This is a genomic window from Mesorhizobium sp. B2-4-6, assembly GCF_006442775.1.
Classification (GTDB): Bacteria; Pseudomonadota; Alphaproteobacteria; order Rhizobiales; family Rhizobiaceae; genus Mesorhizobium.
Window position 1 is genome coordinate 1 of record NZ_VFVI01000015.1, and the last position, 55,006, is coordinate 55,006.

The 55,006-nt window shown below is 64.8% G+C and carries 58 protein-coding genes and 2 pseudogenes (1 of these 60 cut by a window edge); 25 read left to right on the forward strand and 35 right to left on the reverse strand.

Annotation, left to right across the window (positions count from 1 at the left end; translation table 11 throughout):
* Window positions 1-120: 120 nt before the first annotated feature.
* From FJ957_RS27465 to rplS, 6 genes are all read right to left on the reverse strand, one after another.
* Complete coding sequence (locus tag FJ957_RS27465) at window positions 121-771, reverse strand: methyltransferase domain-containing protein (RefSeq protein WP_140835971.1); 651 nt, start codon at window positions 769-771, stop codon at window positions 121-123.
* Between the two features lie 120 nt (window positions 772-891).
* A complete protein-coding gene (locus FJ957_RS27470; protein ID WP_140835972.1) occupies window positions 892-1,701 on the reverse strand; it encodes an amino acid ABC transporter permease in 810 nt (269 codons plus the stop codon).
* 63 nt (window positions 1,702-1,764) lie between these two features.
* Complete coding sequence (locus tag FJ957_RS27475) at window positions 1,765-2,562, reverse strand: transporter substrate-binding domain-containing protein (protein WP_140835973.1); 798 nt, start codon at window positions 2,560-2,562, stop codon at window positions 1,765-1,767.
* Window positions 2,563-2,793: 231 nt separating this feature from the next.
* A complete protein-coding gene (locus FJ957_RS27480) occupies window positions 2,794-3,273 on the reverse strand; it encodes a MarR family transcriptional regulator (RefSeq protein ID WP_246685980.1) in 480 nt (159 codons plus the stop codon).
* Window positions 3,274-3,290: 17 nt separating this feature from the next.
* Entirely contained in the window at window positions 3,291-3,710 is a 420-nt protein-coding gene (locus FJ957_RS27485) for an organic hydroperoxide resistance protein (RefSeq protein WP_140835975.1), read from the reverse strand.
* A 156-nt stretch (window positions 3,711-3,866) separates the two neighbouring features.
* The gene (rplS, locus tag FJ957_RS27490; protein ID WP_140646029.1) at window positions 3,867-4,403 is read right to left on the reverse strand and encodes a 50S ribosomal protein L19; all 537 of its coding nucleotides are present in this window, start codon (window positions 4,401-4,403) and stop codon (window positions 3,867-3,869) included.
* Window positions 4,404-4,747: 344 nt separating this feature from the next.
* On the opposite strand from rplS, the gene FJ957_RS27495 reads away from it, so the two are divergent.
* A complete protein-coding gene (locus tag FJ957_RS27495) occupies window positions 4,748-5,500 on the forward strand; it encodes a sulfite exporter TauE/SafE family protein (protein ID WP_140835976.1) in 753 nt (250 codons plus the stop codon).
* Here the strand turns inward: FJ957_RS27495 and trmD are convergent.
* Both trmD and rimM read right to left on the reverse strand, forming a co-directional pair.
* Window positions 5,482-6,183 (reverse strand): tRNA (guanosine(37)-N1)-methyltransferase TrmD, encoded by a 702-nt coding sequence (trmD, locus tag FJ957_RS27500; RefSeq protein WP_140835977.1) that lies wholly within the window; start codon window positions 6,181-6,183, stop codon window positions 5,482-5,484. The genes FJ957_RS27495 and trmD overlap by 19 nt on opposite strands.
* On the reverse strand, window positions 6,180-6,779 hold the full coding sequence (rimM, locus tag FJ957_RS27505; protein ID WP_140835978.1) for a ribosome maturation factor RimM: 600 nt from the start codon (window positions 6,777-6,779) through the stop codon (window positions 6,180-6,182). The genes trmD and rimM overlap by 4 nt, the downstream gene beginning before the upstream one ends.
* A gap of 98 nt (window positions 6,780-6,877) precedes the next feature.
* On the opposite strand from rimM, the gene FJ957_RS27510 reads away from it, so the two are divergent.
* Entirely contained in the window at window positions 6,878-7,816 is a 939-nt protein-coding gene (locus tag FJ957_RS27510; RefSeq protein WP_140835979.1) for a tyrosine recombinase XerC, read from the forward strand.
* Window positions 7,817-8,010: 194 nt separating this feature from the next.
* On the forward strand, window positions 8,011-9,075 hold the full coding sequence (locus tag FJ957_RS27515; protein ID WP_140835980.1) for a TraB/GumN family protein: 1,065 nt from the start codon (window positions 8,011-8,013) through the stop codon (window positions 9,073-9,075).
* Window positions 9,076-9,649: 574 nt separating this feature from the next.
* Here the strand turns inward: FJ957_RS27515 and lpdA are convergent.
* The 10 genes from lpdA to mdh form a co-directional block, all read right to left on the reverse strand.
* Window positions 9,650-11,056, reverse strand: coding sequence for a dihydrolipoyl dehydrogenase (gene lpdA / locus FJ957_RS27525; protein ID WP_140835981.1), 1,407 nt, complete (start codon window positions 11,054-11,056; stop codon window positions 9,650-9,652).
* Between the two features lie 112 nt (window positions 11,057-11,168).
* A complete protein-coding gene (locus FJ957_RS27530; RefSeq protein WP_140835982.1) occupies window positions 11,169-11,924 on the reverse strand; it encodes an SDR family oxidoreductase in 756 nt (251 codons plus the stop codon).
* The gene (locus FJ957_RS27535; protein ID WP_246685981.1) at window positions 11,921-12,412 is read right to left on the reverse strand and encodes a hypothetical protein; all 492 of its coding nucleotides are present in this window, start codon (window positions 12,410-12,412) and stop codon (window positions 11,921-11,923) included. Before FJ957_RS27535 ends, FJ957_RS27530 begins: the two co-directional genes overlap by 4 nt.
* Before the next feature lie 20 nt (window positions 12,413-12,432).
* On the reverse strand, window positions 12,433-13,164 hold the full coding sequence (locus tag FJ957_RS27540; protein ID WP_140836104.1) for a DUF4241 domain-containing protein: 732 nt from the start codon (window positions 13,162-13,164) through the stop codon (window positions 12,433-12,435).
* A gap of 70 nt (window positions 13,165-13,234) precedes the next feature.
* On the reverse strand, window positions 13,235-14,509 hold the full coding sequence (gene odhB, locus FJ957_RS27545; protein ID WP_140835984.1) for a 2-oxoglutarate dehydrogenase complex dihydrolipoyllysine-residue succinyltransferase: 1,275 nt from the start codon (window positions 14,507-14,509) through the stop codon (window positions 13,235-13,237).
* A 60-nt stretch (window positions 14,510-14,569) separates the two neighbouring features.
* Window positions 14,570-17,557, reverse strand: a complete 2,988-nt coding sequence (locus FJ957_RS27550; RefSeq protein WP_140835985.1) for a 2-oxoglutarate dehydrogenase E1 component — start codon at window positions 17,555-17,557, stop codon at window positions 14,570-14,572.
* A 137-nt stretch (window positions 17,558-17,694) separates the two neighbouring features.
* A complete protein-coding gene (gene sucD, locus FJ957_RS27555; RefSeq protein WP_140835986.1) occupies window positions 17,695-18,597 on the reverse strand; it encodes a succinate--CoA ligase subunit alpha in 903 nt (300 codons plus the stop codon).
* Between the two features lie 51 nt (window positions 18,598-18,648).
* On the reverse strand, window positions 18,649-19,020 hold the full coding sequence (locus tag FJ957_RS27560) for a cupin domain-containing protein (protein WP_140835987.1): 372 nt from the start codon (window positions 19,018-19,020) through the stop codon (window positions 18,649-18,651).
* A 4-nt stretch (window positions 19,021-19,024) separates the two neighbouring features.
* The gene (gene sucC / locus FJ957_RS27565) at window positions 19,025-20,218 is read right to left on the reverse strand and encodes an ADP-forming succinate--CoA ligase subunit beta (RefSeq protein WP_140835988.1); all 1,194 of its coding nucleotides are present in this window, start codon (window positions 20,216-20,218) and stop codon (window positions 19,025-19,027) included.
* Window positions 20,219-20,244: 26 nt separating this feature from the next.
* Window positions 20,245-21,213, reverse strand: coding sequence for a malate dehydrogenase (gene mdh / locus FJ957_RS27570; protein WP_140835989.1), 969 nt, complete (start codon window positions 21,211-21,213; stop codon window positions 20,245-20,247).
* Window positions 21,214-21,424: 211 nt separating this feature from the next.
* Between mdh and FJ957_RS27575 the strand changes: the two genes are divergently transcribed.
* Window positions 21,425-21,853 carry a GNAT family N-acetyltransferase gene (locus FJ957_RS27575; protein WP_140835990.1) on the forward strand — a complete coding sequence of 143 codons (429 nt, stop codon included), beginning with the start codon at window positions 21,425-21,427 and terminating at the stop codon, window positions 21,851-21,853.
* Window positions 21,854-21,880: 27 nt separating this feature from the next.
* Here the strand turns inward: FJ957_RS27575 and zapE are convergent, their stop codons facing one another.
* From zapE to FJ957_RS27590, 3 genes are all read right to left on the reverse strand, one after another.
* Window positions 21,881-23,083 carry a cell division protein ZapE gene (gene zapE / locus FJ957_RS27580; protein ID WP_140835991.1) on the reverse strand — a complete coding sequence of 401 codons (1,203 nt, stop codon included), beginning with the start codon at window positions 23,081-23,083 and terminating at the stop codon, window positions 21,881-21,883.
* Between the two features lie 68 nt (window positions 23,084-23,151).
* On the reverse strand, window positions 23,152-23,727 hold the full coding sequence (locus FJ957_RS27585; protein ID WP_246685982.1) for a protease inhibitor Inh/omp19 family protein: 576 nt from the start codon (window positions 23,725-23,727) through the stop codon (window positions 23,152-23,154).
* A 194-nt stretch (window positions 23,728-23,921) separates the two neighbouring features.
* Window positions 23,922-24,359, reverse strand: coding sequence for a VOC family protein (locus tag FJ957_RS27590; RefSeq protein ID WP_140835992.1), 438 nt, complete (start codon window positions 24,357-24,359; stop codon window positions 23,922-23,924).
* 128 nt (window positions 24,360-24,487) lie between these two features.
* On the opposite strand from FJ957_RS27590, the pseudogene FJ957_RS27595 reads away from it, so the two are divergent.
* The 9 genes and pseudogenes from FJ957_RS27595 (at window position 24,488) to FJ957_RS27635 (ending at window position 31,877) form a co-directional block, all read left to right on the forward strand.
* Window positions 24,488-25,489: pseudogene (locus FJ957_RS27595) on the forward strand (MBL fold metallo-hydrolase).
* A 60-nt stretch (window positions 25,490-25,549) separates the two neighbouring features.
* Window positions 25,550-25,711: a DUF1328 family protein gene (locus tag FJ957_RS27600; RefSeq protein WP_040987840.1), complete on the forward strand. Its 162-nt coding sequence runs from the start codon at window positions 25,550-25,552 to the stop codon at window positions 25,709-25,711.
* 115 nt (window positions 25,712-25,826) lie between these two features.
* On the forward strand, window positions 25,827-26,711 hold the full coding sequence (gene dapF, locus FJ957_RS27605; RefSeq protein WP_140835993.1) for a diaminopimelate epimerase: 885 nt from the start codon (window positions 25,827-25,829) through the stop codon (window positions 26,709-26,711).
* Window positions 26,711-28,036 carry a tRNA (N(6)-L-threonylcarbamoyladenosine(37)-C(2))-methylthiotransferase MtaB gene (gene mtaB, locus FJ957_RS27610; protein ID WP_140835994.1) on the forward strand — a complete coding sequence of 442 codons (1,326 nt, stop codon included), beginning with the start codon at window positions 26,711-26,713 and terminating at the stop codon, window positions 28,034-28,036. The genes dapF and mtaB overlap by 1 nt, the downstream gene beginning before the upstream one ends.
* A gap of 13 nt (window positions 28,037-28,049) precedes the next feature.
* Window positions 28,050-29,771, forward strand: a complete 1,722-nt coding sequence (ftsY, locus tag FJ957_RS27615; RefSeq protein WP_140835995.1) for a signal recognition particle-docking protein FtsY — start codon at window positions 28,050-28,052, stop codon at window positions 29,769-29,771.
* Between the two features lie 63 nt (window positions 29,772-29,834).
* Entirely contained in the window at window positions 29,835-30,491 is a 657-nt protein-coding gene (locus FJ957_RS27620; RefSeq protein WP_140835996.1) for a septation protein A, read from the forward strand.
* 87 nt (window positions 30,492-30,578) lie between these two features.
* Window positions 30,579-30,758, forward strand: a pseudogene (locus FJ957_RS27625) (pyridoxamine 5'-phosphate oxidase family protein); the annotation flags it as partial.
* A gap of 43 nt (window positions 30,759-30,801) precedes the next feature.
* The gene (locus tag FJ957_RS27630) at window positions 30,802-31,302 is read left to right on the forward strand and encodes an MSMEG_1061 family FMN-dependent PPOX-type flavoprotein (protein WP_181180737.1); all 501 of its coding nucleotides are present in this window, start codon (window positions 30,802-30,804) and stop codon (window positions 31,300-31,302) included.
* A gap of 38 nt (window positions 31,303-31,340) precedes the next feature.
* Window positions 31,341-31,877 carry an NADPH-dependent FMN reductase gene (locus tag FJ957_RS27635; RefSeq protein WP_140835997.1) on the forward strand — a complete coding sequence of 179 codons (537 nt, stop codon included), beginning with the start codon at window positions 31,341-31,343 and terminating at the stop codon, window positions 31,875-31,877.
* A gap of 216 nt (window positions 31,878-32,093) precedes the next feature.
* Here FJ957_RS27635 and FJ957_RS27640 read toward each other — a convergent pair whose 3' ends face one another.
* Together FJ957_RS27640 and FJ957_RS27645 are read right to left on the reverse strand one after the other, a co-directional pair.
* Window positions 32,094-32,300: a 4-oxalocrotonate tautomerase family protein gene (locus tag FJ957_RS27640; protein WP_140735320.1), complete on the reverse strand. Its 207-nt coding sequence runs from the start codon at window positions 32,298-32,300 to the stop codon at window positions 32,094-32,096.
* A gap of 61 nt (window positions 32,301-32,361) precedes the next feature.
* Window positions 32,362-33,282: an SMP-30/gluconolactonase/LRE family protein gene (locus FJ957_RS27645; RefSeq protein ID WP_140835998.1), complete on the reverse strand. Its 921-nt coding sequence runs from the start codon at window positions 33,280-33,282 to the stop codon at window positions 32,362-32,364.
* Between the two features lie 274 nt (window positions 33,283-33,556).
* Between FJ957_RS27645 and FJ957_RS31985 the strand changes: the two genes are divergently transcribed.
* Window positions 33,557-33,721, forward strand: a complete 165-nt coding sequence (locus FJ957_RS31985; protein ID WP_181180738.1) for a hypothetical protein — start codon at window positions 33,557-33,559, stop codon at window positions 33,719-33,721.
* A gap of 233 nt (window positions 33,722-33,954) precedes the next feature.
* On the opposite strand, the gene FJ957_RS27650 is transcribed toward FJ957_RS31985, so the two are convergent.
* The 4 genes from FJ957_RS27650 to ccmA form a co-directional block, all read right to left on the reverse strand.
* Window positions 33,955-34,533, reverse strand: a complete 579-nt coding sequence (locus FJ957_RS27650) for a DsbE family thiol:disulfide interchange protein (RefSeq protein ID WP_140835999.1) — start codon at window positions 34,531-34,533, stop codon at window positions 33,955-33,957.
* Entirely contained in the window at window positions 34,530-34,697 is a 168-nt protein-coding gene (ccmD, locus tag FJ957_RS27655; RefSeq protein WP_140836000.1) for a heme exporter protein CcmD, read from the reverse strand. Before ccmD ends, FJ957_RS27650 begins: the two co-directional genes overlap by 4 nt.
* A gap of 117 nt (window positions 34,698-34,814) precedes the next feature.
* Entirely contained in the window at window positions 34,815-35,480 is a 666-nt protein-coding gene (ccmB, locus tag FJ957_RS27660; RefSeq protein ID WP_140836001.1) for a heme exporter protein CcmB, read from the reverse strand.
* A 208-nt stretch (window positions 35,481-35,688) separates the two neighbouring features.
* Window positions 35,689-36,291, reverse strand: a complete 603-nt coding sequence (gene ccmA, locus FJ957_RS27670; RefSeq protein WP_140836003.1) for a heme ABC exporter ATP-binding protein CcmA — start codon at window positions 36,289-36,291, stop codon at window positions 35,689-35,691.
* Window positions 36,292-36,574: 283 nt separating this feature from the next.
* Here ccmA and acnA point away from each other — a divergent pair, with 283 nt between their 5' ends.
* Window positions 36,575-39,265, forward strand: a complete 2,691-nt coding sequence (acnA, locus tag FJ957_RS27675; protein WP_140836004.1) for an aconitate hydratase AcnA — start codon at window positions 36,575-36,577, stop codon at window positions 39,263-39,265.
* Window positions 39,266-39,367: 102 nt separating this feature from the next.
* Here acnA and FJ957_RS27680 read toward each other — a convergent pair whose 3' ends face one another.
* Window positions 39,368-40,039, reverse strand: coding sequence for a ceramidase domain-containing protein (locus FJ957_RS27680; RefSeq protein ID WP_140836005.1), 672 nt, complete (start codon window positions 40,037-40,039; stop codon window positions 39,368-39,370).
* Window positions 40,040-40,224: 185 nt separating this feature from the next.
* Here FJ957_RS27680 and FJ957_RS27685 point away from each other — a divergent pair, with 185 nt between their 5' ends.
* The gene (locus FJ957_RS27685) at window positions 40,225-41,013 is read left to right on the forward strand and encodes a thioredoxin family protein (protein WP_140836006.1); all 789 of its coding nucleotides are present in this window, start codon (window positions 40,225-40,227) and stop codon (window positions 41,011-41,013) included.
* Between the two features lie 426 nt (window positions 41,014-41,439).
* Window positions 41,440-41,826: a DUF2794 domain-containing protein gene (locus FJ957_RS27690; RefSeq protein ID WP_140658621.1), complete on the forward strand. Its 387-nt coding sequence runs from the start codon at window positions 41,440-41,442 to the stop codon at window positions 41,824-41,826.
* A gap of 40 nt (window positions 41,827-41,866) precedes the next feature.
* Here the strand turns inward: FJ957_RS27690 and FJ957_RS27695 are convergent, their stop codons facing one another.
* The 4 genes from FJ957_RS27695 to FJ957_RS27710 form a co-directional block, all read right to left on the reverse strand.
* Complete coding sequence (locus FJ957_RS27695; protein ID WP_140836007.1) at window positions 41,867-42,433, reverse strand: GNAT family N-acetyltransferase; 567 nt, start codon at window positions 42,431-42,433, stop codon at window positions 41,867-41,869.
* 116 nt (window positions 42,434-42,549) lie between these two features.
* A complete protein-coding gene (locus tag FJ957_RS27700; RefSeq protein WP_140836008.1) occupies window positions 42,550-43,290 on the reverse strand; it encodes a Bax inhibitor-1/YccA family protein in 741 nt (246 codons plus the stop codon).
* Window positions 43,291-43,549: 259 nt separating this feature from the next.
* Window positions 43,550-46,090, reverse strand: a complete 2,541-nt coding sequence (locus tag FJ957_RS27705; protein WP_140836009.1) for an ABC transporter permease — start codon at window positions 46,088-46,090, stop codon at window positions 43,550-43,552.
* Window positions 46,090-46,788: an ABC transporter ATP-binding protein gene (locus FJ957_RS27710; RefSeq protein WP_140836010.1), complete on the reverse strand. Its 699-nt coding sequence runs from the start codon at window positions 46,786-46,788 to the stop codon at window positions 46,090-46,092. Before FJ957_RS27710 ends, FJ957_RS27705 begins: the two co-directional genes overlap by 1 nt.
* A gap of 82 nt (window positions 46,789-46,870) precedes the next feature.
* Between FJ957_RS27710 and FJ957_RS27715 the strand changes: the two genes are divergently transcribed.
* Window positions 46,871-47,515 (forward strand): arylesterase, encoded by a 645-nt coding sequence (locus FJ957_RS27715; RefSeq protein WP_140836011.1) that lies wholly within the window; start codon window positions 46,871-46,873, stop codon window positions 47,513-47,515.
* A gap of 118 nt (window positions 47,516-47,633) precedes the next feature.
* Window positions 47,634-48,227, forward strand: coding sequence for an RNA 2',3'-cyclic phosphodiesterase (gene thpR, locus FJ957_RS27720; RefSeq protein ID WP_140836012.1), 594 nt, complete (start codon window positions 47,634-47,636; stop codon window positions 48,225-48,227).
* On the opposite strand, the gene FJ957_RS27725 is transcribed toward thpR, so the two are convergent.
* Entirely contained in the window at window positions 48,134-48,649 is a 516-nt protein-coding gene (locus FJ957_RS27725; RefSeq protein WP_140836013.1) for a low molecular weight protein-tyrosine-phosphatase, read from the reverse strand. The genes thpR and FJ957_RS27725 overlap by 94 nt on opposite strands.
* A gap of 117 nt (window positions 48,650-48,766) precedes the next feature.
* On the opposite strand from FJ957_RS27725, the gene FJ957_RS27730 reads away from it, so the two are divergent.
* The 4 genes from FJ957_RS27730 (at window position 48,767) to FJ957_RS27745 (ending at window position 50,650) form a co-directional block, all read left to right on the forward strand.
* Window positions 48,767-49,060 carry a 4a-hydroxytetrahydrobiopterin dehydratase gene (locus tag FJ957_RS27730; RefSeq protein WP_140836014.1) on the forward strand — a complete coding sequence of 98 codons (294 nt, stop codon included), beginning with the start codon at window positions 48,767-48,769 and terminating at the stop codon, window positions 49,058-49,060.
* 220 nt (window positions 49,061-49,280) lie between these two features.
* Window positions 49,281-49,643, forward strand: a complete 363-nt coding sequence (locus FJ957_RS27735; protein WP_140836015.1) for a YkvA family protein — start codon at window positions 49,281-49,283, stop codon at window positions 49,641-49,643.
* A gap of 256 nt (window positions 49,644-49,899) precedes the next feature.
* On the forward strand, window positions 49,900-50,403 hold the full coding sequence (locus FJ957_RS27740; protein ID WP_140836016.1) for an invasion associated locus B family protein: 504 nt from the start codon (window positions 49,900-49,902) through the stop codon (window positions 50,401-50,403).
* Between the two features lie 52 nt (window positions 50,404-50,455).
* Complete coding sequence (locus tag FJ957_RS27745) at window positions 50,456-50,650, forward strand: hypothetical protein (protein WP_140836017.1); 195 nt, start codon at window positions 50,456-50,458, stop codon at window positions 50,648-50,650.
* Between the two features lies 1 nt (window position 50,651).
* Here the strand turns inward: FJ957_RS27745 and FJ957_RS27750 are convergent, their stop codons facing one another.
* Window positions 50,652-52,001 carry a chloride channel protein gene (locus FJ957_RS27750; RefSeq protein ID WP_140836018.1) on the reverse strand — a complete coding sequence of 450 codons (1,350 nt, stop codon included), beginning with the start codon at window positions 51,999-52,001 and terminating at the stop codon, window positions 50,652-50,654.
* 179 nt (window positions 52,002-52,180) lie between these two features.
* Entirely contained in the window at window positions 52,181-52,480 is a 300-nt protein-coding gene (locus FJ957_RS27755; RefSeq protein ID WP_140647862.1) for a hypothetical protein, read from the reverse strand.
* A 330-nt stretch (window positions 52,481-52,810) separates the two neighbouring features.
* Between FJ957_RS27755 and FJ957_RS27760 the strand changes: the two genes are divergently transcribed.
* Window positions 52,811-54,241, forward strand: a complete 1,431-nt coding sequence (locus FJ957_RS27760) for a DHA2 family efflux MFS transporter permease subunit (protein WP_140836019.1) — start codon at window positions 52,811-52,813, stop codon at window positions 54,239-54,241.
* A 102-nt stretch (window positions 54,242-54,343) separates the two neighbouring features.
* On the forward strand, window positions 54,344-55,006 hold the 5' portion of the coding sequence (gene rlmN / locus FJ957_RS27765; protein WP_140836020.1) for a 23S rRNA (adenine(2503)-C(2))-methyltransferase RlmN. 570 nt of this gene lie beyond the right edge of the window; the window shows 663 of its 1,233 coding nt (coding positions 1-663); it begins with the start codon at window positions 54,344-54,346; the stop codon falls past the right edge of the window.

Here is a 55,006-nt window from a genome sequence, read left to right on the forward strand (position 1 = left end):
CGCTCAACTGCCTCTCCAAAGAATCCTTTCTCAGCCTAAACTCAACCCCAAAAGCGCCATATGCGATTCCCCTGCCCACAAGGGGGAGAGGAAGGGAGCCAAGATCGGCGAGCTCACGGCTCAAACCACCTCGAACACGAACGTCTTCACCAGCGCCTCCGGATCGCCGATCGCATAGCAACGAAACCACGGGCTTTCTTCGACCGCTCGCCATTTGTTCGCCCGCGCCAGTTCGTCGAACACGGCCTGGAATCCGCCGCTTTCGAAAACCTGGTCGCGCACGGTGAAGATGGCGTGGCCGCCGCTTCCGGTGACGCGCACCAACTCATGCAGGCCCGATGCCGGCGCATGGCCGATGGTGAACACGCCGGTCGAGAAGAAGGCGCGGAAGTGTCCATCCGGCCAAGGCAGCGGACCGCCGAGCATCGCCTTCTTCAGCTCGCCATAGGCCGGCTTGCCATTGGCCTGGCGGCTGCCGGCGATCTTCAGCATGTCGTCGGAGAGGTCGAGCCCGGCGATGTCGCCATAGCCCAGAGCCTTGAGCGACGGCCCCGACAGGCCCGTGCCGCAGCCGGCGTCGAGCAGCGGACCTTCGCCCGCCGGCACGTGCCGCGCCACCCAGGCGGTGATCAGGAAAGGCAGGAGATAGCCGAGCGAGGCGGTCTCGCTGTCATAGGTCGCGGCCCAGTCGGCATAGGCCTTTGCGAGTCCTTGCGGCGAGTCGGCCGAATAGACGGAGTCCAGCGCCGCATTGGCCTTGTCGAAATTCATGGGACGTCTCCTCCGCCGGATGCACGTGACCAAGGTAGAGCAATTCCAGGAAAAGTGGGAACCGGTTTTCCGTCCGGAATTGCGTCAAAAACAAAGAGGTAGCGCCGACTTTGGCGCCCCCTATTGCTGATGCTGCCGGCGCAGCCGCTGTTCCAGCGCCCTAAGCGCCAGCGACAGGCCGACGGTCAGGATAAGGTAGATATAGGCAACGATCGAATAGGTCTCGAAGAAGCGGAAGGAGCCCGCGGCATAGACCTTGCCGATCTGGGTGATGTCGGCGACGCCGAGCACCGAGACCAGCGAGGAATCCTTGACCATGGCGACGAAATCGTTGCCGAGCGGCGGCAGGATCATGCGGATCGCCTGCGGGAACACGATCAGCCGGAAGCGCTGCGCCCGGCTTAGCCCAAGCGCCTTCGCGGCTTCGATCTGTCCCTTCTCGACCGACTGGATGCCGGCGCGGAACACTTCCGAGATGAAGGCCGAGTAGCCGATGGTCAAAGCCATGATGGCGCGCCAGAGCAGCGACACGTCGCGCACCAGCAGTTCGCCGATTAGGCCGGCGCTCTGCAGCGGCGCGGTCAACGCATTCCAGGCGGCGACGAAGGCCGGCGCGCCGGCAAAGGCGATCCAGAACAACAGCACCAGGATCGGCACGCCGCGGATGATCTCGACATAGAAGCGCGCGATCTGCCGCAGCCATTGCGACCCCGACAGCGCCATCAGGGCGATGCCGAGCCCCAGCGCGGAAGCTAAGGCGAAAGCGACCGCGGTGACGAAGATGGTGACGCCGATGCCCTTGGCGACGGTGGCGAAGACCTGCGCGTAGAGGTCGCTGGAGGCAATGGCGAGGGCGGCGGCCAAAGCAAGGGCAAGCGCGGCGGCCAGCCACCAGGGGAATTCGGATTTGGATGTGGATGGGGGTGGCATCAGTTCCCAACGCTGGTGAATAGATGCCTTCGCAGGAGCTGCCGGCCGTCGCGACAACAGGGCCTACTGCCCCATCTTGTAATCGAGGAACCACTTCTTGTTGAGCTTGTCGAACGTGCCGTCGGCCTTGAGCGCGGCGATCGCGGCATTGACCGGCTTCACCAGGTCCGAACCCTTCGGGAAGATGAAGCCGAAATCCTCGGTGCCGAGCGGGCCGCCGATCAGCTTCAGCTTGCCGTCGGAGGCATCGACATAGCCTTGGCCGGCGGTGCCGTCGGTGAGCACGACGTCGACGTCGCCCGTCTTCAGCGCCTGTACGGTCGCGCCGAACGTCTCGAACAGTTTGATGCGCGGGTTCTGCTCGTTGCCGTCGAGCACGCTGTAGACGGCGGTGTAGAAGGGCGTGGTGCCGGGCTGGGCGCCGATCAGCCCGTCCTTGAAGGCGCCGAAGGTCTTGGCGTCGGTGAAGCGGCTTTCATCGCCGCGCACCAGCATGAATTGCTCCGAGCGCATATAGGGGTCGGAGAAGTCGACCTTCTCCTTGCGGTCGTCCTTGATGGTGATGCCGGTCATGCCGATGTTGTACTGATTGTCGGAAACCGCCTGAATCATCGCGTCCCAGGAGGTGTTTTGGTACTCGACCTTGAAATTCAGCCGCTTGGCGATCTCGTCCATCGCGTCATATTCCCAGCCGATCTGCTTGCCGGTCTTCTTGTCGATGAACTGCAGTGGCGGATAGGCGTTTTCCGTCACCACCACGACCTTTTTGCCGCCGAGATCGGGCAAATTGTCGGCGAGCGCCGCGACAGGCGCGAGAAGGCAGGCCACCATGGCGGCCACCAGCAGTTTCGACTTGGTCATGACAAATCTCCGAGGGTGCAGGCCGCGCTGCAATCTCGCGGCCAGGAAAAAATCCGGTGCCGACTTTAGAGCACTTCCAGGAAAAGTGTGAAGCGGTTTTCCGTTCGGAATTGCGTAAAAACAAAGAGATAGAGCCGCACGCGCCTTGCAAGTCTGTTCACTCTGCCGCGGCGCGCCAATATGGATTCCAGTGCTCTTCAGCGATGGTTTCGGTGACGGCGGTTGCGGCGATCAGTCCTGATCGGCCGTGGCTTCGCGCAATCCGGCGACCAGTCGTGTCAGCGTGCCGTGCAGGGCTTTGAGTTCGGCTCGCTCCAGCGGCATGCCGCAGCTGAGCCCCTCCTGCACGTCCTTCATCTTCGCCCGCAGCGCTTCACCCTTGGCTGTCGGCTCGACCAGCACCCGGCGTTCGTCGGCGCTATCGCGCCGGCGGGTGACGAGGCCGCCGGCTTCCATCCGCTTGATCAGCGGCGTCAGCGTCGCCGAATCGAGGCCAAGTGCTGCGCCGAGCTCGCCGATCGTGCTCGGCGAATGCTGCCACAGCGCCAACATCGCCAGATATTGCGGATAGGTGAGGCCGAGCGGATCGAGCAGCGGCCGGTAAAGCTTGGTCATCAGCCCGCTTGCCGAATAGAGCGCGAAGCAAAGCTGCTGGTCGAGGCGCGGCACCTCGAGCGCCCCGGCGCCCTGCGACGGGGCTTGCTTGGTCATGGTTTCGGTTTTCGCCGTCATGCAGCCTTTGCCGAGAGCGCCACGTCGATATTGCCCCGGATGGCGTTGGAATAGGGGCAGATCTTGTGCGCTTCGGATACAAGCGCCTCTGCGCCCGCCTGATCAAGTCCCTTGATCTCGGCCGCCAGTGAAACGCCGAGGCGGAAGCCGCCCTGGTCGTTCGGATAGAGGCTCACCGTGGAGGTGACCGAAGCGTCCTCAAACGGCAGCTTCTGCTGGCGGGCGACGAAACGCACCGCGCTTTCGAAGCAGGCGGCATAGCCGACGGCGAAAAGCTGTTCGGGATTGGTGGCGCCACCCTTGCCGCCAAGTTCCTTCGGCATCGCCAGATCGACCTTGAGCAGGCCGTCGTTGGTCTCGCCGTGACCGTCGCGGCCGCCGGTGACATGAGCCTGGGTGCTGTAAAGTGCTGGCATTTTTGTCTCCATCTGATTTGTAAACGATTATTTAGTGTACAAGATAATTCGTCGTCAACGATGGCGAGGCAATTTTCCTGCGGCTGGCGATCACGGCTCGGTGAAAATGAAAAAGGCGGCCGTAGCCGCCTTTCCAAAACCTGTTTCGACGAAGCCTTATTCGGCGGAGGCGGCCTCGGCCGAAGCAGCCTCAGCGGCGGCCTTCTTCTCGGCGGCTTCCTTGGCGGCCGTCTCGGCGGCCAGCGCCTGGGCGGCCGCGACCTTCTCGGCCTCGATGCGGGCGCGCTCGGCGGCCAAAGCATCACGCTCTTCGTCGTTCAGCTTGCGGGCGCGCACGCCGGTGTTTTCCGAAATGCGGGCCGACTTGCCGCGACGGTCGCGCAGGTAATAGAGCTTGGCGCGGCGAACCTTGCCGCGGCGCACGATCTCGACGCCCTCGACCATCGGCGAGTAGACCGGGAAAACGCGCTCGACGCCTTCGCCGTAGGAAATCTTGCGGACGGTGAAATTCTCCTGGAAGCCCGAGCCGGCGCGGGCGATGACGACGCCCTCATAGGCCTGGACACGGGTGCGGGTGCCTTCGGTGACGCGCACCTGGACGCGCACGGTATCGCCCGGCTGGAATTCTGGCAGCTTGCGCTTGGCTTCGATCTTGGCGGCCTGTTCGGCCTCGAGCTGACGGATGAGATCCATCTCAAATATCCACTTCTTGTTCTTCCGACAGTCAGAGCGTCCAACGCTCGCCTTGCAGTTCCAATGACCGCTCGGCTATGCCCTTTGTCGAAACATCGGGCAGGGACGGCTACACCGTCATTTGTTGACGGGTCCGAAAGATCGTTCTTCCGGTTCGGGCGGGCACATACAGGCATTTTGCCGCTTTGTCACGCCCTAATGCATGTCGCCCGCAAGTGTGAGCGATTCAGGCACGGCCACATGCATCAAAAAGGACCTTGAGGCTTATTTTTTCCCCCATGGCCCCACATTACTGCGGCCGTGCCGGGTTGCGCGCGGCTTGTAAGCTTCCTAAAGCGGGGAAAATGACTTTTTTCGATGCTGCCTTGCTCTTTCTCTCGGGTTTTGTCTCCGGCGCGGTCAACGCCGTCGCGGGCGGCGGCACCTTCGTCACCTTCGGCGCCATGACGCTGGTCGGCGTGCCGCCGATCGTCGCCAATGCCACCTCCTCGGTGACGCAGTTTCCAGGCTACATCACCTCGACGCTCGCCTATCTCGACGACATCAGGCATTTCTGGCGCCAGGCGCTGCTGCTCTGCGTCATCTCCGCCTTCGGCGCGCTGGCCGGTTCGCTCATCCTGCTTGCGCTTTCCAACCCGTCCTTCCGCGCGCTGGTGCCCTGGCTGCTGATCGCCGCGACCGCGCTGTTCGCCGCCGGGCCATGGCTGAAACCGGCGCCCAAGCCCGGCGCCGAAGCCAGGGTCGGCTCTCTCGCCGGGTCGCTCGCCCAATTCGCGACCTCCGTCTATGGCGGCTTCTTCGGCGCCGGCATGGGCGTGATGATGCTGGCCACGCTCGGCCTGACCCAGGCCGGCGATTACCACCGGCTCAACGCGCTGAAGAACATGCTGGCCGTGGTCATCGCGGCCATCGCCATCCTGGTCTTCGTTTCGGGCGGCGTCGTCGCTTGGCCGCAGGCGATCGTCATGATCCCCGGCGGCGCGCTCGGCGGCTACGCCGGCGTCTGGATCGCCAAGCGCGTGCCGCAAGGCGTGGTGCGCGGCTTCGTCGTCGCCGTCGGCCTGTTTCTCGCCTTTTACTATTTCACCAAAGGCTGACCCGCTGCCAAGAGGTCCGGCCGACGCTCCCGTGTGAGCTTCTCGGCCTGGGCGCGCCGCCATTCGGCTATCTTCTTGTGGTTGCCGGAGATCAGCACGTCAGGGATCGGCCTGCCTTCGAATTCCTGCGGCCGCGTATAGTGCGGATGCTCGAGCAGGCCGTTCTCGAAACTTTCTTCGTCACCCGACACCGCATTGCCCATCACGCCGGGCAAAAGCCGCACCACGGCGTCGAGCAGCACGAGCGCCGCAGGCTCGCCGCCCGACAGGATGAAATCGCCGACCGACACCTCCTCCAGCCCCCGCGCCTCGATCAGCCGCTGGTCGACGCCTTCGAAGCGGCCGCACAGGATCACAGCGCCCGGACCGTCGGCCAATTCGCGCACGCGCGCCTGCGTCAGCGGTTTTCCGCGCGGGCTCATCAGCAGCCTTGGACGCTCATCGCCCGGCGGCGCGGCGTGGTCGACCGCCTTGGCCAGCACGTCGGCGCGCATCACCATGCCGGCGCCGCCGCCGGCCGGCGTGTCGTCGACCGTGCGGTGCCTGTCGGTGGCGAAATCGCGGATCTGGATCGCCTCGAGCGACCAGATGCCAGCCTCCAGCGCGCGGCCGGCCAGCGACAGGCCGAGCGCGCCCGGGAACATCTCCGGATAGAGCGTCAGCACCGAAGCGGCAAAGCTCAACGGTTGCCTCCGGCATCCTTCGGTCCGCGCGGCCGGCCTTTCGGGTCGAAGCCGGCATCCCTGGGCGCTTCGCCGTCTTCTTCGTCTTCAACCAGCCCCGCCGCCTGAGGGTTGACCTCCACGAATCCGTCGGCGATCGAAACATGTGGCACGGCGGCCTGCGTGAACGGGATCAGCACGCCCTTGCGGCCGGCAAGCGTGACGTCGAGGATGTCGCCGCCACCGAAATTATGCACGGCGACGACCTTGCCGATGACGCCCGTATCGTCCCTGACGTCGAGACCGATGAGATCGGCGTGATAGAACTCGTCCTCCTCGCCGTCGTCGGGCAGTACCGAGCGGTCGACGAAAAGCTCCGTACCGGCCAAAGCCTCGGCGGCGTTGCGGTCACCGATTCCCTTGAAGCGCACCACCACGACGGTGCCGGCCGGCCTGATATCATTGATCTGGAAGGCGCGGCCGTCCTTGGCATAAAGCGGACCGTAGTCGGCCAGCGCCAGCGGGTCCCCGGTGAAGGTCTTCACGCGCAATTCGCCCTTGATGCCGTGCGCGGCGCCGATAACGGCCATCTGTACGGGGTTTTCGAGCTTCGACATCGGCGGCGCTTCCTTTGCCCTGCTCTACCCCCCTGAGGCCATCATTTCAATGATCGCCTCTTCACCGCTTCCTAACCCGCATGCCCGAAACTGCCGCCATGCAGGAATTCCTCATCCCGGCCAAACCCGACCTCCAGGCGGCGCGCCAGACCTGGCTGAAGACGCTGGCGCATGAGCGCCGGCTGTCGCCGGAGACGGTCGAGGCCTATGAGCGCGACACCCGCCAGTTCCTGCATTTCTTGACCGAACATCGCGGCGGTTCTCCAGGCATCTCGGACATCGCCGACCTGCGCCCCGCCGATTTGCGCGGCTTCCTCGCCAAGCGCCGCAATGAAGGCGCTGGCGCGCGCACGCTGGGCCGCGGCCTTGCCGGCATCCGCTCACTGCTGCGCTTTCTCGAACGGCGCGGCCTGGTCAACGCCGCCGGCGCGGCCGCTCTGCGCGCGCCGCGCCAGCCGAAATCGCTGCCCAAGCCGCTGACGGCAAGCGACGCCAAACAAGTGGTGGCGACGGAAGGCCAGCTCGCGGACGAGCCATGGATCGCCGCCCGCAACGCCGCAGTGCTGACGCTGCTCTACGGTTCGGGCCTGCGCATCTCGGAAGCGCTCGGCCTGGCCGGCGCCGATCTCGCTTCGGAGGCGGACACGGTGCTGCGCGTCACCGGCAAGGGCGGCAAGACGCGGCTGGTGCCGGTGCTGCCGGTGGCGCTGCGGGCGGTTGCCGAATACCGCAGGCTTTGTCCCTATCATATCGATCCGAAGGGCCTGTTGTTTCGCGGCGCGCGGGGCGGGCCTTTGAACCCGGCCATCGTCCAGCGCGAGATGGCGAGGCTGCGCTCGGCGCTCAACCTGCCCGACACCGCGACGCCGCATGCCTTGCGGCATTCCTTCGCCACCCATCTGCTTGGCCGCGGCGGCGACCTGCGCACGATCCAGGAACTGCTCGGCCACGCCAGCCTGTCGACCACCCAGATCTATACCGCCGTCGACACGGCAAGGCTGCTGGATATCTACGAGAAGGCGCATCCAAGGGCCTGAAGCCGCTGGGGGATGGCGCGAAGCCCTCCGGACCTCGTCATTCCAGGGCGGAGCAAGGAGCGAAGCGATAAGCGTTGCGGCCAAAGCATTCTCTCCGAAAACCCGAGCGAACGTCAAAAGAGCTCACCGCACCAGAGACAATTTCAGTCTCCCAATTAACCGTTTTGCCGCTTTTCGGTGCTAAGACGCTTCCCATGAAACGCGTCATCGCCATCGCCGACCGCGCGGCTCTTGTCTCGTTGAAGCTGCTTGCGGCGCTCAACCTGCTGTTTTTCTTGTCTTTCCTCGTCGTTCTGCTGATCGCCGGCCGGGCGCATGCCGGAGCGCCCAATTGCGCCGGCACCGATCTTTTGACGGCGCTGGAAAAGAACGATCCCGCCGCCTTCAAGAAGGTCGAGACCGAGGCGGCGGCCGTTCCCAACGGCAAGGGCCTGCTTTGGAAGCTGGAGAAACCGGGCGAAAAGCCGTCCTATCTGTTCGGCACCATGCACATGACCGATACGCGCGTCACCATGCTGCCGGCGGCCGCGCAGAAGGCCTATGACGGCGCCGGCACCATCGTCATCGAGACCACCGACGCGCTCGACAAGGCCAAGATGATGGCCGCCATGGCCAGCGAACCCGGCTTGATGATGTTCACCGACAACACCACGCTGTCGTCGCTATTGTCGCCGCAGGATGCGGCGGCGCTGGACGAGGGGCTCGACGCGCGCGGCATTCCGCCGGCGACGGTCGCCAAGATGAAGCCGTGGATCCTGTCGGCGATGATGGCGTTGCCGGCCTGCGAGGTGGCGCGCCAGAGCGCCGGCGAACCCGTGCTGGACGTCAAGCTTGCCTCGGACGCCAAGGCTTCGGGAAAAGACATCGAAGGGCTCGAGACCGCCGTCGATCAGTTGCGCGCCATGGCCTCGCTGCCGCTCGAATTCCACATGAAGAGCCTGGTCGAGACGATGAAGCTCGGCGACAAGGTGAACGACGTCAACGAGACGATGATCGTGCTCTACCAGCGTGGCGAGGTCGGCATGTTCTGGCCGCTCTTCCGGGCCGTGCTGCCGGAGACGGCGGACGACAAGGCCGGCTATGCCGCCTTCGAGCAGACCATGATCACCAGCCGCAACAAGGTGATGGCGGCGCATGCCGGGCCGATTTTGGCCAAGGGCAACGTTTTCATGGCCGTCGGCGCCATGCATCTGCCCGGTCCGGAAGGACTGGTCGAGGATTTTCGAAAGGCAGGGTATAGTGTTACCGCCGTCAACTGAGTCGTCTGGCGGCTGGCGGACCTGAAAACGCCGGTTTTTCAGCGCTTTCCGTCCGTCCGCGTGAAACCCGATGCGGGCTCAGCGCGTTGATGGCTGTTATTTTGATGACTTTCATCCAAGGAGGACACGTTTCATGGCGAACCCTAACGACCCCTTCACCCCTTCGAGCACGCCTCCCAAGTCGGGTGGTGGCGGCAGCGGGTGGCTGATCGCCCTAGTTGTTATTATCCTGGCCATTGTTGCGTATTATGTCTTTGGCAGAAGCGGCGGCGAGCATGCACCGGCCCCGGCCGAGCCGCCGGCAGCCAGCACGCCGGCTCCTGCGCCTGCAACGCCTGCCCCAGCCCCTGAGCCGGCACCCGCTCCGGCCCCGGCGCCTGCCCCGGCTCCCGCGCCAGCTCCTGCACCCGCGCCGGCCCCTGCTCCGGCACCTGCACCGGCTCAGTAATCGGGCTACAGCTTGAAAAACGAACGGCCCGCCGAAAGGCGGGCCGTTTGGTTTTTGGCAACCACGCCTTCCTCAATACTCGGTCTTGACCCGCGTATGACGAAGCGTTTTCGGCGCCTAGCGCGATCAGATATGAATCGGCTTGAAGAAGGTAGCCAGCGCCGCTTCCTTCACCGCTTCCGACATCGTCGGATGCGCATGGCAGGTGCGGGCGAGATCCTCCGAGGAGCCGCCGAATTCCATCAGCACCGCCGCCTCGTGGATCATCTCGCCGGCGCCGAAGCCGACGATATGGACGCCGAGCACGCGGTCGCTCGTCTTGTCCGCAAGTATCTTCACGAAACCGTCGGTGTGCAGCATGGCTCGCGCGCGGCCGTTGGCGCTGAACGGGAATTTGCCGACCTTGTAGTCGATGCCGGCCTTCTTCAATTCCTCCTCGGTCTTGCCGACCGAGGCGATCTCCGGGCTGGTGTAGACGACGCTCGGGATGACGTCGTAATTCACATGGCCGGCCTGGCCGGCGATCGTCTCGGCCACCGCCACACCTTCATCCTCGGCCTTGTGCGCCAGCATCGGTCCGGCGATGACGTCGCCGATGGCATAGATGCCAGGCACATTGGTTCTGAGATGCCCGTCGGTCTTGACCCGGCCGCGCTCGTCGAGCTCGACGCCGGCTTCCTTCAATCCGAGACTGTCGGCATAGGGGCGCCGCCCGGTGGCGACCAGCACGACATCGGCCTCGATGGTTTCCGCCGCGCCGCCCTTGACCGGCTCGAAGGTGACGGTCGCGCCCTTCTTGGCCTTGGCCACGCCTGTGACCTTGGCGCCGAGCTTGAATTCGAAGCTTTGCTTGGAGAGCAGCCGCTGGAACTGTTTCGACACCTCGCCGTCCATGCCGCCGAGGATGGTGTCGAGGAACTCGACGACCGTGACCTTGGCGCCGAGTCTTGCCCAGACCGAGCCGAGCTCCAGCCCGATGACGCCGCCGCCGACCACCACGAGGCTGGCCGGCACCTTGGCCAGCGACAGCGCGCCGGTGGAGGAGACGATCACCTTCTCGTCGAAATCGACCTTGACGCCCGGAATGCCGGCGACGTCCGAACCGGTGGCGATCACGATGTTCTTGGTCTCGATCTCCTCGACCTTGCCGTCCTCGCCGGTCACCGAAACCTTGCTGGCCCCGACCACCTTGCCGGTGCCGCGGAAGGAATCGATCTTGTTCTTCTTGAACAGGAAGGCGACGCCGTTGACGTTGGAGGCGACCGTCGCGTCCTTGTGCGCCATCATCTTCTTCAGATTGAGCTTCGGCGCCGGTATCTCGACGCCCAGCGTATCGAAGGCGTGGCCGGCTTCGGCAAACATCTCGGAGGCGTAGAGCAGCGCCTTCGACGGGATGCAGCCGATGTTGAGGCAGGTGCCACCGAAGGTGGCGTTCTTCTCGACCACCGCCGTCTTCAGGCCGAGCTGCGCCGCCTTGATGGCGCAGACATAGCCGCCGGGCCCCGATCCGATGATAACGACGTCATAAGCCATGTCTTTTTCCTTGTCCTGGCACCGGAGCGGTCCGGATAGGAACCACTCCAGATTATTTCCTTGTACGCAATTCCGAACCGGAGAACCGCTACGCACTTTTCCTGGAATTGCTTTAGCGGCCGCCGCTCACATTGAGGATCGTGCCCGTTATATAGGAGGCCGCGTCCGACAGAAGATAGAGAACCGCGCTCGCGACTTCATCCGCCGTTCCCGCGCGTTTCATCGGCAGCGCGTCCTGCATCCGCGCCACGCGGTCTGGCTGGCCGCCCGAGGCGTGGATTTCGGTCTCGGTGATGCCGGGGCTGACCGCGTTGACGCGGATACCTTCGAGCACGACTTCCCGCGCGAGCCCGATGGTCATGGTGTCGATCGCGCCTTTCGAGGCGGCGTAGTCGACATATTCGCCGGGCGAGCCCAGCCGGGCGGCAGCGGAGGAGATGTTGACGATGGCGCCGCCCTTGCCGCCATGCCTCATCGACATGCGCTTCACCGCCTCGCGTGTGCACAGGAACGAGCCGACGACATTGATGCGCATCATGCGCTCCAGCCGCGCCATGCTCATCTCGTCGACCCGCGCCTTGACGTCGACGATGCCGGCATTGTTGACGAAAGCGTCGAGCCGGCCAAAGGCCTGGTCCACGGCTTCGAAGATTGCGATGACATCGGCCTCGTTGCCGACATCGCCCTTGACGGCGAAGGCTTCGCCGCCCGCTGCGCCGAGTTCGGCGACAAGCGCATCGGCCGCGGCCTGGTTGGAGACGAAGTTGAGGGCGACGCGATAGCCGGCCCCGATCGCCTGACGGCATATGGCCGCGCCGATGCCGCGGCTGCCGCCCGTGACCAGCAGTGTCTTCCTGTCCACGCTCATTCCTGGCAGCCTTTCAGCACGAAGATGTCCCACGGCACTTTGGAGAAGCCGGCGGGGCCATAAGCGGCCGACATTTCGAGCGACGGCCCGAGATCGGGAAAGATCAGGCTTTTCGGCGCATCGGCACCTTCGGGCGGCAGCAGGCCGATCGTGCCCTTCTCGTCGGCGCTGTAGACGACGCCTTCCCAGACCGTGCAGGCGGCAAGCTCCTCGCCGGTGACGTCGCCCGTCGGGCATTTGTACATCAGCGAGCCATGCGGCCGCGCGGCGCTGCCTTCGGTCCACATCGCGATGCCGTCGAGCACGACATTGTTGTCGAGGATCATGCGAAAGGCGTTGGTCATCGTCGCCGAGGTGCCGGCCGCGGTGAAGTCGATCTCGGCGCCGCTCTGCGCCTCGCCATAGACGGCGAGCTGGATCGGGCAGGCAGCCTGCGCGCCGGAATTCGCCGCCGTCAGGGCCAGCGATCCGGCCACAAATCCGATCATGGGCGCGGCGGCATTCGTCATCACTTGGCCTGGTCGCCTTCTCGGCCGTCGGCATTTTCCAACACGCCGAAATCGGTCATCAGGACCACCGGCTCGCCGCCCGCGTCCAGCCCCCAGAAAGACGGATAGAAGCCATCGCCCCAGCCGCTCCAGAACATCGCGACGTTGACCGGATTGCCGGCGTCCGGATGGTGCATGACGAACCGGTCCTGGTTGGGCGCGAACTCCGCCGCCAGCACATCGTCATAATAGTTCTGATCCGGCTTGAGCTTGTCCTGCGCCGCCGACATCAAGGCCATCGCGGCCTTGTCCATGAACGAGCCGATGCCGGCATCGACTGGATAGCCGAAGATCTCGTCGCCGTTCAGCGTCGAAACGTCCTGTCCCGGCAGAAGGGCAAGCTCCCAGCGCACGGGCACGCCGGAACGGAAGCGAAGGAATGCGGCGGCGACGCGGCCCTGCGCCTCGAACATCATGACCGGATAGCGCCCCGGCTTCACCTTGCGGGCCAGCGCCGGCCAGTCGTCGGTCGTGATCAGGGGATCGCAGGCGATGATCTCGCCTGTCGGCAGTTCCAGCTCGCCGATCGGCGTGACGGTGATCTTGCGCTCCGCCAATTGCGCATCGGAGAGCGCAAAGATGCCGAAATTGCTGCTCGCCGTCGCCGGATCCCAGTCGGCGGCGATTGCCGGCGATGGGATGGCGGCGGAGAAGCCAAGCAGGATAGTGCCGCACCGGAAAGTCCGCCGCATGCCGCGCACCGTCTGGCCGAGCCCGAACCCGAACCTTTCCAGCCGGCTGCTCACGGCACGACCGATCCGATCACAGATCGAGCACTAGCCGCTCGGGATCTTCCAGGCTTTCCTTGACGCGCACCAGGAAGGTCACCGCTTCCTTGCCGTCGACGATGCGGTGGTCGTAGGAGAGCGCCAGATACATCATCGGACGAATGACGATCTGGCCGCCGACCACCACAGGCCGGTCCTGGATCTTGTGCATGCCAAGAATGCCGGACTGCGGCGCGTTCAGGATCGGCGTCGACATCAGCGAGCCGTAAACGCCGCCGTTGGAGATGGTGAACGTGCCGCCCTGCATGTCGGCGACCGACAGCTTGCCGTCTCGCGCCGCCAGCCCAAGCCGGCCGATCTCCTTCTCGATCTCGGCAATGGACATCTGGTCGGCATCGCGCACCACCGGCACGACGAGCCCCTTCTCGGTGCCGACGGCGACGCCGACATGGGCAAAATTCTTGTAGATGATGTCGGTGCCGTCGATCTCGGCGTTGACCGCCGGGATTTCCTTCAGCGCATGCGTCACCGCCTTGGTGAAGAAGCCCATGAAGCCGAGCTTCACGCCATGCTTCTTCTCGAACACGTCCTTGTATTTGGCCCTGAGCGCCATCACCGCGCTCATGTCCACCTCGTTGAAGGTGGTGAGCATGGCGGCGGTCGACTGCGCCTCCTTCAGGCGACGCGCGATGGTCTGGCGCAGCTTGGTCATGCGCACGCGTTCCTCGCGCGGCGCATCCTCGGTCGAGGACTGCGCCCGGGCAACGACCGGCGCCGGAGCAGCCTTCGGGGTCTCGGCGGGCTGCGACGGCGCGCCCCTGGCGATGGCGTCGAGCACGTCGCCCTTCAGCACCTGGCCGCGCTTGCCGGAGCCGGACAATTGGTCGACCGAGAGATTGGCCTCCGCGATTAGCTTGGCGGCGGCAGGGGCCGGCGGCATGGTGCGCGGCTCGATCTGGCCGGCGTCGCCGGCGATCCTGGCGGTTTCGGCCGCGGCCTGCTTGCCGGTGGATGCGGCATCCGGGCTGGAGGCCTGGGCGACTGCCTGCGGCTTGGTCGCCGGGGCCGCGCCGCCCGCCGAAATAGAGCCGAGCAGCGCGCCGACATTGACCGTCTCGCCTTCCTTGACGGTGATCTCGGCCAGCGTTCCGGCGCCCGCGGCGGGCACTTCCACCGTCACCTTGTCGGTTTCGAGCTCGACCAGGGGCTCGTCGGCGGCGATCGCGTCGCCGACCTTCTTGAACCACTTGCCGACAGTCGCCTCGGTGACGGATTCGCCGAGGGCGGGGACGCGGATTTCGGTAGCCATGTGCCTGTCCGTTGTCTTCTTGAGGTCTGTTTAATCAGGTCTGCTTATTCACCAAGCGCCCTATTCGCCGAGAGCATCGTCGAGCAACGCGGCGAGCTGGCTGAGATGCTTCGACATCAACCCTGTCGCCGGCGAGGCCGAGGCCGGCCGGCCGGTGTAGCGCACCCGCTGATGCTTGGCGTCGATATGCGCCAGCACCCATTCGAGATAGGGATCGATGAACGACCAGGCGCCCATGTTCTTGGGCTCCTCCTGGCACCACACCATCTCGGCGTTGCGGAAGCGTGACAGCTCGGTGATCAGCGCCTTGGCCGGGAACGGATAGAGCTGTTCGACGCGCAAAAGGTAGATGTCGTTGATGCCGCGCTTCTCGCGCTCTTCGTAGAGGTCGTAATAGACCTTGCCCGAGCACAGCACGACACGGCGGATCTTGGAGTCCTTCACCAGCTTGATCGCCTGGTTGGGGAGCAGTTGCGCATCGTCCCACAACAGGCGGTGGAACGAACTTTCGCCCGACATTTCCGGCAGCGTCGACACCGCCCGCTTGTGGCGCAGCAGCGACTTCGGCGTCATCAGGATCAGCGGCTTGCGGAAGTCGCGCTTCAACTGCCGGCGCAGGATATGGAAATAGTTGGCCGGCGTGGTGACGTTGGCGACCTGCATGTTGTCTTCCGCGCAGAGCTGCAGGAAGCGCTCCAGGCGCGCCGACGAATGCTCCGGCCCCTGGCCTTCATAGCCATGCGGCAAGAGGCAGACCAGACCCGACATTCTCAGCCACTTGCGCTCGCCCGACGAGATGAACTGGTCGAACACGACCTGGGCCCCGTTGGCGAAGTCGCCGAACTGCGCTTCCCAGAGCGTCAGCGCCTTGGGCTCGGCCAGGCTGTAGCCATATTCGAAGCCTAGCACCGCCTCTTCCGACAGCATCGAGTTGATGACTTCGTAGCCGGCCTGCGCCGCCGACAGATTGTTGAGCGGGATGTAGCGGTTCTCGTCGCGCTGGTCGTAAAGCACCGAATGGCGCTGCGAGAAGGTGCCGCGCTCCGAATCCTGGCCGGAAAGCCGGATCGGATTGCCATCGAGCAGAATGGCGCCGAAGGCCAGCGCCTCGGCTGTCGACCAGTCGATGCCTTCGCCGGACTCGATCGCCTGGCGGCGGTTCTCGAGGAAGCGCAGGATGGTCTTGTGCGCCTCGAAATCCTTCGGCACCTCGGTCAGCTTCTTGCCGATCTCCTTCAGCGTGCGCACCGGCACGGCGGTCTTGCCGCGCCGCTGTTCGTCCTGGTTGTCGGCGGTACGCAGGCCCGACCAGGCGCCGTCCAGCCAGTCGGCCTTGTTGGGCTTGTAGTGCTGCCCGACTTCCCATTCGGCTTCCAGATGCGCGCGCCAGTCGGCCCGCATCTTGTCGACCTCGGCCTGGGTGACGTGGCCTTCGGCGATCAGCCTGTCGGCATAGACCTGCACCACGGTCTTATGGGTGCGGATGTTGCGGTACATGATCGGCTGGGTGAAGGCCGGCTCGTCGCCCTCATTGTGGCCGAAGCGGCGGTAGCAGAACATGTCCACCACCACCGGCTTGTGGAACTTCATGCGGAACTCGGTCGCGACCTTGGCGGCATGCACCACGGCTTCCGGATCGTCGCCGTTGACGTGGAAGATCGGCGCCTCGATCATCTTGGCCACATCCGACGGATAGGGCGAAGACCGCGAGAAGCGCGGATTGGTGGTGAAGCCGATCTGGTTGTTGATGATGAAATGCAGCGTGCCTGCGACGCGATGGCCGCGCAGGCCCGACAGGCCGAGAATTTCGGCGATCACGCCCTGGCCGGCAAAGGCGGCGTCGCCATGCAAAAGCAGCGGCATCACCTTGGCGCGCTCCGACAGCGGCACGACCTCGCCACGTTCGCGGCCGGCGAGCTGGTCCTGCTTGGCGCGCGCCTTGCCCATCACGACGGGGTCGACGATTTCCAGATGCGAGGGATTGGCCGTCAGCGACAGATGCACTTTGTTGCCGTCGAACTCGCGGTCCGACGAGGCGCCGAGATGGTACTTCACGTCGCCCGAGCCTTCGACCTCGTCGGGCGCGGCCGAGCCGCCCTTGAACTCGTGGAAGATGGCGCGGTGGGGCTTCGCCATCACTTGGGAAAGCACGTTGAGGCGGCCGCGATGCGCCATGCCGAGGACGATTTCCTTCAGGCCGAGCTGGCCGCCGCGCTTGACGATCTGCTCCAGCGCCGGGATCAGCGACTCGCTGCCGTCGAGGCCGAAACGCTTGGTGCCCTTGTACTTGACGTCGATATACTGCTCGAAGCCCTCGGCCTCTACCAGCTTCGACAGGATCGCCTTCTTGCCGGTGGCGGTGAAGGTGATCTCCTTGTCGGCGCCTTCGATGCGCGCCTGGATCCAGGCCTTCTCTTCCGGGTCGGAGATGTGCATGAACTCGACGCCGAGCGTCGAGCAATAGGTACGGGCCAGGATGTCCAGCATCTGCCGGACGGTGCCGAATTCGAGCCCCAGCACATTGTCGAGGAAGATCGGCCGGTCGTAGTCGGCTTCGGTGAAGCCGTAATTCTCCGGCGACAGCTCGTTGTAATCCTCGAGCGGCTTGGCGATGCCGAGCGGGTCGAGGTTGGCGTGCAGGTGGCCGCGCATGCGGTAGGCGCGGATCATCATGATGGCGCGCACGGAATCGCGCGTTGCCTGGTGCACGTCGGCGTCGGAAAGCACGGCGCCGTTGACGACCGCCTTTCCCTTCACCTTCTTTTCGATCGCTTTCTCGACCAGCCCCCAATTGCCGTCGAGCGCCGAGACCAGCTCGCCATTGGCCGTCAGCGGCCAGGACGGCTTCGCCCAGGAGGCGCCCTTGGCGTTCTTGCGGACATCGCCCGCGTCGTCCTTCAGCGCCGCGAAGAAGTCCTGCCACTCCGGATCGACGGAGGCGGGGTTGTCTTCATAGGCGGCGTAGAGCGCGTCGATATAATCGGCATTGCCGCCATAGAGGAACGAGGTGAGCGAGAATTGGTCGTTGGCCTGATCTTGTCTTGCCATTTTCGTCTGCGGAGCCTGGCTCCGTCTCCTTTCGAGGGGAATAGTGAGTAGTCAGTAGTGAGTGGAACGATGGAAATTCCCGCTCAGCTGCTACTCGCCCGTTCTTCCCTGTTCGCTGCTGCCTACTCACTACTGCCTTAACCCTTGATCGCCTCGACCAGCGTCGTGCCGAGCCGCGCAGGTGATGGCGAAACCTTGATGCCGGCCGATTCCATCGCCGCGATCTTGTCTTCCGCGCCGCCCTTGCCGCCGGAGATCACCGCGCCCGCGTGGCCCATGGTGCGGCCGGCCGGCGCGGTGCGCCCGGCGATGAAGCCCGCCATCGGTTTCTTGCGGCCGCGTTTGGCTTCGTCCTTGAGGAACTGCGCGGCGTCTTCCTCGGCCGAGCCGCCGATCTCGCCGATCATGATGATCGACTTGGTCTCGTCGTCGCCGAGGAACATCTCCAGCACGTCGATGAATTCGGTGCCTTTGACCGGGTCGCCGCCGATGCCCACCGCCGTGGTCTGGCCGAGGCCGACATTGGTGGTCTGGAAGACTGCCTCATAGGTAAGCGTTCCCGAGCGCGAAACAACGCCGACCGAGCCCTTGCGGAAGATGTTGCCGGGCATGATGCCGATCTTGCATTCGTCGGGCGTCAGCACGCCCGGGCAGTTCGGGCCGATCAGCCGCGAGGTGGAGCGGTCGAGCCGCGCCTTGACCTTGACCATGTCCATCACGGGGATGCCTTCGGTGATGCAAACGATCAGCGGGATCTCGGCCTCGATCGCCTCGATGATGGCTTCGCCCGCGCCCGCCGGCGGCACGTAGATGACGGAGGCGTTGGCGCCCGTCTTTGCCTTGCCCTCGGCCACCGTGGCGAAGATCGGCAGGCTCTCGCCCTTCGCGCCGGTCCAGGTCTCGCCACCCTTCTTGGGGTGGATGCCGCCCACCATCTTGGTGCCGTGATAGGCCAGCGCCTGCTCGGTGTGGAACGTGCCGGTCTTGCCGGTCAGGCCCTGCACCAGCACCTTTGTGTTCTTGTCGACGAGAATGGACATGGTGGCCCTTTTTCTAAAAACCGTTGGTCGTGGAAGACTGCGCGGTCATGGTCACAGCCGCTTGAGATCGGCGACGGTGAGGTCGCTCTTGGCATTGCCGGTGTTGAGCGTCGTCGCCGGCTCGAACATCAGCACGACAGGCTCCTTGCTGAGCGAGCGCGGCCGGTGTTCGGTGCCTTTCGGCACGACGATGAAATCGCCCTCGCCGAGTTCGATCGGCCCGTCGCGGAAATCGATCGCGATCCTGCCGCGCAGCACGAGGAAGGCCTCGTCTTCATGCTCATGCGCATGCCAGTCGAAGACCTCGCCGAACTTGGCGACCTTGGCTTGGGCATCGTTCACGTCACCGGCGATATGCGGATCGAAGACCTTGGTGATCTTCTGATCCGCCGCCTCGACCAGGTTTATCTTGCGCGGGGGCATCTGTTCAGCCCTTAACCGCCTTGACGATCTTCTTGGCCGCGTCGTCGAGGTCGTCGGCCGAGACGACGTTCAAGCCGCTGTCGTTGATGATCTTCTTGCCGAGCTCGGCATTGGTGCCCTCGAGCCGCACCACCAGCGGCACTTTCAGGCCGACTTCCTTGACCGCGGCGATCACGCCCTCGGCGATGACGTCGCACTTCATGATGCCGCCGAAGATGTTGATCAGGATGCCTTCGACGGCTGGGTCCTTGGTGATGATCTTGAACGCCGCCGTGACTTTTTCCTTGGAAGCGCCGCCGCCGACGTCGAGGAAGTTAGCCGGCTCAGCGCCATAAAGCTTGATGATGTCCATCGTCGCCATGGCGAGGCCGGCGCCGTTGACCATGCAACCGATATTGCCGTCGAGCGCGACATAGGCGAGGTCGTATTTCGACGCCTCGATCTCCTTCTCGTCCTCTTCGGTGGTGTCGCGCAGTTCCATCACGTCCGGGTGGCGGAACAGCGCGTTGTTGTCGAACGACACTTTCGCGTCGAGAACGCGCAGATGGCCGTCCTTCATGACGATCAGCGGATTGACCTCGAGCAGGCTCATATCCTTCTCGACGAAGGCCTTGTAGAGGATCGGGAACAGCGTGCCGCCGTCCTTGGCCGCGTCGCCGTCCAGCTTCAACGCGGCGTTGAGCTTCTTCACGTCGTCGGCGCTCACGCCCTTTTCCGGGTCGATGGCGACGGTGACGATTTTTTCGGGCGTGTCGTGCGCGACCGTCTCGATATCCATGCCGCCCTCGGTCGAGACGACGAAGGCGATGCGGCCGACGGAACGGTCGACAAGGATCGACAGATAGAGCTCGCGCTCGATGTCGGCGCCGTCCTCGATATAGAGGCGGTTGACCTGCTTGCCGGCCGGACCGGTCTGCTTGGTCACCAGCGTGTGGCCGAGCATCTCGTTGGCGTTGGCGACCACTTCGGCCGCCGACTTCGCCAGCCGCACGCCGCCCTTGGCGTCGGGGCCAAGCTCCTTGAACTTGCCCTTGCCGCGGCCGCCGGCATGGATCTGGCTCTTCACGACATAGAGCGGGCCGGGCAGCACTTGTGCGGCGGCCTCGGCCTCGCTCGCCTTGAACACCGGAACGCCGCTTGCGACCGGCGCGCCGAACGTCTTCAGCAGCGCCTTGGCCTGATACTCATGGATATTCATGCGCTTGGTCTCCGGGGAAGGACGTTTTACTTGCCGGCGAGATGCGGGGCGATCTTGGTGCAGGCCTCGGTCAGGCCCTGCACGGCCGCTACCGAGGAATCGAACATCTTCTGCTCGGCCTTGGACAGGTCGATCTCGATGACGCGCTCGACGCCGCCGGCGCCGATCACCACCGGCACGCCGACATAGGTGCCCTTGATACCGTACTGGCCCGAGAGGTGCGCCGCGCAGGGCAGCACGCGCTTCTTGTCCTTGAGGTAGGATTCGGCCATGGCGATCGCCGAGGCCGCCGGCGCGTAATAGGCCGAGCCGGTCTTGAGCAGGCCGACGATCTCGGCGCCGCCGTCGCGCGTGCGCTGCACGATCTGGTCGAGCTTCTCCTTCGAGGTCCAGCCCATCTTGACGAGGTCGGGCAGCGGGATGCCCGACACGGTCGAATAGCGGATCATCGGCACCATCGAGTCGCCATGGCCGCCGAGCACGAAGGCGGTGACGTCCTCGACCGAAACCTTGAATTCCTCGGCCAGGAAGTAGCGGAAGCGTGCGCTGTCGAGCACGCCTGCCATGCCGACGACATGGCTGGTCGGCAGGCCGGAGAACTTCTGCAGCGCCCAGACCATCGCGTCGAGCGGATTGGTGATGCAGATGACGAAAGCCTTCGGCGCATATTTCCTGAGACCGGCGCCGACCTGTTCCATGACCTTCAGGTTGATGCCGAGAAGGTCGTCGCGGCTCATGCCGGGCTTGCGCGGCACGCCGGCGGTGACGATGCACACATCCGCGCCTTCGATGCCGGCATAGTCGTTGACGCCGGTCAGCCTGGAGTCGAACCCGTCGACAGGAGAAGACTGCGCGATGTCGAGGCCCTTGCCCTGCGGAATGCCCTCGGCGATATCGAACAGCACCACGTCGCCGAGGTCCTTGAGGCCGATCATATGGGCGAGCGTGCCGCCGATCATGCCCGAGCCGATGAGCGCTATCTTGTTGCGTGCCATGTGAGGATGTTTTCCTTTGTCTGTGACGAAGTCGTGACGGGCCAGGGAAGCCGAAAGGATGCGGGAAACCGCGAGATTTGGCCGCACCGAATAACTCCGGCACGGAAGAAATTCAAACGATTATTTTGAGCCCAACATTTTCAATCGGTTAGATGCATCGGGAATTACGTAAACGTCAAAGTTTGTGGGCCGACTGAGGAGAACTTACACAATGAACGTCGAAATCAGAAGACTTCATCCCGGCGATGACGCCCTTGTGATGCTGGCGGCTGACGATGTGTTCGACGCGCCGGTGCGGCCCGACCGCCTCGCCGCCTATCTCGCCTCGCCCGGCCATTTCATGATCGTGGCCACAATTGACCAAACCGTCGTCGGCCAATGCGCCGCCGTCATCCACCGCCATCCCGACAAGGTAAGCGAGCTTTACATCGACGAGGTAGGCGTGGCGCCGCCGTTCCAACGGCAAGGCATCGCCCGAAAAATGCTCGACGCCATGTTCGAGATCGGCCACGAGCATGGCTGCGAGGAAGCCTGGGTCGGCACCGAGCCCGACAACGAGCCGGCGCGGGCGCTCTATGAAACGCGAAAGGAGCTGCATGGGAAGGCGGAGGATTTCGTGATGTATGTGTATCGGCTTTAAGGCTGCCGAGAGCGCTTGCCGTCCTGGCTACGCCTGTGCCTGTCTTGCCTCGGCGGTCGCCGCCTCGTCCTTCCGCCGCTCCGCCCACCCGTCCAGCCAGTCGCGGCTCTGCATCTCGACCAGGCGCGAGGCGGTGCGCTCGAATTCGAACACTTCCGTGCCGCGCTTGGCCGTATAGAGTCCTTGCGGAGGCGCCGCGGCGCTCATCACCAGCCGCATATGGTGGTCGTAGAGCGTGTCGATCAAAAGGATGAAGCGCTTGGCCTCGTTGCGCTTGCCTTCGCCAAGCACCGGCACGTGGTCGATGAACACGGTCGAGAAGCGGCCGGCGATCGCCAGATAATCGCGCGCGCCGAGCGGCTTTTCGCAAAGGTCGGCAAAGGAAAAGCGCGCGGCGTCGCCGGCGGCGCGCGGCACGACGAGGTGGCGGCCTTTGAGCGTCAACGTGACTTCGCCGGCCGGCTGGCCATACGTCATCGCCTTCCAGGCTTCGTCCAGCGCGAACTCGGCCGCGGCATCGTCCGGCGTGACATAGACCGGTTGGCGGTTGAGCTTTTCCTGCCGGTAGTCCTTCTCGGCATCGAGCGTCATCACATGGGCGTTGCGCTGGAGCAGCGAGATGAACGGCAGGAAGAGTTGGCGGTTCAGCCCATCGCGATAGAGGTTCTCCGGCGCCACGTTGGAGGTGGCGACCAGCACCACACCGCTGGCGAACAGCGCCGAGAACAGCCGCGACAGGATCATCGCGTCGGCGATGTCGGTCACGGAGAACTCGTCGAAGCACAGCACCCAGGCTTCGTCGGCCAGCGCACGGGCCACAGGCGGGATCGGGTCGTCTTCTCTGACCATGCCTTCCTTGCGCGCCTGCCGGTGCTTCTGGATCCGGTCCTGCACATCGGCCATGAAGTCGTTGAAATGCACGCGGCGCTTGCGCCGGACCGGCAGCAATTCGAAGAACATGTCCATCAGCATGGTCTTGCCGCGACCGACGCCGCCATGGATGTAGAGGCCCTTGACCGGCTCGCGCGGCTGCCGCTTGGCTGCAAACAGCCAGCCCAGCGCGCTCGATTTGTGCGCCAGCCTTTTTGCCGAGATCTCTTCGGTCAGCCGGTCGAGCGCCGCGACGACGCGCTCCTGCGCCGGGTCGCGCTCGACCGCGCCACTCTGGACAAGATGGTCATAGCGCTGCCTGACGGTCGCATGGGTCTGGATACCGTCGCGAAGATGCATGGGTCACGTCAGTTGGAGCAATTCCGGCTTTCCGCCCGGAATTGCGTGGAAGCAATAGTCGGTTTCGCTCACCTTGTAAGCGAGATCGGCTGCCCGCTGGAAGTCTGGCCGTCGAACTTTTCGCCGCCCGACGAATAGAGCCTGGCCAGCGTACCGCCGTTTTCGTCGTAAAGCGTCAGCTGCTTGCCGGCGACGTTCCACGACTTGATGCCGTCGATCGGAGCCGGGCAGTGCAGCGGACCGGCGCGGTAGCCGGCGCCGAACTTGGTCTGCGGCGTCGCCACCTTGCAGCTCTGCCCGGAGACATTGACGTTCCAGACGCCGGCGACGCTGGCCGCGGTGAGATCGGTGGCGCCGGCAGGCGCCGTGCCATCCGGCGGCAGCGAGGCGACCTGGGTGTTCTTCGGAGCGGTCGGGAATTGCGACGGATCGGTGGCGCCGGGGGAAGCCGGCGGCGGCAGCTGATTCTGCGTCACCGTGCCGGAGGGCGCCGGTGTCAGCGGCGCCGGCTGCTGGTCGTCCATCGACGAGAAGCGCGAGGTCGAGCAGCCGCTCGCAACCAGCGCGGCCAGCGATACGGCCACGAGGCCATTCTTCGAGAAGAAGTGGGGCCGCGAAAAGGGGCGGGTCATCGAAAAATTCATCAAAACCTCCGTCGGATCCGGCCGGGGGGAGCCATCCGCGTAATCTCTGCTTCACCAAGATGGCGAAGGTGGCAGAATTTCAACCTGATATGGTTAAAATAGGGTTTTCGAGCCAGCTGTTGCAAATTTATCGCAGCGGGGAGCCGAAGCCGGGAAAATGCCGGAACAGTCTCCTAAGCTGTTGAAATGGAGCATTAAATCCGAGCGCTCGGCACAAAGACATAACCGTCCGGGCCGACGATATAGCATTCGCGCAGGCCATGCGGCTTGTCGATCGAGCCGGCCAGTACGATGTGGCCGAGCGCCGCCGCCTTTTTCTCGACCGCATCCGGATCGGCGCCGTAAAGCCGCAGCTCTATGCCGGCCCCGCGTGTCTCGGCGCCCGCCGTGATACCGGTCATCGGATTGTCGAGATAGGAATGGTCGGCATGCAGCATGAAGATTGAGCCCAGAAGCCCGATCGCCGCAAAGTCCTCGTCGGCATAGATGATCCGGGCGCCAAGCACGTCGCGGCAGAAAGCCTCCATCGCCGTCATGTCGGTGACCAACAGGTTGACGCCGACCCCATGCGGCAGCGAGCGGCCGAAATCCTCGGCCTTCATCCACGGTGTCTTGGTTCGCTTCATTGCCATGGCGATCACCCCTGTCTCCCGATCCTAGACGAGCCGGGCTTGGGCCATTGGCATTCGCCGGCAAAATGCTTGCGCCAGGCAGGCGCGTCCTTATCTCTGGAAAACGACACAAGCGGGCGGGAGACAGGATGGCCGCGAGAACAGGAACCGCCAACCGCTACTACAGCGGGCCGCCCAGCGATCATTTCGACGGCGCCTTGTTCTTCAATCCCGGCGGCAAGCCGCCGGGGGCTTTACCGATCTCCTCAGATGGCAATTCGGCGGCGGGCGGGCGAAATGGCCGGCCGCCTTTCCGAGCCCCTATCCCCCGGCCAAGCCGGACGTACGGGTGGAAGGCAGCGCGTTGAGGCTCACCATGGTCGGCCATGCCTCGCTGCTCATCCAGACGGCGGGCTTGAACATCCTGACCGATCCGGTCTGGTCGGAGCGCGCCTCGCCTTTCGCCTTCGCCGGGCCGAAAAGGGTCAATGCGCCGGGAATTATCTTCGCCGACCTGCCGCCGATCGACCTGGTCCTGATCAGCCACAATCACTACGACCATCTCGACCTCGCCACGTTGAAGCGGCTGAAAGAGAGCCACGACCCGCTGGTGCTCGCGCCGCTCGGCAACGACGCCATCATCGGCCGCGCGGCGCCCGGCATGCGGCTCAGCGTGCATGATTGACAGGCTGAGCGTCGGCGCGGCCGCCATCCACATCGAGCCGGCACACCACTGGTCGGCGCGCGGCGGGCGCGACCGCCGCATGGCGCTGTGGGCGGGCTTCGTCATCGACACGGCGGCGGGCAATATCTATTTCGCCGGCGACACCGGTTTTCATGACGGCATCAATTACCGGCTGATGGCGCAAAAGCATGGCGGCTTCCGCCTCGCCATCCTGCCGATCGGCGCCTATGAGCCGCGCTGGTTCATGGCGCCGCAGCACCAGAACCCGGAGGAAGCCGTTCAGGGCATGAAGCTGTGCAATGCGGCTTACGTCGCCGGCTGCCATTGGGGCACATTCCATCTCACCGACGAGCCGATCGAGGAGCCTGCGCAAAAACTGGCCGAAGCGCTGCAGGCGCAGGACCTGCCGCCGGAGCGTTTCCGCGCCATGCGTCCCGGTGAGGTCTGGGATATACCGCGCGTCTGACAAGGAACCCAAACCGGCCAAAGGCGTTGATCCGGCGACGCAATTTCGCCGGAGCTTCCCATGATCAAGTGGATCATCATCCTTCTCATCATTGCCGCCGCCGCGAGCCTGCTCGGCATGCCGGCTTTGGCCGGCGCGGCCGCCACCGGCGCGCGCATCCTCATCGGCATCGTGCTGATCATCTTCCTGCTGATCGTGCTCGGCGTCTTCGCGGTAACTTAAGCGCGACCTGTTGGTCGTCGCGGCGCGACCTGTTGGTCGTCGCCACTTGGCTGGACTGGTAATTCCCGCCCGTTTCCGCCATATAGCGCCCAAACGGATTGGAATGACCGGTTAGATGGCAGGCACCGCCCCCTTCGCCAAGATGAACGGCATCGGCAACGAGATCATCGTTGCCGATATGCGCGGCCGTGCTGACAAGGTGACGGCCGCGGCGGCGATCGCCCTCAACGGCGACGCGGCGACCAAGTTCGACCAGATCATGGCGATCCACGATGCGAAGACGCCGGGCACCGCCTATTATGTCGACATCCTGAATTCCGACGGCACCGGTGCGCAGGCCTGCGGCAACGGCATGCGCTGCGTAGTGCAGGCTTTGGCGGCCGAGACGGGCAACAAGAGCTTCGCCTTCGAGACCCGCGCCGGCATCCTGAATGCGCAGGAGCATGCCGACGGCACGATCTCGGTCGACATGGGCAAGCCGCGCTTCGGCTGGCAGGAGATCCCGCTGGCGGAAGAATTCCGCGACACCCGCATGATCGAGCTGCAGATCGGCCCGATCGACGCTCCGGTGCTGCATTCGCCCTCGGCGCTCTCGATGGGCAACCCGCATGCCATCTTCTGGGTCGACAACGATGTCTGGTCCTACGAGCTCGAGCGCTTCGGCCCGCTGCTCGAGAATCATCCGATTTTTCCCGAACGCGCCAACATCACCATCGCCCAGGTGACGTCGCCTGAAACCATGATCATCCGCACCTGGGAGCGCGGCGCCGGCCTGACCAAGGCCTGCGGCTCGGCCGCCTGCGCTGCCGTGGTCGCGGCCGCCCGCACCAGGCGCACCGGCCGCAGCGTTTCGCTGCTGACGCCGGGCGGCGGCGAGCTCAATGTCGAATGGCGCGATGACGACCACGTTATCCTGACCGGCGCGGCCGAATGGGAATTTTCCGGCAGCTTCGATCCCTCGACCGGCGCCTGGGCCCGCGACACCGAAAGCGCCGCCTGATGTCCGCCCTTCAAAAGGGCGCGCCCCAAGGCCCCACCGGCAAGGGTATCGACGTCGTCACCTTCGGCTGCCGCCTCAACACCTATGAATCGGAAGTGATGCGCCGCGAGGCCGAAAGCGCTGGCCTCGGCGCGCTTCAGGGCGGCGCCGTCATCTTCAACACCTGCGCTGTCACGGCGGAAGCCGTGCGCCAGGCCAAGCAGGCGATCCGCAAGGCGCGCCGCGAGAACCCTTCGGCCCGCATCGTCGTCACCGGCTGCGCGGCGCAGACCGAGCCGCAGAATTTCGCCGCCATGGACGAGGTCGACCTGGTGCTTGGCAATGAGGAAAAGCTCAAGGCCAACTCCTACCGCGCGCTGCCCGATTTCGGCGTCAACGACACCGAGAAGGCGCGCGTCAACGACATCTTTTCCGTGCGCGAGACGGCAAGCCACATGGTCGACGCCATCGAGGGCCGGGCGCGCGCTTTCGTGCAGGTCCAGAACGGCTGCGACCATCGCTGCACCTTCTGCATCATCCCTTACGGCCGCGGCAATTCGCGCTCCGTGCCGATGGGCGCGGTGGTCGAGCAGGTGAAGCGGCTGGCCGGCAACGGCTATGCCGAGATCGTTTTGACCGGTGTCGACATGACCAGCTTCGGCGCCGACCTGCCCGGTAGCCCAAAGCTTGGAAAGCTGGTGAAGACGATCCTGCGCCAGGTGCCGGACGTGAAGCGGCTGCGGCTATCCTCGATCGATTCCATCGAGGCCGATGACGACCTGCTCGACGCCATCGCCACCGAGCGGAGGCTGATGCCGCATCTGCATCTGTCGCTGCAGTCGGGCGACGACATGATCCTGAAGCGCATGAAGCGCCGGCATCTGCGCGACCAGTCGATCCGCTTCTGCGAGGACGTGCGCAAGCTGCGTCCTGCAATCGTCTTCGGCGCCGACATCATCGCCGGCTTCCCGACCGAGACCGAGGCGATGTTCGAGAATTCGGAAAGAATAATCGAGGAATGCGGGCTGACGCATCTCCACGTCTTTCCGTTCAGCCCGCGCGAAGGCACGCCCGCCGCGCGCATGCCCCACGTCCGCCGCGAGGTGGTGAAGGCGCGCGCCGCAAGGCTGCGCGCCGCCGGCGATGCCGCCTATCATCGTCACCTTTCGTCGCTTGCCGGCACGCGGCAGTCGATCCTGGTCGAGCGCGACGGACTTGGCCGCACCGAGGGTTTCACGCTGGCCGCGATCGACACCGGCGCGCCCGGGGAGATCGTCGATGCCGTGATCGCCGGCCATGACGGCGCCCGACTGATTGCGGCGCCCTTTGCCGCGCAAGCCGCCTGAGAACGCGAGACGCATGGCTGGTTTCTTCAAGAAGATATTTTCGTTCGGCAAGAAAGAGGTCGTCGAGGAGCGCGCCGACGAGACGGCCCCGCTGCCGCCGATCAAATGGGACGCGCTCGAAGCGCTGAAGCCCGAGGCCGAGCAGGCTGCGCCGGAACTTTTGGCGCGCGACGAGCAGCAGTCCGTGGCGGAGGCCGCGCCGGCGAGCGAACCCGCTGTTGAGCTTGCTCCCGCTCTGCCTGAAGAGCCGAAGCCCGAGCCCGCTCCGACTGTCCCACCGACGCCCGAGCCGATCGTTCCCGACGAGCCGGAACCGCTGCCGCAATCGGAACCGGAAGAAGAGCCGCAACCGGCGCCTGAGAAGCCCGAGCCGCCGGCGCCCGAAGAAGTGCCGCCCGCGCGACCTGAGCCTTTACCCGCGCCGACACCGGCGCCTGAACCTGCTCCGCAGGAAGTGCCCGCACCCGCGCCGGCTCAGCCGGACATCGAGCCTTCGCGTCCGGAACCGCAGCCGGAGCAGCCACCGGTCGAAGTGCCGACGCCGCCTGCCGAAGTCCCGGTCGAAACGCCGCCGCCCATCGAGGTTCCGCCAGTGGCGCCGCCCTCTGTGGAACCATCCGCCGAAGCCGGCGCGGAAATCGCGCCTCCTATTCGACAGCCAGCGCCCGTCGAGCCGCAGCCGATCTTGGCCGAGATCGCGCCGGAACCGGAGGCCGTGCCGCCGCCGCCAAAGCCCACGCCCTCTGCCGGCAAGGTGACGGTTTCAAAGAAGGTCGAGCAGAAGGCGGAGCCGGTAAAGGCGCCGGAGCCAGCGCCGCGGCGCTCCTGGTTCCAGCGCATGCGCGAAGGGCTCGCCCGCTCCTCGCGCGAGCTTACCGGCAACATTGCCGGCGTCTTCACCAAGCGCAAGCTGGACGAGGAGACGCTGCAGGATCTGGAGGACGTGCTGATCCGCGCCGATCTCGGCGTGGAAACGGCGCTGCGCGTCACCGATTCTCTCGCCTCGAGCCGCTACGGCAAGGATGTCTCGGACTCGGAAGTCCGCGCCGTGATGGCCGCGGAGGTGGAGAAGGTGCTGACGCCGGTGGCAAAACCGCTCGAGCTCGATCTCAGCCACAAGCCCCATGTCATCCTGGTCGTCGGCGTCAACGGCACCGGCAAGACCACCACCATCGGCAAGCTTGCCGCCAAGCTCACCGATGGCGGCCTTCAGGTGATGCTGGCCGCCGGCGACACGTTCCGCGCCGCCGCGATCGAGCAGTTGAAGATCTGGGGCGAGCGGACGAAATCGCCGGTCGTCGCCTCGAAACTCGGCGCCGATGCGGCGGGCCTCGCCTATGACGCCTTCGAGAAGGCCAAGGAGGCCGGCTCCGACGTGCTGATCATCGACACCGCCGGCCGGCTGCAGAACAAGACCGAGCTGATGGCGGAGCTGGAAAAGATCGTGCGTGTGCTGGGCAAACTCGATCCGGAAGCGCCGCACACGGTGCTGCAGACGGTCGACGCCACCACCGGCCAGAACGCGCTGAACCAGGTCGAGATCTTCCGCAACGTCGCTGGCGTCAACGGGCTGGTGATGACCAAGCTGGACGGCACGGCTCGCGGCGGTATTCTGGTGGCGATCGCCGCCAAGCATCGGCTGCCGGTCTATTTCATCGGCGTCGGCGAGCAGGTCGACGACCTCGAACCGTTTTCCGCCAGCGAATTCGCCAGGGCGATCGCCGGCGTGGCTTGAACAAAGGCGCGATCTGGAAAGGCCGCCTGCTTTTCGGCCAGATCATGCGCAAGAAGGACTTTTATGAATATCCTCGAACGCGACCCGTCCGATCCTCGCCGCAAGCCGATCAACCCCGGCTTGAAGTTCCTGCTCGAGCTTGGGCCAGGGCTCGTGTTCTTCTTCACCACCATCCGCGGCGAATGGCTGGCCGAGAAATTCCCGGTACTCAGCCACCTCGGCGAGCCGATCCTGATCGCCACCGCCTTCTTCATGGTCGCGACGGCGCTTTCGCTGAGCGTCTCCTGGCTGCTGACGCGCAGCCTGCCGCTGATGCCGCTGGTCTCGGCGATCGTCGTCTTCGTCTTCGGCGCGCTGGCGCTTTACCTGCAGGACAAGACCTTTGCCTTCATGAAGCCGACGATCATCAACTCGCTGTTCGGCGTCACGCTGCTCGGCGGGCTGCTGTTCGGCCGGTCGCTCCTTGGTTACGTTTTCGATTCCGCCTTCCAGCTCGATGCCGAGGGCTGGCGCAAGCTGACCTTCCGCTGGGGCCTGTTCTTCCTCTTTCTGGCCCTGCTCAACGAGGTCGTCTGGCGCAACTTTTCCGAGGCGACCTGGCTTTATTTCAAGGTCTGGGGCACGATCCCGATCACCTTGCTGTTCACCTTCAGCCAGATGCCGCTGATCATGCGCCACTCGCTGGAGGAAAAAGCCAAGGAAGAGAAGGCCGGGAATTAAAGCAGTTCCAGGAAAAGTGGCTGCCGGTTGTGTTCGGCGACTTCGCCGTAACATCCGTGCGGAATTGCGCCAGAATGAGGGGACGGCGTGGAATTCCTCACCACGCACGACGAGCTGAGGACGATCTACAAGACGCCCCGGCCGACCGACGGCTCGATCCGCAAGGAGCTCAAAAGCCTCGACGGCCACTGCCGCTCCTTCATCGGCAAGAGCCCCTTCGTGCTGATCGGCTCTTCCGACGGCAACGGCAATGCCGACGTGACGCCTAGCGCATGACCCCGAAAATCGAAATCGATTTTCGGAAAGGATCATGCGCCAAATCAAAAGTGTTACAGCGTCCTTTGCGCGTCCAAAGGACGCGCGGCGCTGTAATGGCGACAAGCCCGGCTTCACCGCCATCCTCGACAACTCCACCATCGCCATTCCCGATCGACCCGGCAACAACCGGCTGGACACGCTGGAAAACATCATCCGCAATCCGTCGGTCGGGCTGCTCTTCCTCATCCCCGGCATGAACGAGACGCTGCGCGTCAATGGCGATGCCCGCATCACCGTTGATTCCGTCTTACGCGAACGCCTCGCTGTCGACGGCAAGGAGCCGCAAAGCGTCATCGTGGTGACGGTCAAGGCCGCTTATATGCACTGCGCCAAGGCCTTCATGCGCTCGGATCTGTGGAAGCCGGAGACCTGGTACGACCGCGCGACCCTGCCGACGCTCGGCCAGATCATACGCGACCAGCTGGCCCTTGGCGAAAGCGCCGGCGAGATCGACCGCGAGCTGGACGACGATTACCGCCAGACCATGTGGTAGGCTCGCGGACGACTCAACCCTTCGTCCGGCTCCCTCCCTTGATCGAGATCATCGCCATATCGGGCAGCCTGCGCGCCGCCTCGACCAACTCGGCCCTGGTTGCCGCATTGGCCGCCAACGCGCCCGCGAACTGCCGCCTCAAGGTTTATGACGGCCTTGGCCGGCTGCCGATCTTCAACCCCGACGATGAGGGCGAGCGCACGCCGCCGGATGCGGCTCGGCTGATCGAGGCGGTGACCCGCGCCGACGCCGTCATCGTCTCCTGCCCCGAATATGCGCATGGCGTGCCCGGCGGCATGAAGAACGCGCTGGACTGGCTGGTCTCGCGCGACGCCGCGGTAGGCAAGCCGGCGATGCTGGTCCACGCCTCGCCCCGTTCGCTCTATGCGCGGGCGGCACTGGCCGAGATCATGCGGACGATGTCGTTCGCGATGTATGAGGAAGGGATGCTGGAGATCGCGCTGCTGGGCAAGAAGCCGGCGGAGATGGAGGCGATTCTCAGCGAGGATGCGAACCGGCGGGCGATGCGTGAGGCGGTGCGGGGTTTTGCGGGTTTTATTCACGGACAAACATAAGGTCGTCATTCTAGGGCGGAGCAAGGAGCGAAGCAACGCGGCGCAGACCTGACGCTAAGGCGTTGCGACGCTTACAGAATTCTGCACCGTTGCGCTCGACGTCGAAGGGCGCGGAATGGATCCTCGGGTCAAGCCCGAGGATGACGAACGCGAAGGGAAGCGCCCATATCTCGCCGTCGCCGAAAGAACCTTGCAGGCCCCCGAATCTGCTGCGTCCTATCCCTTCCGCAGCGTCTCGACATCGGTCTTGCCGACATACCAGTCGCGGGCGTTGACCTCTTCGAAGACCACCCAGACGTCGTCATTGCCGAGCCCGGTGGCCTCCATGATGGCCGAGGTGACTTTCTTGGCGATGTCGGCCTTCTTGCCGGCCGGATCGGCGGCGATCACTTCCTTGACGATGCGGATGTTGACGAACGGCATTCTTTCCTCCCGGTAATCTCAAGCTCCCCGCCTCATGGAACATGCGAGCGAGGATTGCCGCCTAGTATGTCTTTGCTCCATTCACCATCAGCCGCACCATATAGAGCGAGGTGGTGCCGGCGATGTAGAGACAGTTGAGCTTGTTGCCGCCGAACACGCAGTTGGCGGTCACTTCCGGCACCTTGACCTTGCCGATCAGCGTGCCGTCCGGATCGTAGCAATGGATGCCGTCGGCAGCACTCGTCCAGATGCGCCCGTCGGAATCGAGCCGAAAACCGTCGAACAGGCCGGCGGTGCAGTCGGCGAACACCTTGTCGCCGGAAACCTTCTTGCCGTGCTTGCCGACGTTGAAGACGCGCATATGCGCCGGGTTCTTCTCGCCATGCGTGCGGCCGGTGTCGACGACGTAGAGCAGGCTTTCGTCGAGCGAGAAGGCAAGCCCGTTCGGCCGCACCATGTCGGTGATGACGGCCTCGACATCGCCCGTCTCGGGATCGACGCGATAGACATTGCAGGCGCCGATCTCGCTTTCGGCCTTGTCGCCCTCATAATCGGTGTCGATGCCGTAGCTCGGATCCGTGAACCAGATCGAGCCGTCGGAGCGTACCACCACGTCGTTGGGCGAGTTCAGCCGCTTGCCCTTCCATTTGTCGGCGATGGTGGTGACCGAGCCGTCAAACTCGGTGCGGCTGACGCGGCGGCCGGAATGCTCGCAGGTCACCAGCCGCCCCTGCCGGTCGACGGTATTGCCGTTGGAATTGCCGGACGGCTGGCGGAACACGCTGACGCTGCCGTCGGTCTCGTCATAGCGCAGCATGCGGTTGTTCGGGATGTCCGACCAGACGACATAGCGGCCGGCGGCGAACCAGGCCGGCCCTTCCGCCCAGCGGCAGCCGGTGAACAGCTTTTCCACCTGCGCGCTGCCGTTGAACAGGCGCGCGAAGCGCGAATCGAGAACTTCGTAATAGTCTGCGGCCGCCATGCATGTTCCTCCCGGCATTCACGTGACGGGCGGATCAAGCCAGCCCGAAGGCGATCTGGCAAGACGGCAGCCCGTAATTTGTATGACAAAACAGATGAGAACTGCGTGAAGCCCGGCCGGCGCGGGCCGCGTGCGGCGCATTGCCTGTTAGGGCTGGGTTAACCGGCTATGCGCTGAATGCAATGGTGCATTGCAACATCTTTCTTTTGCATCGCACCATTCCTATGTCATCCTCGTAATCGTCAGGGAGGAACAACTAAGAAGGAACCCTGTCATGTTCGACAATCTTGTCTCCCGCGGCCGCGCCAGCATGGCCAAGCGCCGCCACTACAACCGACTTGTCGCCGAAATCGAGAACCTGTCCAGTCGCGATCTCGCCGATCTGCGGGCCGACCGCTCGGAAATGCTCTACCAGGTCCACAAGCAGATCTACGGTTGAGCGGCAGGCCGATCGTCCGGCCACTTCGTCATTCTCGGGCTTGACCCGAGAATCCATTCCGTGATTTCCAGGCGTCGCAGCGATGCAGAACGCGCTGCACAAGCGCCGAAATCCAGGCCGCCGCGCTCCTCGATCAGCGTCACGGAATGGATTCTAGGGTCTGCGCGCGTCGCTTCGCTCCTTGCTTCGCCCTAGAATGACGAACGTGACAGGCGCCTCAGCCCGGCGCCACGTCAGCCCGGCGCCGCCAGCGCTTTCTCGATCTGCGGCAACAGCAACGTCCTGACCGACTCGGGCGTCAGCGGCCCGACATGCTTGTAGGCGATCCTGCCATCCTTGCCGATGACGAAGGTCTCGGGCACGCCATAGACGCCCCAGTCGATCGCCGCGCGTCCGGCCGGATCGACGCCGATCGCCTGATACGGATTGCCGAGATCGCCAAGGAAGCGGCGGGCGTTTTCCGGCTGGTCCTTGTAGTTCAGCGCGGCAAGCGTGAAGCGCTTGTCCTGCGACAGGCCGAGCAGCACCGGATGCTCTTCGCGGCACGGCGCGCACCAGGACGCGAACACGTTGACCAGCGTCACCTTGCCGGTAAAGGACTTTGTATCCAGCCCCGGCAGGCTGGTCCCTTCGAGCGGCGGCAGGTTGGTCTGCGGCGCCGGCAGCCCGATCAATGCCGAGGGGATTTCAGAGGCGTCGCGGCCCGAAAGCAGCTGCGACAGGAACAGCCCCGCCAGGCCCAGGAACACCAGAAGCGGCAGAAGCACGAACAGGCGACGCCGCGGCGCCGGCGTTTCGGTTTCGATGCTCATGATTTGACAGCCTTGTCGGAGCGCCGGCGCACTCCGGCCGCTTCCAGCGCCGCGAGCTCGCGCCTGCGCGCCCGCTGGTCGAGCAGGATCCAGCCGATCAGCCCGGCGAGCACGACGGCGGTGATGGCATAGGCGGCGGTGACGAAGAGGGCGTGCGCGCTCATGTCAGCCGCTCCCCGCTCTCCGCCGTGCCAATCGTTGCGATCATGTCTTCCCTTAACCTCGCACCGGCAGTTCCGCAATTTGTCGCGGTGCCGCAGTGAAGGAACGTCCTCGTCGTCTCAATCCGTCCCATGCCGCAGCGCCAGCGCCGCCGCCAAGGGACCGAGCACCGCAAGAAACAGCGTCAGCGCGGCAAGAATGAGGAAAGGCTGGAGGAATGGCGCCGGATCGGCCACCGCGCCATAGCTTGCCGAAACGCCGAAGATCAGCACCGGAATGGTCAAAGGCAGCACCAGCACCGAAATCAGCAATCCGCCGCGCGGCAGCGCCACCGCCACCGCGGCACCTGCGGCGCCGATGAAAGTGATGGCCGGCGTGCCGACGAGAAGCGTGAGCGCCGTGGCGCCGATGCCGAGCGGCTCCATGTTCATGAACAGGCCAAGCAGAGGCGCGGCGATCACCAGCGGCAGCACGCTGCCGGTCCAGTGCGCCAGGCATTTGGTCAGCACCGTCAGCGCCAGCATGTGGCGGTCGTTGTTCAGCACCAGCAGATCGAGCGAGCCGTCCTCGCGGTCGGCCTGGAACAGGCGGTCGAGCCCGAGCAGGCAGGCGAGCAGGGCGGCGATCCAAAGGATCGCCGGGCCGATACGCGACAAGAGGTTGAGGTCGGGACCGACGCCGAACGGAATGGTGACGATGACGGCGAGGAAGAAGATGACGCCGATCAGCGCCCCGCCGCCGGCGCGGATGGAAAGGCGGATGTCGCGCAGGAAGAGGGGCCACATTACAAAGGGATCCCTTGGCGAGGCTGGCGCTCCGGCACACCCCCCTCTGGCCTGCCGGCCATCTCCCCCGCAAGGGGGGAGATCGAATGTCGCGCGGACTTTCGCCAATCACCGACGCCGCGAAGGAGATGCCGGCGCCGAAGCCGCCAATCTCCCCCCTTGCGGGGGAGATGTCCGGCAGGACAGAGGGGGGTGCCTCGCGCCGACATCAGTCGCCCATCCTCAACACCTTCGCCCCCTCCAGCCCCAGCGGCAGATGCGTGGCCGCCACGACAATCCCTCCGTCACGCAGATGCCCCCGCATCAGCCCCGCGAACCGATCCTCCGATGCCTTGTCCAGCCCCGCGGTCGGCTCGTCGAGCAGCCAGACCGGCCGGCGGCTCACCAGGAGCTTGGCGATCGAGGCCCGCCGTCTCTGCCCGGTCGACAGATAGCCGAAGGGCAGATGTCCGAGACCGCCCAGCGCCACCGTCTCCAGCGCTTCCTCGACGCTCAACCCCGGTTCACCCTGGAACGCGCGCCAGAAGCCGAGATCCTCCTCGACGCTGAGCGCCGTCTTCATCGCGTTGAGATGGCCGAGATAATGGGAAGCAGAGGCGACCGTCGGGAAGGCCTCGCCGCCATCCTCGAACCGCACCTTTCCTTGCGCGGCCGGCAGCAGGCCGGCGACGATTCTGAGCAGCGTCGATTTGCCCGAGCCGTTCGGACCGGTGACAATGAGCGCCTCGCCCTTGTCCAGCGCAAAGCCGATGTTGGAAAAAACCGTCTCGCCGCCGCGCTCGCCGCCTAGATTTTCGGCGATCAGCCGCATTCTTGCCCGTCCCGAAAGCACCGTTTCGTGGCCGTTTCCGGCTCACGCAAATTCGTCCTTCGACTGTCTAGAACTATTCCAGGAAATTCTCTATATGCGGTTCATCCGTGCCAGCGGTCGGCGCGGGATCAGAATTAGCGCCGAACCAGCGCACGCGCCGCCTTGAACGGCTCGGGTTGCTTGGGAGCGGACAGCGGAAATGGCCGTACCCGCACCTTTGCGCGTGATTGCATGCCAACGGCGTCCGTTCCCTTTCAGGCTGAACAGACAAGGACGGATCGCCGTGACCAAATCCCTCGACAGTTTCAATTGCCGCCGCACCCTGACCGTGGGTGGCGCGGACTATGTTTATTTCAACCTCGTCGAGGCCGAGAAGAACGGCCTCACCGGCATCGCCCAGCTGCCTTATTCGATGAAGGTGCTGCTGGAGAACCTGTTGCGCAACGAGGATGGCCGTTCGGTCACCAGGGAATCGATCCAGGCGGTCGCCGCCTGGCTGACCGACAAGGGCACCGCCGGCGTCGAGATCGCCTACCGCCCGGCCCGCGTGCTGATGCAGGATTTCACCGGCGTTCCGGCGGTGGTCGACCTGGCGGCGATGCGCGACGGCATCAAGGCGCTCGGCGGCGACCCCGAGAAGATCAATCCGCTGGTGCCGGTCGACCTCGTCATCGACCACTCCGTCATCGTCGACGAGTTCGGCACGCCGATGGCTTTCGCCCGCAATGTCGAGCTGGAATATGAGCGCAACGAGGAGCGCTACAAATTCCTGAAATGGGGCCAGCAGGCCTTCCGCAACTTCCGCGTCGTGCCGCCCGGGACCGGCATCTGCCACCAGGTCAACCTCGAATATCTGGGACAGGTCGTGTGGACCAACGCTGAAGACGGCGAGAACACCGCCTATCCCGACACCTGCGTCGGCACCGATTCGCACACCACCATGATCAACGGCCTCGGCGTTTTGGGCTGGGGCGTCGGCGGCATCGAGGCCGAGGCCGCGATGCTCGGCCAGCCGGTCTCCATGCTCTTGCCGGAAGTCATCGGCTTCCGCCTCACCGGCAAGCTCAAGGAAGGCGTCACCGCCACCGACCTGGTGCTCACCGTCACCCAGATGCTGCGCAAGAAGGGCGTCGTCGGCAAATTCGTCGAGTTCTTCGGCCCCGGCCTCTCCAACATGACGCTGGCCGACCGCGCCACCATCGGCAACATGGCGCCGGAATATGGCGCGACCTGCGGCTTCTTCCCGGTCGACTCGGAAACCATCCGCTACCTGACAATGTCCGGCCGCGAGGAGAACCGCATCGCGCTGGTCGAGGCCTATTCCAAGGCGCAAGGCATGTGGCGCGACACAGGCTCGGCCGATCCGGTCTTCACCGACCTGCTCGAGCTCGACCTCGGCGACGTCGTGCCGTCGATGGCCGGCCCGAAGCGCCCAGAGGGCCGCGTCGCCCTGCAGGACATCCCCGCCGGCTTCGCCAAGGCGATGGAGACCGAATACAAGAAGGCCGCCGAAATTTCCAAGCGCTACGCCGTCGAAGGCACCGATTACGATCTCGGCCATGGCGACGTCGTCATCGCCGCCATCACCTCCTGCACCAACACCTCGAACCCGAGCGTGCTGATCGGCGCCGGCCTGCTTGCCCGCAACGCCAACCGCCGCGGCCTGAAGCAGAAGCCATGGGTGAAAACCTCGCTCGCGCCCGGCAGCCAGGTGGTGGCCGAATATCTCGAAAAGTCCGGCCTGCAGAAGGAACTCGACCAGATCGGCTTCAACCTGGTCGGCTTCGGCTGCACCACCTGCATCGGCAATTCCGGCCCGCTGCCGGCGCCGATCTCCAAGACCATTAACGACAAGGGCCTGATCGCCGCCGCGGTGCTTTCCGGCAACCGCAACTTCGAAGGCCGCGTATCGCCGGACGTCCAGGCGAACTACCTCGCCTCGCCGCCGCTGGTGGTGGCGCATGCGCTGGCCGGCACGGTGACCAGGGACCTGACCACCGAGCCGCTCGGCGAGGGCAGCGACGGCAAGCCGGTCTATCTCAAGGACATCTGGCCGACCTCGGCCGAGATCCAGGAGTTCATCGAGAAGAACGTCACCCGCGAGCTGTTCGCCCGCAAATATGCCGACGTCTTCAAGGGCGACGCCTACTGGCAGAAGGTCAAGGCGCCGGAAGGCCAGACCTATGCGTGGGACGACCACTCGACCTATGTGCAGAACCCGCCCTATTTCGCCGGCATGGGCCGCTCCTTCGGCAAGGTCGGCGACATCAAGGGCGCGCGCGTGCTCGGCCTCTTCGGCGACAAGATCACCACCGATCACATCTCGCCGGCGGGCTCGATCAAGGCTGCATCGCCGGCCGGCAAGTATCTGACAGAGCATGGCGTCGGCGTCGCCGACTTCAACCAGTACGGCACGCGGCGCGGCAACCATGAGGTGATGATGCGCGGCACCTTCGCCAACATCCGCATCCGCAACCACATGCTGGGCGAGAACGGCCGCGAGGGCGGCTACACGATCCACTATCCCTCGAAGGAGGAGATGTCGATCTACGACGCGGCGATGGAATACAAGCAGGAAGGCGTGCCGCTGGTGATCTTCGCCGGCGTCGAATACGGCAACGGCTCGTCGCGCGACTGGGCGGCCAAGGGCACCAACCTGCTCGGCGTCCGCGCGGTCATCGCCCAGTCCTTCGAGCGCATCCACCGCTCCAACCTGGTCGGCATGGGCGTCATCCCCTTCGTCTTCGAGGACGGCACCTCATGGGCCTCGCTCAATCTGAAGGGCGACGAGCTGGTCGAGATCGATGGCCTGGACGCGATCAAGCCGCGCCAGAAGATGGTCGCCAAGGTCACCTATGGCGACGGCACTGTGAAGAACGTGCCGATCATCTGCCGCATCGATACGCTGGATGAGCTCGACTACTTCAAGAACGGCGGCATCCTGCAATACGTGCTGCGCGACCTGGCCGCGTAGCGGCCAGGGAATAGGGCTTAGGCATTAGGCAGTAGGGAAAGGACACCTACTGCCTACTGCCTACTGCCTACTGCCTACTGCCTACTGCCTACTGCCTACTGCCTACTGCCTTACCTTCGGCTTCCCGAACCGCGCCGTCGCCGCCAGCAACACGGCGAGCATCAGCCCGTTGAAGACATGCCAGAGGAAATGCGTGCCGAGCGGGAAGCTGGCGCAGACCAGCGGGTCGATCATGCGGCAGAGGACCGAGACGACGAAGATCGCCGACCCGGTCAGATTGTACCAGCCGGCCCGGTTGCCGGTGGCCGCCGCCCACGCTCCGAAGAAGGCGAGCGCCAGGAAGGGCGGCAGGTAGCCCGTGGTGCCGTTCGACGCCTGGCGCAGCCAGTCGGGCACGGCGAAGGCGATCAACCCGGCGACGACATAGAAGGCGACGAAGACGAGGATCGCCTTGCCCCATTCCATGCCGAGGAAACGCCGCAGGTTGAACAGCGTATAGGCCAGCGTGAAGCCGGCGATCGGCAGGATGTCGGCCCAGATCGTGCCTTTGCTGGCGAAGGTGTGGAAAAGGGTCGAGCCGATGCCGATCGCCACCACCCACCAGGCCAGCACCTCGGCGAAGGTGCCGGTCTTGTATCGCCGCACCTGCTGGACGCCCCATAGTCCCGCGGCGATGAAAGCCAGGTTGGTCAAAGCATTAGCCGGCTCGGCCCAAAGTCCAGGCCCCGTCCGTTCGCAATAGAGATCGACAGGGGTCAGGAGAGTTTGCCACATGGTGAGGATGCTGCCCCCGAATCGAACCAAGCCTTGAAATGCAACCGCCTCTCCTATTGCGCCCTTACCTGCGGCAGCAACAGCAAAAATTTCACCGCAACGTGACTTCCCGTTGACTGGCGCTTCTGCCACATATTTTAGCAATCAGAACAAAGCCGGCGTCACCGGCGGGAATTGGAAAAGTCATGGCATTTCGAGGACGATTGCGGCTTGCGGCAGTAGCGCTGGCCCTTACGGCGTTGGGCGGCGTGGCCCTGGCAGCCGAGCCTGAGAAGGCCGCGACCGGCAAGCCTCAAGCCGACAAGCCTTTGGGCGTGGTCGAATTGTTCACCAGTCAGGGCTGCAGTTCCTGCCCACCGGCCGACGAGTTGTTTGCCGAGCTCGCCGGCAAGGACGACATCGTCGCGCTCGCCTACCACGTCAATTACTGGGACTATCTCGGCTGGCAGGACACGCTGAGCACCAAGGAGAACACCGACCGTCAGTATGACTATATGCGCGCCTTCGGCAGCCGCTCGGTCTACACGCCGCAAGCCGTCATCAATGGCCGCAGCCACGTCAACGGCGCCAGCCGCAAGGATGTCGACGGCGCCTTGGCGCGGATGGACAGGATCGGTGAGGGCATGCGGGTCGCCATCAAAGTCAGCCGCACCAGCGACCGTGTCATGATCGACGCGGGCGATGCCGGCAACGGCCCGACCGATGCCCATGTGGTGATCGTCTATTTCGATCCGCCGCAGATGGTGAAGATAGGTCAGGGCGAGAACAGCGGCCGCAGCCTGACCTACTGGAACGCCGTTTCCGACATCCAGACCGCCGGCATGTGGCACGGCAAGGCGCAACGTTACGAATTGCCGATGACCGAGATCGCCAAGAAAGGCGGCTGCGCGGTGCTGCTGCAGTCGGTCGGTCGGGACGGCATGCCCGGCCCGATCCTCGGTGCCGCCTTCATCCGCAAGCCCGACCAGCTTTAGCTCCACCTTCTCCCACAAGGGGAGAAGGGAAATAAAAAACCGGCGTCAGCTTGCTTCTGACGCCGGTCATTCAGGTTTTGGGATCGTCGCACCTGATTTTTCCAAGGAAAAACCGAGGTTGGTTCGATCCGACGCTGACCCGTGGGCGGGGGGCTTGGGGTTTACGAGCCGGTGCCGGACCGAACCGTCTCAGGCAACGCCGGTAAATTCGTCGGACATTGGGGCATGAGCGCGGATTATTTGTGGCGAGAATGTGGCGGAGCATCACCAATTCCAACATGTGTTTCGCAAATGTGACTGGACGTTTGGGAAACAGCACGACCGCGCGCGTGCTTAGCCGGCCCTTGCAATTAGACCGCGCCCTTGCAATTCCATCATGAAAGCGCGAACCTTGCCCGGCGCATGATTCAATCGAAGGATCGAGGCATGACCGATCACAGCAGCGGGACGGAGGATGGGGAAGCATCCGGAATATTGATCCCGTTGCACGAGGCGCGCAACGCCCGCCTCGACCAGCCGGTGCGATTCGACCGGCGCGAGCTCGACCAGATCCTGAGGCTTTACGGACGCATGGTGGCGGCCAATGAATGGCGCGACTACGCGATCGACCATCTCACCGATCGCGCTGTCTTTTCCGTCTTCCGCCGGGCCAGCGAAGTGCCGCTTTTCCAGATCGTCAAGGATCCCAGGCTGGCGCGCCGGCAAGGCGCTTTTGCCGTGATCGCCGCAGGCGGCCGCATCCTGAAGCGCAGCCAGGAACTCGGCCGCGTGCTTGGCGTGTTCGATGCAAAGCTGAAGGTTGTCGAGGCGTAATCCGGAATTGGAGAACTCCAATCTCCAATTCCCCAGTTCCTCAATTCCCCCGAAACTTCCGTTCCGGCAGCGAATGCGGATCGGGCGGCAGTTCCGCGCCGCCATTCAGGGATAGCTGCATGAACACCGTGTCCAGCCAGCGCCCGTGCTTGTAGCCCGATGCTTCCAGGCGACCGGAATGGCGGAAGCCGAGCTTCTCGTGCAGCCGCACAGAGGCGCTGTCCGCGTGGCCGTCGCCGATCACCGCGATGATCTGGCGGAAGCCTGCCGCGCGCGCCGTCTCGATCAGGGCCTGCATCAGCAGGAAGCCGGCGCCTTGCCCCTTGGCCTCCGGCGCGACATAGACCGAATCCTCGACGACGAATCGGTAGGCGGGGCGCGGCCGGAACGGCCCGGCATAGGCGTAGCCAAGCACGATGCCGTCCTTCTCCGCCACGAGATAAGGAAAGCCGCCGGCCGCCAGGCTGTCGAATCGGTCGCCCATTTCGGCGCGGCTGGGCGGCTCCAGCTCGTAGCTCGCCGTGCCATGCGCGACCGCATCGGCATAGATTTCGGTGATTCGGTCAAGGTCGGCCGCGGTGGCGGCCCTGATCGCAGTATTGCTCATAATTTGTGCAGGTCTCTTTCCTGCCTCGATAACAGCAGAGGACCGCGCAAAAAGAAAGGGCGGCCGTTGGGCCGCCCTCCGCAAAGTCTATGGTCCACTGAGACCGGGAACCGCCCTTAGCGGCGGTCGCCCATGAACTGCAGCAGGAACATGAACAGGTTGATGAAGTCGAGATAGAGGCGCAGCGCGCCCATGATCGCCTTGCGGCCGGCGACATCGGCGACGTCACCTTCGAAATACATCTCCTTGATCTTCTGCGTGTCGTAGGCGGTGAGGCCCGCAAAGACCAGCACACCGATAGCCGAGATCGCGAAAGCGAGCGCCGACGACTGCAGGAAGATGTTGATCAGCATCGCGATCAGCAGGCCGATCACGCCCATGATCAGGAACGAGCCGAACGCCGACAGGTCCCGCCTGGTCGTGTAGCCGTAGAGCGACAGGCCGCCGAAGGCCGCGGCCGTGGCGAAGAAGGTCTGGGTGATGCTGGTGCCGGTGTAGACGAGGAAGATCGTCGACAGCGACAGGCCGACAAGGCCGGCATAGACCCAGAATGTGGCTTGCGCCGCGCCCACGCTCATCGACTGGATACGGAACGACAGGAACATCACGGCGGCGAGCGGCGCCAGGATGACGACCCAGCGGAACGCGCTTGCATAGATGAGCTGCCCGAAGGCGGTCAGCTGGCCGTCGCCCGTCACGGCGAGCTGGAAGGCGCCCCAGGCGGCAAGGCCGGTGATCAAAAGGCCAAGCCCCATGAGGTTGTAGACCTTGATCATATAGGCGCGCAGGCCCTGATCGATATCGACGCGCGCGCCGGGGGCGGCGGACGTCTGGTAGTTGCGAATGGGATCAGCCATTGGAAATCCTCTGTTGCTTCTGCCCCGTCCGGTGACAGGTCCGCTCGGAGCGGTCCCCGGGACCAGGCGCCGCTGGCGGAGCTCCAGCATGCCTAGCGCGAAATATGATGGTTCTTGACGTCAAGAACAAGACGGTAACGGGCCGTAACGCTTTGTGAGAAGGCAAAAGGCCGGTTTTCGGGTCTTCCGGGCGGCATTCTTACAAAGATTTAACCGGGCTTACAAAGATTTAACCGGGCGGGCGGCTCTCGGCCTTCCGTCAAAGGTTGCGCAACACCGGCGCCGCCTTGTGACCGAGCACCCGCCAGGTGCCGGCAAGGCCGATGCCGACGGTGACCGCCAGCGAAACCAGGATCGTCGCCACCGCGACCTCCGGCATGAAATGCGACGGCAGCGTCATGATATGCGCGACCACGAACCAGGCGGCGATGCCGCCGGCGGCAAGCGCGAACAGCGCCGTCGCGAGGCCGATCAGCACATATTCCAGCGAGAAGGCCGTGATCAGCGTCCGCCGCGTCGCGCCGAGCGTCTTCAGCACCACCGCGTCGTGGATGCGCGCCCGGTTGCCGGCGGCAAGCGCCCCGGAGAGCACCAGCACCGAGGCGATCAGCGCCACGCCGGCGGCGGCGCGGATCGCCGTGCCCAATTGCGCGACCAGCCGGTTGACGATGTCGAGCGCGTCCTTGACGCGAACCGTCGTCACCGCCGGAAAGGCGCGGGTGACGGCATTGAGCAGCCTTGCGTCGTCGGCCGTGCTGGCTTGTTTGTCGGTCAGCGTCGCCAGCCAGCCATGCGGCGCCCCGGCAAAGGCGTTGGGCGAGAAATCCATGACGAAGTTGATGCCCATCGTCTCCCATTGCACCTGACGGAAGTTGGCTATTTTCGCCGTGACGTTGCGTCCCAGCACATTGACGGTGACGGTGTCGCCGAGCTTCAGCCCGATCGCCTTGCCCTCCTCCGCCGAGAACGACACCAGCGGCTCGCCGGAATAGTCCTGCGGCCACCACGCGCCTTCGGTCAGCGTCGTATTTTCCGGCTGTTTCGCGTCATAGGTCAGGCCGCGGTCGCCGCGCAGCACCCAGGCGCCGTCGGCCGGGATCTTCACCTTGTCGACGTCGACGCCGTTGAGCGCCATGATGCGGCCGCGCAGCATCGGCACCTTGACCAGCGTTCCCCGAGGCGACTCCTTGCCGACGAGGCTGGCGAAGGCGTCGACGTCGCTGCTCTGGATATCGACGAAGAAGAAGTTCGGCGCCCGCTCCGGCAGGCTGCCGGAGATCTGCCGCCTGAGATTCCCGTCGATCAGCGCCAGCGTCACCAGCAGCGTCAGCCCGAGGCCAAGCGACAGCACCACCGAGGGCGTCAGCGCGCCCGGACGGTGGATGTTGCCGAGCGCCAGCCGCAGCGAAACGAAACGCACGCGCGGGCTCTTTTTTGCCGCCCACTGCACCAGCAACGCCACCAGCCGCAGCACCAGGAAGGCGAAGACCGTGGCGCCGACGAAGATCGAGGCGATGCGGTAATCATTGGCCGAGAGGATCGCCAGCGCCGCCAGCGCCAGCACGATCGCCAGAGCAGCGCCCGTATAGGGCAGGCGCGGCAGGCCGCGGCTCTCGAATCCCATTTCGCGGAACAGCGCGGTTGCCGGCACGTCGCGGGCGCGGCCGAGCGGCAGCAGCGCGAAGGCCAGCGTCACCAGCAAGCCGAAGAGTGCGGCCATGGCGAGCGCGCCAGGATAGAAGCCGCCTTGCGCGGGCACCGGGATGACCGACTGCAGGAGCGCGCTCGCCACGAACGGCATCGCGGCGCCCAGGATCAGCCCGAGCACGATGCCGAGGCCCGCGATCAACAGGATCTGCACCAGATAGACGGTGAAGACGAAGCCGCCCGAGGCGCCGAAGCTCTTGAAGGTGGCGATGACGCCGCGCTTGCCGTCGAGATAGGCGCGCACCGCGTTGGCGACGCCGACGCCGCCGACCACCAGCGCCGTCAGCCCGACCAGGGTCAGGAACTGCGAGAAGCGCTCGATATTGGCGGATAGCGCGGGTGCCGCGTTGCTGCGCGTTCGGATCGACCAGCCGGCCTGCGGGAAATCCTTCGCGGCCTCGGCCTGGATGTCCTTGATCCGCGCCTCGGACGCGCCGTCGGGCAGCCTCACCTTATAGGCGTTCTCGACCAGGCTGCCGGGCTGCACCAGGCCGGATGCGGCAAGGCCCTCGCGCGAAATCATCAGCCGCGGCGCGAAGCCGAAACCATCCGACACCGCATCCGGCTCGCTGACCAGCCTGGCTCGCAACTCGAAAATGGCGCTGCCGAGCTTCAGCCTGTCGCCGATGCGAACATTAAGCCGGTCGAACAACAGGTCGGGCGCGACGGCACCGAACACGCCGGACCTTTCGCCGAACAATTGATCCTTCGGCAGCGCCGGATCCGTCTCCAGCGTGCCGTAGAGCGGATAGGCGTCGTCGACGGCCTTTGCCTCGACCAGCGCCTGGTCGGAGCCGTCTTCCAGCCGCGCCATCGAGCGCATGCCGGAAGTCAGTGAGACCGTGCCGAGGCCTTTGATGAAGCCGAGTTCGGCGTCCGAAGCGCTGCGCTGGTTGACCTGGAAGCGCAGATCGCCGCCAAGCAGCGTCTGGCCTTGATTGGCGACGCCGGCGGAAATCGCCTGCGCCACCGAATTGACGCCGCCGATCGCCGCGACGCCCAGCGCGATGCAGGCAAGGAAGATCATGAAGCCGGACAGGCCGCCGCGCATCTCGCGCAGCGAGAAGCGGATGGCGAGCTTCAATGTCCGCATCAGGCGGGAACCTTCACGGCTTTCGGCGCGTCCTCGATCCGCCCTGAGCGCATCGAGACCTGCCGCGCGCAACGCGCGGCAAGCGTCGGGTCGTGCGTCACCAGCACCAGCGTCATGCCGCGTTCCGCCGCCTTGGCGAACAGAAGATCGGCGATCTGCTTTCCCGTCGCCTGGTCGAGATTGCCGGTCGGCTCGTCGGCGATGAGGATGCGCGGCGACGGCGCCAGCGCCCGGGCGATCGCCACGCGCTGCTGCTCGCCGCCGGAGAGCTCGCCCGGATAGTGCGTCACACGGTCGCTCAGGCCGACGGCGGCGAGCTCGCGCGCGGCGACGCCGAACGGGTCGGCATGGCCGGCAAGCTCGAGCGGCACCGCGACGTTTTCGAGCGCCGTCATGTTGGGAATGAGATGGAAGGACTGAAAGACGATGCCAATGTTTCGCCCACGAAACGATGCGATTTGGTCCTCGCTTTTGCCGTTGAGCAGCTCACCGGCGATCCGGACCGTACCCGAATCGACCCGTTCCAGGCCGGCAAGAACCATCAGCAGGGTTGATTTGCCCGAGCCCGACGGTCCAACGATGCCGGTGGCTTCGCCGGCCGCGACATCGAGGCTGACGCCTTTCAGCACGTGGACGGAGGAAGCCCCCTCGCCGAGCGTCAGCGATACGTCCCTCAGCGCGATGACGGCTTCTGTCACAATGAAAGTGCCCTATATGTGGAAAAAGGAGACGGCCCGTGTCTCTTTCCTTGGGTTGTTTCGGTCATATGGGGCTCGCCGCATGGCATTCAAACACCGTTTTGCCGCAGCCCTCATCCTTTTCCTCGCCGTTTGCGGCGCCATTACGCCGGCGCGCGCCGCCACCTTCACCATCGTCGGCTTCGGCGACAGCCTGATGGCAGGCTTCGGCCTTGGCCCGGGCCAGGGCTTCACCGACAGGCTGCAGGCGGCGCTGAAGGCTAAGGGCCTCGACATCACCGTCGCCAATGCTGGCGTCTCCGGCGACACATCGAGCGGCGGGCTGGCGCGGCTCGACTGGTCGGTGCCGGACGGCACGAGGCTCGTCATCCTCGAACTCGGCGCCAACGACATGCTGCGCGGCGTCGCTCCCGGCATCGCCGAGAAGAACCTCGACGCCATGCTGGCAAAGTTGAAGCAGCGCGACATCCCGGTGCTGCTCGCCGGCATGCGCGCCGCGCCCAATCTCGGCGCCGACTACCAGCAGGCCTTCGACGCCATCTACCCGAAGCTTGCCGCTAAATATGCCCTTCCGCTCTATCCGTTCTTTCTCGACGGCGTCGCCGGCCACCCCGACCTGCAGCTGGAGGACGGCCTGCACCCCAATCCGAAGGGCGTCGACGTGATCGTCGAGCGCATCCTGCCCACCGTCGAGAAGGCGATCGCCGACAATGGCGGCCCGTCGTGAGTCCAAAACGCCACGGTTTCCGCTGGGGAAACTTTGTGGACAACAAAGCTCTTGCCCCGCGCTTATATCGATGATTCGCTAGGGACGAGAGTTTCGATTCGAGGACAGGAGGCTTCACATGCCACGTCTTTTCACCGCCCTCGAAATTCCGCGTGATGCTGCTCTCTCCCTGTCCTTGCTCCGGGGCGGGTTGCCCGGAGCGCGCTGGATCGACGTCGAAAACTACCATCTGACGCTGCGCTTCATCGGCGATGTCGAAGGCCATGTCGCCGACGAGATCGCCAACGCGCTGGACCGGGTCGACCGCCCCTCTTTCCAGATGACGCTCTCCGGCGTCGGCGCCTTCGGCGGCAAGAAGCCGCATGCGGTATGGGCCGGCGTGTCGGCCTCGCCCGACCTGACGGCGCTGCAGGGCGAGATCGACCGCATCTGCCAGCGGCTCGGCCTGCCGGCCGACCCGCGCAAATTCTCGCCGCATGTGACGCTGGCGCGCCTGCGCAACGGGAGCCCGCTCGATGTCGCGCAATATCTTTCGGCGCGCGGCAATTTTGCCGCGCTGCCCTTCCGCGTCGGCCGCTTCGTCCTGATGTCGTCGCGCGATTCGGTCGGCGGCGGCCCCTACATCGTCGAGGAAGCCTGGCCGCTGGTCGGTGAAGCGCTGGCCTCGAGCCGCTTCGCCAGCGCCTCGGATGCCTCGCGGATCATGCGATAGACCGAAGCGAAGGCCTCGGCGCCGTCGTAATAGGGATCCGGCACGTCCACCGTCTTTCCCGTCGCGAAATCCAGATAGAGATGGACCCGGTCGCGCGCGGTCGCTGGCGCCAGCGCCTTGAGGTCGCGCGCATTCGCGTGGTCCATGCCGAGAATCAGGTCGAAGCGCGAAAAATCCTCCGGCAGCACCTTGCGCGCCCTCTGCCCTGAAATGTCGACGCCATGCTTTGCGGCCACCGCGATCGAGCGTGGATCGGGCGCGGAGCCGACCTCCCAGCCGCTGGTCGCGGCCGAATCGAGCACGATGCGGCTGGCCAGCCCGCGCTCGGCCAGCACGCTATGGAAAACGCCCTCGGCAAGCGGTGACCGGCAGATATTGCCGAGGCAGACGAACAGAATGGATTTTATCGGCTTTTCGCGCATCGATCCGGCAGGTTTAAATCTTTGTTTTCATGCATGTCGTCAACCCAAAACCGCCGCGCACTTTTGGGCGACATGCATTATGGTGCAGGCCATTTCCGAATAGCACAGGGACCACACATGAACAGGGAAAAACTGACCAAGGACGCGATCGCCACGGCTCTGGCCGAGCTCGAGGGCTGGTCGCTCGCCGCCGACGGCGCTTCCATCAAACGCAGCTTCGTCTTCAAGAATTTCTCCGAGGCCTTCGCCTTCATGACGCGCGCGGCGCTGGCGGCCGAAAAGATGGACCATCATCCGGATTGGTCGAATGTCTACAAGACCGTCGACGTGACGCTGAACACGCATGACGCCGGCGGCGTGACGGCGCTGGATATCGAGTTGGCAAAGCGGATGAATCGCTATTTCGGCTGAGGCGAAAAGACTCGCCTTTCTTCGTCATTCCAGGGCGGAGGGATGCCTCGGCCAATCGCGGAAACTAGGCGATTGCCACCCAGGTCGCCGCTGACCAGCATCCCTTTTCCGATTTTCCGGCCAAGCAACCGCCCAAACTCTTGTAGCAGCCCCCCGCTTTCACCACATTTTCCCGCGGCGGGCCGGCGCAACGATGCGGGCGGCCGCCAAGGAGCGACTGATGACGCAAGGTACCGGTTTCGATTTCTTCGGCTTCGGCGACAAGCTTGCCGACGAGGGCGAGGTCCGCGAGAAATTCTGGCGCACCGCCAAGAAGGCGGCGCGGCAGATTCCGTTCATGGACGAGGTTGTCGCCGCCTATTATTGCGCCATGGACAAGGACACGCCGCTGCGCGCCAAGGCAATCCTGCTCGGCGCGTTGGGCTATTTCGTCCTGCCGTTCGACTTCATTCCCGATTTCGTCGTCGGCCTCGGCTTCACCGACGACCTTGCCGTGCTGACCGCCGCGATCACCGCCGTCAGCGGCCATATCACGGCTGCCCACAGGCAGGCCGCCAGGGACGCGCTGGCCGACAAGGGCTGACGGCGGCTCGCCCACGCCCGCAAATCAGCGCGTGCGAAAAGACAAACTCTTGCCGTTTTCGTGGCATCCAACTCCGCGCCGGGACGTCGCGCCGGCCTCAATCCACAGTGGCGGCGCGAATGGTGGCGGTTTCCTGGGGTGAGTTCCTTTTCTTCGAGGACGATTCACCGTTTGGTAACCCTGATTAAATCAAAATGAAGCGACGGCAGGACGCCACGCGGCCCGCCTCCGCACAATTTGGAATACGGGAAGAACGATGCGCGGATTGATTGCTATAGTTTCCAGCCTGGTCCTGGTGGGCTCGGCGGTGCCGGTATTGGCGCAGCAGGCGACCAAGATCGGCCAGCACAATGCCTGGGGCACCTACAGCTATCAGTCGGCCGCCGGCAAGGTGTGCTATGTGCTGACCGTGCCTACCGACAAGCAGCCCCCGTCGCTCGACCACGGCGACATGTTCTTCTTCGTCAGCCAGCGGCCCGGACAACAGGTCTCCTACGAGCCGCAGTTCATCGCCGGCTATAATTTCCAGGAAGGCTCCAAAGCCACCGTCACCATCGACAAGAAGTCGTTCTCGATGTTCACCCGCGGCAAGTCGGCCTGGGTCGAGAACGCCGCCGAAGAGCCGGTGCTGATCGCAGCCATGAAGACCGGCTCCGACATGAAGGTGCAGGCCAAGTCCGGCCGCGGCAACCCCACCTCCTACGTCTTCTCGCTCAAGGGCATCTCGGCCGCGCTGTCCTCGATCGCCAAGTGCAAATGAGCCGAGGCCCCTTGGCGGCGGACCGCAACATCATGCAAATGGCGATGGACCGTTGGCATTAGACGGCCATGATCCTCGCGAAACCGAAGACGCGCTTCGCAAGGCGGGCGTGCAGGTTTCCTGGGACGACATCGCCGCGCGACTGGAAGCTGTCGATGCGCGCGGCGACATTGAAAGCCAGGGAGATATGACCCTTTGGCGCAACAGCGAGGTCCGCCTCCCGCAAGTAAAAGCGGAAGAACGATAGATCAGCCTCGCGCCGGCTCCGCCTCCGCCCTGCGCCGCCGGATCGCCTCGGCGATGAAGACGCGCGACAGCGCGTGATAGAGCGGCTCGTTGGAGACGAGCCTAGCCGTACCGTAGCCCAGCACCGCCGCGCACATCAGCGCGATCACATTGTCGTGGTTGCCGGTCATTTCGAGGATGATGACGAAGGCCGTCATCGGTGCCTGCACGACGCCGGCGAAATAGCCGGCCATGCCGAGCAGCGCCGCGGTTCCCGTGGCCGCGCCGAAGACCAGGCCGAGCGTGCTGCCCAGCCCGGCGCCCACCGCCAGCGACGGCGCGAAGATGCCACCCGGTATACCCGACACCATCGACAAGAGGCCGGCCGCGAATTTCTCGACGAAGAAGATGGCCGGCAGCGGCGTGCCCTCGATCGCGCCGCGCGCCTGCGTGTAGCCGGTGCCGAAGGTCAATCCTCCGGAGGCGATGCCGATCGCGGCCACGGCAAGCCCGCAGACAGCCGCCACGGCCAGCGTGCGCGGCAGCGGTTGCAGCGCGTTCCAGCGCCGGATGCGGCGCATGACCTTCAGCGCCGAGAGCGAGAACAGCGCGCCGACACCGCCGCCGATGATGCCGCAGGCCAGCACCAGCGGCCAGTCGGCGGCGAAGGCGACCGTGTCCTTGGCGACGCCAAAATAGGTGTAGTTGCCGATGAGCCCAAGCGAGGCGAGGCCGGCCAGGATAACCGCCGTCAGCACAAGGCCGTTGGTGCGCGATTCATAGGCGCGGCCCATCTCCTCGATGGCGAAGACGATGCCGGCGAGCGGCGTGTTGAAGGCCGCCGCGATGCCGGCGGCCGAACCGGCAAGGATCAGGCCGCGCGCCTGCGCCATGCCGCCCCAGCGCGCCGCCTGCAGCATCAGCGAAGCGCCGACTTGTACCGTCGGGCCTTCGCGGCCGATCGACGCGCCGCAGGCGAGCCCGACGATGGTGAGCGCGATCTTGCCCGCCGCCAAACGCAACGACAGGATGTGGCTGCGGTCGTCCTCGTCGCGCAGATGCCGCGCAGCGATCGCCTGCGGAATGCCGCTGCCTTGCGATCCCGGGAAGAAGGAATGTGCAAGCCAGGCGCAAAGGACGAAACCGAGCGGCGTCACGACCAGCGGCAGATAGAAGCGCCAGCCACCGTCATTGCCCGTCATGAGATGGAACAGGGCCTGCGCCCGGTCGGCGAGCAGGGCGAACAGGACGCTGATCAGGCCGATCGAAATGGCGCCGGCCCAGAAGACGAGGCGCGGCTGCCAGACGCGCCGTGACATCCACATGGCCTGCGAACGCCGCAGCATGCGGTATTTTCGGGATATGCCGGCCATGCCTGTCCTCTTGATGGTCACCCGCCCTAGCACACTCACCGGGCCGATCAACCCGCGAGGGCGGGCCCGATGCTATGTCAGCCGGGTCGAGGAGCGGTGCTCAAGGAGACGTTGCCAAATGGCGGATAACCCGCCGGCGTACCGGCCGGCGGGGAGGTCGGCACGCAGGATCGGCGAGGTCACATCGCCATTTTTTCACATTCGGCCTGGGCCTTCTTGGTCGACGTATCGATCATGTAGGCTTTGCCCTTGGCGTCGGTGATCATCATCATGCAATGCTTGATGGGCTTGGCCATCTTCATCATATCGGCGCTCATCTTGGCGTCCGGCATCATGGTGCCCATGTGACCGTCCGGCATGATCGCGGTGACCTGCCCGCCCTTCATCATGGTCATGGCGCCCATCGTGTCCTCGGCAAAGGCCTGCGAGGCGCAAAGACCGGCGAGGCCGGCAACGAGTGCGAACTTGATCGAGTGCATCTGAACAACTCCCATTGTTGAGGGGCATGGTCGCCCCTTTCTGGTTCGCGGATACGCTTCGATTGGTTACGCCAACACGAATATGTGATCGATTTTCAGCCGGCCATGGCGGGAGCCGGCCCCGTTCCGCCCTGGCACCGGCGGCAGGGCTCAAAATTTGTTGACCTCTGTGCCAGCCGAAATCGCTATCGCTTCGCATCGATCGGGACATAAAGCAGTCGGGTGCGGCGGGAAGGCCAGGCCGGCTGGGCCGCACGAATCGACGCCGGCTTGATCGTGGATGGCCCACAGGCGGGCCACCGCTTCCTGCACGACGGAACTGGCGGACAATTGGAACAGCATCTCTTTGCGACCGAGCGCGACCCGCGTCTCAAGCTGATCATCCCGGCAATCGTCGCCATCGCCTTCCTGATGGAGCAGCTCGATTCCACCATTCTCACCACCGCTATCCCGGCCATCGCGCAAAGCCTCGACACCACCCCGGTCCGGCTCAACCTAGCGATCACCACCTACATCCTGACGCTCGCGGTGTTCATTCCGGTCAGCGGCTGGTTCGCCGACCGGTTCGGCGCCCGGAAAATCTTCGCCTTGGCGCTCTTCACCTTCACCCTTGGCTCGGTCCTGTGCGGCGTGGCCGACAGCGTCGGCATGCTCCTGGCCATGCGCGCGCTGCAAGGACTGGGCGGCGCCATGATGACGCCGGTCGGGCGGCTGATCCTGTTGCGCTCCTTTCCGCGCAGCGGGCTGATCACGGCCATGACCTACATGACCTTGCCGGCGATCGTCGGTCCCGTCATTGGGCCGCTGCTCGGCGGCCTCTTGACCACCTATGCGTCCTGGCGCTGGATCTTCTACGTCAACGTGCCGTTCGACCTCATCGGCATTTTCGCCGCCTTGCGCTTCGTCGACGATTTCCACGGTGAGGAGGCGCAGCCTTTCGACTTCGCCGGCTTCCTCATGGTGGGCGCTGGCGCCGCGTTGCTGCAGTTCGGCCTGGAGAATATCGGCAGGCCGATCATTTCCTCGCTGGCGACCATGCTGGTGCTGGCCGCGTCGGTCCTGCTTCTGCTCGCCTTCGGCCGCTATGCGCGCCGCGTCGCGGCGCCCGCGGTCGATCTCACGCTGTTTCGCTTCCGCTCCTTCTGGGTCGGCACGCTTGCCGGGGGGCTGTGTCGCATCGGCCTCAACGGCGCGCCGTTCCTTTTGCCGCTGATGCTGCAGGTCGGCTTCGGCATGAGCCCGGTCACGTCCGGCTCGCTGACCTTCGTCGGCAGTTTCGGCGCGCTTCTGATGCGGCCGCTGCTGTCGTTCTTTCTGCGGCGCTTCGGCTTCAAGGCCGTGCTCAGCGGCAGCGCGATCGTCGGCTCCGTTGCCGTGGCGGGCTTTGCCCTGCTCGACGCCGACACCCCGCATTGGCTGATCGGCCTCTATGTCTTTTTCTTCGGCATCGTGCGTTCGGCGCAGTTCATGTCGTCCAACACGCTGTCCTATGCCGACCTGCCAGGCGAGAAGCTCAGCCGCGCCACCAGCCTGGGCGGCGTCCTGCAGCAGCTCAGCGTTTCGCTCGGCGTTTCGATCGCCGCCATGGTGCTCGGCCTCGTCTCCGGCCAGGCGCATGCGCCGACGGCGGACCAGTTCCATTGGGCGTTCCTGCTGACGGCGGTGATCCCGCTGCTTTCCATACCGGGGTTCTTCTTCCTGCATCCGGAAGACGGCCAGCAGGTCAGCGGCCATCGCCGCAAGGCGGAAGCCGACGCCTGAACCTGCGGGGCGCATGACTCCGACGCCGAGCTGTGCTATGCGCCGCGCTTCATCTGCGACCGATGCTGAAATCGGCCGCAAATCGCTTATATTGGCGCCACCATGACCGTTTCGCTTGATCTTACCGCCGAAGGCGCTCGTGACGCCTTGCGCCGCGCAACACCGACCGAGAAGCCGTCGCTGATCGGCCTGACCCGCGCCGAGCTCGGTGAAGCTCTCATCAATGCCGGCACCGTGCCGGAGCGTCAGGCCAAGATGCGCGCCCAGCAGCTCTGGCACTGGATGTATGTGCGCGGCGTTTCCGACTTCGCGCATATGTTCAACATCTCCAAGGACCTGCGCGCCGAGCTCGACAAGCATTTCACCGTCGCGCGGCCGGAAATCGTCGAGGAGCAGATCTCTTCCGACGGCACGCGCAAATGGCTGTTCCGCTTTCCGCCGCGCGGCGCCGGCCGTCCCGTCGAGATCGAGACCGTCTACATTCCCGAGGAAGGCCGCGGCACGCTCTGCATTTCCTCGCAGGTCGGCTGCACGCTCACCTGCTCCTTCTGCCACACCGGCACGCAGAAGCTGGTGCGCAACCTCACCGCCGAGGAGATCCTGGCGCAGCTGCTCACCGCGCGCGACCGCCTCGGCGACTTCCCCGACCGCGACACGCCGGACGGCGCCATCGTGCCGGCCGAGGGGCGCAAGGTTTCCAACGTCGTCATGATGGGCATGGGCGAGCCGCTCTATAATTTCGAGGCGGTGAAGAAGGCGCTGCTG

Coding starts and splice junctions, on each gene's coding strand:
- FJ957_RS27465 (WP_140835971.1), bottom strand. CDS start 771: ATGAATTTCGACAAGGCCAATGCGGCGCTGGACTCCGTCTATTCGGCC.
- FJ957_RS27470 (WP_140835972.1), bottom strand. CDS start 1,701: ATGCCACCCCCATCCACATCCAAATCCGAATTCCCCTGGTGGCTGGCC.
- FJ957_RS27475 (WP_140835973.1), bottom strand. CDS start 2,562: ATGACCAAGTCGAAACTGCTGGTGGCCGCCATGGTGGCCTGCCTTCTC.
- FJ957_RS27480 (WP_246685980.1), bottom strand. CDS start 3,273: ATGACCAAGCAAGCCCCGTCGCAGGGCGCCGGGGCGCTCGAGGTGCCG.
- FJ957_RS27485 (WP_140835975.1), bottom strand. CDS start 3,710: ATGCCAGCACTTTACAGCACCCAGGCTCATGTCACCGGCGGCCGCGAC.
- rplS (WP_140646029.1), bottom strand. CDS start 4,403: ATGGATCTCATCCGTCAGCTCGAGGCCGAACAGGCCGCCAAGATCGAA.
- FJ957_RS27495 (WP_140835976.1), top strand. CDS start 4,748: ATGACTTTTTTCGATGCTGCCTTGCTCTTTCTCTCGGGTTTTGTCTCC.
- rimM (WP_140835978.1), bottom strand. CDS start 6,779: ATGTCGAAGCTCGAAAACCCCGTACAGATGGCCGTTATCGGCGCCGCG.
- FJ957_RS27510 (WP_140835979.1), top strand. CDS start 6,878: ATGCAGGAATTCCTCATCCCGGCCAAACCCGACCTCCAGGCGGCGCGC.
- FJ957_RS27515 (WP_140835980.1), top strand. CDS start 8,011: ATGAAACGCGTCATCGCCATCGCCGACCGCGCGGCTCTTGTCTCGTTG.
- lpdA (WP_140835981.1), bottom strand. CDS start 11,056: ATGGCTTATGACGTCGTTATCATCGGATCGGGGCCCGGCGGCTATGTC.
- FJ957_RS27530 (WP_140835982.1), bottom strand. CDS start 11,924: ATGAGCGTGGACAGGAAGACACTGCTGGTCACGGGCGGCAGCCGCGGC.
- FJ957_RS27535 (WP_246685981.1), bottom strand. CDS start 12,412: ATGATCGGATTTGTGGCCGGATCGCTGGCCCTGACGGCGGCGAATTCC.
- FJ957_RS27540 (WP_140836104.1), bottom strand. CDS start 13,164: ATGCGGCGGACTTTCCGGTGCGGCACTATCCTGCTTGGCTTCTCCGCC.
- odhB (WP_140835984.1), bottom strand. CDS start 14,509: ATGGCTACCGAAATCCGCGTCCCCGCCCTCGGCGAATCCGTCACCGAG.
- FJ957_RS27550 (WP_140835985.1), bottom strand. CDS start 17,557: ATGGCAAGACAAGATCAGGCCAACGACCAATTCTCGCTCACCTCGTTC.
- sucD (WP_140835986.1), bottom strand. CDS start 18,597: ATGTCCATTCTCGTCGACAAGAACACAAAGGTGCTGGTGCAGGGCCTG.
- FJ957_RS27560 (WP_140835987.1), bottom strand. CDS start 19,020: ATGCCCCCGCGCAAGATAAACCTGGTCGAGGCGGCGGATCAGAAGATC.
- sucC (WP_140835988.1), bottom strand. CDS start 20,218: ATGAATATCCATGAGTATCAGGCCAAGGCGCTGCTGAAGACGTTCGGC.
- mdh (WP_140835989.1), bottom strand. CDS start 21,213: ATGGCACGCAACAAGATAGCGCTCATCGGCTCGGGCATGATCGGCGGC.
- FJ957_RS27575 (WP_140835990.1), top strand. CDS start 21,425: ATGAACGTCGAAATCAGAAGACTTCATCCCGGCGATGACGCCCTTGTG.
- zapE (WP_140835991.1), bottom strand. CDS start 23,083: ATGCATCTTCGCGACGGTATCCAGACCCATGCGACCGTCAGGCAGCGC.
- FJ957_RS27585 (WP_246685982.1), bottom strand. CDS start 23,727: ATGAATTTTTCGATGACCCGCCCCTTTTCGCGGCCCCACTTCTTCTCG.
- FJ957_RS27590 (WP_140835992.1), bottom strand. CDS start 24,359: ATGGCAATGAAGCGAACCAAGACACCGTGGATGAAGGCCGAGGATTTC.
- FJ957_RS27600 (WP_040987840.1), top strand. CDS start 25,550: ATGATCAAGTGGATCATCATCCTTCTCATCATTGCCGCCGCCGCGAGC.
- dapF (WP_140835993.1), top strand. CDS start 25,827: ATGGCAGGCACCGCCCCCTTCGCCAAGATGAACGGCATCGGCAACGAG.
- mtaB (WP_140835994.1), top strand. CDS start 26,711: ATGTCCGCCCTTCAAAAGGGCGCGCCCCAAGGCCCCACCGGCAAGGGT.
- ftsY (WP_140835995.1), top strand. CDS start 28,050: ATGGCTGGTTTCTTCAAGAAGATATTTTCGTTCGGCAAGAAAGAGGTC.
- FJ957_RS27620 (WP_140835996.1), top strand. CDS start 29,835: ATGAATATCCTCGAACGCGACCCGTCCGATCCTCGCCGCAAGCCGATC.
- FJ957_RS27630 (WP_181180737.1), top strand. CDS start 30,802: ATGCGCCAAATCAAAAGTGTTACAGCGTCCTTTGCGCGTCCAAAGGAC.
- FJ957_RS27640 (WP_140735320.1), bottom strand. CDS start 32,300: ATGCCGTTCGTCAACATCCGCATCGTCAAGGAAGTGATCGCCGCCGAT.
- FJ957_RS27645 (WP_140835998.1), bottom strand. CDS start 33,282: ATGGCGGCCGCAGACTATTACGAAGTTCTCGATTCGCGCTTCGCGCGC.
- FJ957_RS31985 (WP_181180738.1), top strand. CDS start 33,557: ATGTTCGACAATCTTGTCTCCCGCGGCCGCGCCAGCATGGCCAAGCGC.
- FJ957_RS27650 (WP_140835999.1), bottom strand. CDS start 34,533: ATGAGCATCGAAACCGAAACGCCGGCGCCGCGGCGTCGCCTGTTCGTG.
- ccmD (WP_140836000.1), bottom strand. CDS start 34,697: ATGAGCGCGCACGCCCTCTTCGTCACCGCCGCCTATGCCATCACCGCC.
- ccmB (WP_140836001.1), bottom strand. CDS start 35,480: ATGTGGCCCCTCTTCCTGCGCGACATCCGCCTTTCCATCCGCGCCGGC.
- ccmA (WP_140836003.1), bottom strand. CDS start 36,291: ATGCGGCTGATCGCCGAAAATCTAGGCGGCGAGCGCGGCGGCGAGACG.
- FJ957_RS27680 (WP_140836005.1), bottom strand. CDS start 40,039: ATGTGGCAAACTCTCCTGACCCCTGTCGATCTCTATTGCGAACGGACG.
- FJ957_RS27685 (WP_140836006.1), top strand. CDS start 40,225: ATGGCATTTCGAGGACGATTGCGGCTTGCGGCAGTAGCGCTGGCCCTT.
- FJ957_RS27690 (WP_140658621.1), top strand. CDS start 41,440: ATGACCGATCACAGCAGCGGGACGGAGGATGGGGAAGCATCCGGAATA.
- FJ957_RS27695 (WP_140836007.1), bottom strand. CDS start 42,433: ATGAGCAATACTGCGATCAGGGCCGCCACCGCGGCCGACCTTGACCGA.
- FJ957_RS27700 (WP_140836008.1), bottom strand. CDS start 43,290: ATGGCTGATCCCATTCGCAACTACCAGACGTCCGCCGCCCCCGGCGCG.
- FJ957_RS27705 (WP_140836009.1), bottom strand. CDS start 46,090: ATGCGGACATTGAAGCTCGCCATCCGCTTCTCGCTGCGCGAGATGCGC.
- FJ957_RS27715 (WP_140836011.1), top strand. CDS start 46,871: ATGGCATTCAAACACCGTTTTGCCGCAGCCCTCATCCTTTTCCTCGCC.
- thpR (WP_140836012.1), top strand. CDS start 47,634: ATGCCACGTCTTTTCACCGCCCTCGAAATTCCGCGTGATGCTGCTCTC.
- FJ957_RS27725 (WP_140836013.1), bottom strand. CDS start 48,649: ATGCGCGAAAAGCCGATAAAATCCATTCTGTTCGTCTGCCTCGGCAAT.
- FJ957_RS27730 (WP_140836014.1), top strand. CDS start 48,767: ATGAACAGGGAAAAACTGACCAAGGACGCGATCGCCACGGCTCTGGCC.
- FJ957_RS27735 (WP_140836015.1), top strand. CDS start 49,281: ATGACGCAAGGTACCGGTTTCGATTTCTTCGGCTTCGGCGACAAGCTT.
- FJ957_RS27740 (WP_140836016.1), top strand. CDS start 49,900: ATGCGCGGATTGATTGCTATAGTTTCCAGCCTGGTCCTGGTGGGCTCG.
- FJ957_RS27750 (WP_140836018.1), bottom strand. CDS start 52,001: ATGGCCGGCATATCCCGAAAATACCGCATGCTGCGGCGTTCGCAGGCC.
- FJ957_RS27755 (WP_140647862.1), bottom strand. CDS start 52,480: ATGCACTCGATCAAGTTCGCACTCGTTGCCGGCCTCGCCGGTCTTTGC.